The organism is Microbacterium sp. Gd 4-13 (genome assembly GCF_003095395.1).
Taxonomy (GTDB): Bacteria; Actinomycetota; Actinomycetes; order Actinomycetales; family Microbacteriaceae; genus Microbacterium.
On sequence record NZ_QEIJ01000007.1, the window covers coordinates 111639 to 167330 of the forward strand.

At 68.8% G+C, this 55692-nt stretch carries 56 protein-coding genes (1 of these 56 cut by a window edge); 26 read left to right on the forward strand and 30 right to left on the reverse strand.

Annotation, left to right across the window (positions count from 1 at the left end):
* The 3 genes from pgi to DEA06_RS13340 form a co-directional block, all read left to right on the forward strand.
* Window positions 1-454: the 3' portion of a glucose-6-phosphate isomerase gene (pgi, locus tag DEA06_RS13330; RefSeq protein ID WP_116648496.1), read on the forward strand. Its footprint begins 1226 nt before the window's first position; only the last 454 of its 1680 coding nucleotides appear in the window; its start codon lies off the left edge, out of view; it ends in the stop codon at window positions 452-454.
* Between the two features lie 8 nt (window positions 455-462).
* On the forward strand, window positions 463-1467 hold the full coding sequence (locus DEA06_RS13335; RefSeq protein WP_116648497.1) for a hypothetical protein: 1005 nt from the start codon (window positions 463-465) through the stop codon (window positions 1465-1467).
* A gap of 181 nt (window positions 1468-1648) precedes the next feature.
* On the forward strand, window positions 1649-2560 hold the full coding sequence (locus tag DEA06_RS13340) for a phospholipase (RefSeq protein ID WP_116648498.1): 912 nt from the start codon (window positions 1649-1651) through the stop codon (window positions 2558-2560).
* A 24-nt stretch (window positions 2561-2584) separates the two neighbouring features.
* Here DEA06_RS13340 and DEA06_RS13345 read toward each other — a convergent pair whose 3' ends face one another.
* Window positions 2585-2911 carry a hypothetical protein gene (locus tag DEA06_RS13345; RefSeq protein WP_116648499.1) on the reverse strand — a complete coding sequence of 109 codons (327 nt, stop codon included), beginning with the start codon at window positions 2909-2911 and terminating at the stop codon, window positions 2585-2587.
* A 195-nt stretch (window positions 2912-3106) separates the two neighbouring features.
* On the opposite strand from DEA06_RS13345, the gene DEA06_RS13350 reads away from it, so the two are divergent.
* Complete coding sequence (locus DEA06_RS13350) at window positions 3107-3883, forward strand: alpha/beta hydrolase (protein ID WP_116648554.1); 777 nt, start codon at window positions 3107-3109, stop codon at window positions 3881-3883.
* Between the two features lie 77 nt (window positions 3884-3960).
* Here DEA06_RS13350 and DEA06_RS13355 read toward each other — a convergent pair whose 3' ends face one another.
* From DEA06_RS13355 to DEA06_RS13365, 3 genes are all read right to left on the reverse strand, one after another.
* Window positions 3961-5025, reverse strand: a complete 1065-nt coding sequence (locus tag DEA06_RS13355; RefSeq protein WP_116648500.1) for an ABC transporter substrate-binding protein — start codon at window positions 5023-5025, stop codon at window positions 3961-3963.
* Window positions 5026-5115: 90 nt separating this feature from the next.
* A complete protein-coding gene (locus tag DEA06_RS13360; protein WP_205781284.1) occupies window positions 5116-5691 on the reverse strand; it encodes a phosphoribosyltransferase family protein in 576 nt (191 codons plus the stop codon).
* Between the two features lies 1 nt (window position 5692).
* The gene (locus tag DEA06_RS13365; RefSeq protein ID WP_116648502.1) at window positions 5693-6280 is read right to left on the reverse strand and encodes a hypothetical protein; all 588 of its coding nucleotides are present in this window, start codon (window positions 6278-6280) and stop codon (window positions 5693-5695) included.
* Window positions 6281-6395: 115 nt separating this feature from the next.
* On the opposite strand from DEA06_RS13365, the gene DEA06_RS13370 reads away from it, so the two are divergent.
* Window positions 6396-7439, forward strand: a complete 1044-nt coding sequence (locus DEA06_RS13370; RefSeq protein WP_133241773.1) for a LacI family DNA-binding transcriptional regulator — start codon at window positions 6396-6398, stop codon at window positions 7437-7439.
* Window positions 7440-7525: 86 nt separating this feature from the next.
* Window positions 7526-7756, forward strand: coding sequence for a hypothetical protein (locus DEA06_RS13375; RefSeq protein ID WP_116648504.1), 231 nt, complete (start codon window positions 7526-7528; stop codon window positions 7754-7756).
* Window positions 7757-7759: 3 nt separating this feature from the next.
* On the opposite strand, the gene DEA06_RS13380 is transcribed toward DEA06_RS13375, so the two are convergent.
* Complete coding sequence (locus DEA06_RS13380) at window positions 7760-8158, reverse strand: pyridoxamine 5'-phosphate oxidase family protein (protein ID WP_116648505.1); 399 nt, start codon at window positions 8156-8158, stop codon at window positions 7760-7762.
* A gap of 197 nt (window positions 8159-8355) precedes the next feature.
* Here DEA06_RS13380 and DEA06_RS13385 point away from each other — a divergent pair, with 197 nt between their 5' ends.
* Window positions 8356-9078 (forward strand): META domain-containing protein, encoded by a 723-nt coding sequence (locus tag DEA06_RS13385; protein WP_133241774.1) that lies wholly within the window; start codon window positions 8356-8358, stop codon window positions 9076-9078.
* A gap of 147 nt (window positions 9079-9225) precedes the next feature.
* Here the strand turns inward: DEA06_RS13385 and DEA06_RS13390 are convergent, their stop codons facing one another.
* A complete protein-coding gene (locus DEA06_RS13390) occupies window positions 9226-9582 on the reverse strand; it encodes a DUF2834 domain-containing protein (protein WP_165818009.1) in 357 nt (118 codons plus the stop codon).
* A gap of 172 nt (window positions 9583-9754) precedes the next feature.
* Between DEA06_RS13390 and DEA06_RS13395 the strand changes: the two genes are divergently transcribed.
* The 3 genes from DEA06_RS13395 (at window position 9755) to cls (ending at window position 13536) form a co-directional block, all read left to right on the forward strand.
* Entirely contained in the window at window positions 9755-10201 is a 447-nt protein-coding gene (locus tag DEA06_RS13395) for a VanZ family protein (RefSeq protein WP_165818010.1), read from the forward strand.
* A 148-nt stretch (window positions 10202-10349) separates the two neighbouring features.
* Window positions 10350-12005: an alpha-amylase family protein gene (locus tag DEA06_RS13400; RefSeq protein WP_116648507.1), complete on the forward strand. Its 1656-nt coding sequence runs from the start codon at window positions 10350-10352 to the stop codon at window positions 12003-12005.
* Window positions 12006-12045: 40 nt separating this feature from the next.
* Window positions 12046-13536, forward strand: a complete 1491-nt coding sequence (gene cls, locus DEA06_RS13405; protein ID WP_116648508.1) for a cardiolipin synthase — start codon at window positions 12046-12048, stop codon at window positions 13534-13536.
* A 163-nt stretch (window positions 13537-13699) separates the two neighbouring features.
* On the opposite strand, the gene DEA06_RS13410 is transcribed toward cls, so the two are convergent.
* The 3 genes from DEA06_RS13410 to DEA06_RS13420 are packed head-to-tail and all read right to left on the reverse strand — an operon-like array spanning window position 13700 to window position 16672.
* Complete coding sequence (locus DEA06_RS13410; RefSeq protein ID WP_116648509.1) at window positions 13700-14800, reverse strand: HAMP domain-containing sensor histidine kinase; 1101 nt, start codon at window positions 14798-14800, stop codon at window positions 13700-13702.
* 43 nt (window positions 14801-14843) lie between these two features.
* Window positions 14844-15446: a response regulator transcription factor gene (locus DEA06_RS13415; protein ID WP_116648510.1), complete on the reverse strand. Its 603-nt coding sequence runs from the start codon at window positions 15444-15446 to the stop codon at window positions 14844-14846.
* Window positions 15443-16672, reverse strand: a complete 1230-nt coding sequence (locus DEA06_RS13420) for a histidine kinase (protein ID WP_165818011.1) — start codon at window positions 16670-16672, stop codon at window positions 15443-15445. The genes DEA06_RS13415 and DEA06_RS13420 overlap by 4 nt, the downstream gene beginning before the upstream one ends.
* Window positions 16673-16857: 185 nt before the next feature.
* Here DEA06_RS13420 and DEA06_RS13425 point away from each other — a divergent pair, with 185 nt between their 5' ends.
* Window positions 16858-17349, forward strand: coding sequence for a small multidrug efflux protein (locus DEA06_RS13425; RefSeq protein ID WP_116648512.1), 492 nt, complete (start codon window positions 16858-16860; stop codon window positions 17347-17349).
* Between the two features lie 52 nt (window positions 17350-17401).
* Here the strand turns inward: DEA06_RS13425 and DEA06_RS13430 are convergent, their stop codons facing one another.
* Window positions 17402-18061: a response regulator transcription factor gene (locus DEA06_RS13430; RefSeq protein ID WP_116648513.1), complete on the reverse strand. Its 660-nt coding sequence runs from the start codon at window positions 18059-18061 to the stop codon at window positions 17402-17404.
* 87 nt (window positions 18062-18148) lie between these two features.
* Between DEA06_RS13430 and DEA06_RS13435 the strand changes: the two genes are divergently transcribed.
* Complete coding sequence (locus DEA06_RS13435; RefSeq protein WP_116648557.1) at window positions 18149-18772, forward strand: M15 family metallopeptidase; 624 nt, start codon at window positions 18149-18151, stop codon at window positions 18770-18772.
* 109 nt (window positions 18773-18881) lie between these two features.
* Here DEA06_RS13435 and DEA06_RS13440 read toward each other — a convergent pair whose 3' ends face one another.
* From DEA06_RS13440 to DEA06_RS13475, 8 genes are all read right to left on the reverse strand, one after another.
* Window positions 18882-19367 (reverse strand): DUF1990 domain-containing protein, encoded by a 486-nt coding sequence (locus DEA06_RS13440; protein ID WP_116648514.1) that lies wholly within the window; start codon window positions 19365-19367, stop codon window positions 18882-18884.
* A gap of 88 nt (window positions 19368-19455) precedes the next feature.
* Window positions 19456-20478: a LacI family DNA-binding transcriptional regulator gene (locus tag DEA06_RS13445; RefSeq protein WP_116648515.1), complete on the reverse strand. Its 1023-nt coding sequence runs from the start codon at window positions 20476-20478 to the stop codon at window positions 19456-19458.
* A 17-nt stretch (window positions 20479-20495) separates the two neighbouring features.
* Window positions 20496-21830, reverse strand: a complete 1335-nt coding sequence (locus tag DEA06_RS13450; protein ID WP_116648516.1) for a glycoside hydrolase family 13 protein — start codon at window positions 21828-21830, stop codon at window positions 20496-20498.
* 6 nt (window positions 21831-21836) lie between these two features.
* A complete protein-coding gene (locus DEA06_RS13455) occupies window positions 21837-22658 on the reverse strand; it encodes a carbohydrate ABC transporter permease (protein ID WP_116648517.1) in 822 nt (273 codons plus the stop codon).
* Window positions 22655-23602 (reverse strand): sugar ABC transporter permease, encoded by a 948-nt coding sequence (locus DEA06_RS13460; RefSeq protein ID WP_116648518.1) that lies wholly within the window; start codon window positions 23600-23602, stop codon window positions 22655-22657. Before DEA06_RS13460 ends, DEA06_RS13455 begins: the two co-directional genes overlap by 4 nt.
* Before the next feature lie 10 nt (window positions 23603-23612).
* Entirely contained in the window at window positions 23613-24878 is a 1266-nt protein-coding gene (locus tag DEA06_RS13465; protein WP_116648519.1) for an ABC transporter substrate-binding protein, read from the reverse strand.
* 53 nt (window positions 24879-24931) lie between these two features.
* The gene (locus tag DEA06_RS13470) at window positions 24932-26635 is read right to left on the reverse strand and encodes an alpha-amylase family glycosyl hydrolase (RefSeq protein ID WP_240606948.1); all 1704 of its coding nucleotides are present in this window, start codon (window positions 26633-26635) and stop codon (window positions 24932-24934) included.
* A gap of 61 nt (window positions 26636-26696) precedes the next feature.
* On the reverse strand, window positions 26697-28571 hold the full coding sequence (locus tag DEA06_RS13475; protein ID WP_240606949.1) for an alpha-amylase family glycosyl hydrolase: 1875 nt from the start codon (window positions 28569-28571) through the stop codon (window positions 26697-26699).
* 501 nt (window positions 28572-29072) lie between these two features.
* On the opposite strand from DEA06_RS13475, the gene DEA06_RS13480 reads away from it, so the two are divergent.
* Window positions 29073-30722, forward strand: coding sequence for a RecQ family ATP-dependent DNA helicase (locus tag DEA06_RS13480; RefSeq protein ID WP_240606950.1), 1650 nt, complete (start codon window positions 29073-29075; stop codon window positions 30720-30722).
* A 37-nt stretch (window positions 30723-30759) separates the two neighbouring features.
* Here DEA06_RS13480 and DEA06_RS13485 read toward each other — a convergent pair whose 3' ends face one another.
* A complete protein-coding gene (locus DEA06_RS13485; protein ID WP_116648522.1) occupies window positions 30760-31362 on the reverse strand; it encodes a hypothetical protein in 603 nt (200 codons plus the stop codon).
* A 241-nt stretch (window positions 31363-31603) separates the two neighbouring features.
* Here DEA06_RS13485 and DEA06_RS13490 point away from each other — a divergent pair, with 241 nt between their 5' ends.
* Window positions 31604-32839: a serine hydrolase gene (locus DEA06_RS13490; RefSeq protein WP_133241775.1), complete on the forward strand. Its 1236-nt coding sequence runs from the start codon at window positions 31604-31606 to the stop codon at window positions 32837-32839.
* 46 nt (window positions 32840-32885) lie between these two features.
* Here DEA06_RS13490 and DEA06_RS13495 read toward each other — a convergent pair whose 3' ends face one another.
* On the reverse strand, window positions 32886-34181 hold the full coding sequence (locus tag DEA06_RS13495; protein ID WP_240606951.1) for an exonuclease domain-containing protein: 1296 nt from the start codon (window positions 34179-34181) through the stop codon (window positions 32886-32888).
* A gap of 85 nt (window positions 34182-34266) precedes the next feature.
* Here DEA06_RS13495 and DEA06_RS13500 point away from each other — a divergent pair, with 85 nt between their 5' ends.
* Genes DEA06_RS13500 through DEA06_RS13520 form a run of 5 tightly spaced genes read left to right on the forward strand, consistent with a single transcriptional unit; the run spans window position 34267 to window position 38914 of the window.
* The gene (locus DEA06_RS13500; RefSeq protein WP_116648525.1) at window positions 34267-35202 is read left to right on the forward strand and encodes an iron-siderophore ABC transporter substrate-binding protein; all 936 of its coding nucleotides are present in this window, start codon (window positions 34267-34269) and stop codon (window positions 35200-35202) included.
* Window positions 35199-36242, forward strand: a complete 1044-nt coding sequence (locus tag DEA06_RS13505; RefSeq protein ID WP_240606952.1) for an iron chelate uptake ABC transporter family permease subunit — start codon at window positions 35199-35201, stop codon at window positions 36240-36242. The genes DEA06_RS13500 and DEA06_RS13505 overlap by 4 nt, the downstream gene beginning before the upstream one ends.
* A complete protein-coding gene (locus DEA06_RS13510) occupies window positions 36239-37288 on the forward strand; it encodes an iron chelate uptake ABC transporter family permease subunit (protein ID WP_116648526.1) in 1050 nt (349 codons plus the stop codon). The genes DEA06_RS13505 and DEA06_RS13510 overlap by 4 nt, the downstream gene beginning before the upstream one ends.
* The gene (locus tag DEA06_RS13515) at window positions 37281-38096 is read left to right on the forward strand and encodes an ABC transporter ATP-binding protein (protein WP_116648527.1); all 816 of its coding nucleotides are present in this window, start codon (window positions 37281-37283) and stop codon (window positions 38094-38096) included. The genes DEA06_RS13510 and DEA06_RS13515 overlap by 8 nt, the downstream gene beginning before the upstream one ends.
* Window positions 38093-38914: a siderophore-interacting protein gene (locus tag DEA06_RS13520; RefSeq protein ID WP_116648528.1), complete on the forward strand. Its 822-nt coding sequence runs from the start codon at window positions 38093-38095 to the stop codon at window positions 38912-38914. The genes DEA06_RS13515 and DEA06_RS13520 overlap by 4 nt, the downstream gene beginning before the upstream one ends.
* 16 nt (window positions 38915-38930) lie before the next feature.
* On the opposite strand, the gene DEA06_RS13525 is transcribed toward DEA06_RS13520, so the two are convergent.
* The 6 genes from DEA06_RS13525 to DEA06_RS13550 form a co-directional block, all read right to left on the reverse strand.
* Complete coding sequence (locus tag DEA06_RS13525; RefSeq protein WP_165818012.1) at window positions 38931-39284, reverse strand: SdpI family protein; 354 nt, start codon at window positions 39282-39284, stop codon at window positions 38931-38933.
* A gap of 53 nt (window positions 39285-39337) precedes the next feature.
* Entirely contained in the window at window positions 39338-40579 is a 1242-nt protein-coding gene (locus DEA06_RS13530; protein ID WP_116648530.1) for an exonuclease domain-containing protein, read from the reverse strand.
* A 32-nt stretch (window positions 40580-40611) separates the two neighbouring features.
* Entirely contained in the window at window positions 40612-40989 is a 378-nt protein-coding gene (locus DEA06_RS13535; RefSeq protein WP_116648531.1) for a hypothetical protein, read from the reverse strand.
* Window positions 40990-41074: 85 nt separating this feature from the next.
* Entirely contained in the window at window positions 41075-42109 is a 1035-nt protein-coding gene (locus DEA06_RS13540) for a CBS domain-containing protein (protein WP_133241776.1), read from the reverse strand.
* A gap of 147 nt (window positions 42110-42256) precedes the next feature.
* Window positions 42257-42928, reverse strand: coding sequence for a class I SAM-dependent methyltransferase (locus DEA06_RS13545; RefSeq protein ID WP_116648533.1), 672 nt, complete (start codon window positions 42926-42928; stop codon window positions 42257-42259).
* Window positions 42929-42932: 4 nt separating this feature from the next.
* On the reverse strand, window positions 42933-43964 hold the full coding sequence (locus tag DEA06_RS13550; protein ID WP_133241777.1) for an NAD(P)/FAD-dependent oxidoreductase: 1032 nt from the start codon (window positions 43962-43964) through the stop codon (window positions 42933-42935).
* Between the two features lie 69 nt (window positions 43965-44033).
* Between DEA06_RS13550 and DEA06_RS13555 the strand changes: the two genes are divergently transcribed.
* Complete coding sequence (locus DEA06_RS13555) at window positions 44034-44603, forward strand: XRE family transcriptional regulator (protein ID WP_116648535.1); 570 nt, start codon at window positions 44034-44036, stop codon at window positions 44601-44603.
* Between the two features lie 33 nt (window positions 44604-44636).
* Here the strand turns inward: DEA06_RS13555 and DEA06_RS13560 are convergent, their stop codons facing one another.
* Both DEA06_RS13560 and DEA06_RS13565 read right to left on the reverse strand, forming a co-directional pair.
* Window positions 44637-44780: a methionine/alanine import family NSS transporter small subunit gene (locus DEA06_RS13560; RefSeq protein WP_116648536.1), complete on the reverse strand. Its 144-nt coding sequence runs from the start codon at window positions 44778-44780 to the stop codon at window positions 44637-44639.
* A complete protein-coding gene (locus DEA06_RS13565) occupies window positions 44777-46366 on the reverse strand; it encodes a sodium-dependent transporter (RefSeq protein ID WP_116648537.1) in 1590 nt (529 codons plus the stop codon). The genes DEA06_RS13560 and DEA06_RS13565 overlap by 4 nt, the downstream gene beginning before the upstream one ends.
* Window positions 46367-46581: 215 nt before the next feature.
* Between DEA06_RS13565 and DEA06_RS13575 the strand changes: the two genes are divergently transcribed.
* From DEA06_RS13575 to DEA06_RS13585, 3 genes are all read left to right on the forward strand, one after another.
* A complete protein-coding gene (locus DEA06_RS13575) occupies window positions 46582-49482 on the forward strand; it encodes a DEAD/DEAH box helicase family protein (protein WP_116648539.1) in 2901 nt (966 codons plus the stop codon).
* Window positions 49483-49571: 89 nt separating this feature from the next.
* On the forward strand, window positions 49572-51053 hold the full coding sequence (locus tag DEA06_RS13580; RefSeq protein ID WP_116648540.1) for an HNH endonuclease signature motif containing protein: 1482 nt from the start codon (window positions 49572-49574) through the stop codon (window positions 51051-51053).
* A gap of 203 nt (window positions 51054-51256) precedes the next feature.
* Complete coding sequence (locus DEA06_RS13585) at window positions 51257-51658, forward strand: hypothetical protein (protein ID WP_133241778.1); 402 nt, start codon at window positions 51257-51259, stop codon at window positions 51656-51658.
* A gap of 15 nt (window positions 51659-51673) precedes the next feature.
* On the opposite strand, the gene DEA06_RS13590 is transcribed toward DEA06_RS13585, so the two are convergent.
* Entirely contained in the window at window positions 51674-52741 is a 1068-nt protein-coding gene (locus DEA06_RS13590) for a hypothetical protein (protein WP_133241779.1), read from the reverse strand.
* 306 nt (window positions 52742-53047) lie between these two features.
* Between DEA06_RS13590 and DEA06_RS13595 the strand changes: the two genes are divergently transcribed.
* Complete coding sequence (locus DEA06_RS13595; RefSeq protein WP_240606953.1) at window positions 53048-53551, forward strand: GNAT family N-acetyltransferase; 504 nt, start codon at window positions 53048-53050, stop codon at window positions 53549-53551.
* Window positions 53552-53555: 4 nt separating this feature from the next.
* On the opposite strand, the gene DEA06_RS13600 is transcribed toward DEA06_RS13595, so the two are convergent.
* Window positions 53556-54113, reverse strand: a complete 558-nt coding sequence (locus tag DEA06_RS13600; protein WP_116648543.1) for a TetR/AcrR family transcriptional regulator — start codon at window positions 54111-54113, stop codon at window positions 53556-53558.
* Window positions 54114-54136: 23 nt separating this feature from the next.
* Between DEA06_RS13600 and DEA06_RS13605 the strand changes: the two genes are divergently transcribed.
* Both DEA06_RS13605 and DEA06_RS13610 read left to right on the forward strand, forming a co-directional pair.
* Window positions 54137-55285, forward strand: coding sequence for an MFS transporter (locus tag DEA06_RS13605; RefSeq protein WP_133241780.1), 1149 nt, complete (start codon window positions 54137-54139; stop codon window positions 55283-55285).
* Between the two features lie 152 nt (window positions 55286-55437).
* Window positions 55438-55692: hypothetical protein (locus DEA06_RS13610; protein ID WP_133241781.1), on the forward strand; the 255-nt coding region annotated here is incomplete at its 3' end.

Sequence of the window (55692 nt, forward strand, 5' to 3'; positions counted from 1 at the left end):
CCGCCTCATCCCGGCCGACTTCATCGCTTTCGCGAATCCCGCCTACCCGCTCGAAGACGGCGGCCGTGACGTGCACGGGCTGTTCCTGGCGAACTTCCTCGCGCAGACGAAGGCCCTCGCATTCGGCAAGACGGCCGAGGAGGTCGAGGCCGAAGGCACCACCGGAGCACTCGTCGCCGCTCGCACGTTCCCCGGAAACCGCCCGACGACGTCGATCTTCGCGCCGTCGCTGACCCCGTCGGTTCTCGGGCAGCTCATCGCGCTGTACGAGCACATCACCTTCACCCAGGGCACCATCTGGGGCATCAACTCGTTCGACCAGTGGGGGGTCGAGCTCGGCAAGCAGCTCGCCCTGCAGATCGCCCCGGCCATCGAGGGAGACGAAGACGCGCTCGAGGCGCAGGATGCGTCGACGAAGGCGCTCCTGGCGTACTACCGGGCGCAGCGCCCCTGACGAGCCGGATGAGCGACTCCGCCGAGCATCCGCAGATCGGGTACCTCGACGTTCCGCAAGCCGTGATCGACGAGGTCGGCGTTCCCCTCGGCCGCCTGGCGGCGGAGTTCGGGGCGACGGTAGACGAGCGACGGGTGCGGGGGATCCCCGCCGACGGCTGGCGGGTGCTGCAGCGCTGGGAGACCGGGGCGGTCGTGGTCGGCGCCCCCGTCGACGCTTCGGGTCGATCGTGGCGGATCGCGCAGTTGGGAGACGGGCACCCGGAGGCACCGAACCGATCGGTGCGGGTGCAGTCCCAGGAGATGCCCCTGCGACCTAGTCGCGCGGAAAGGTCGCGCGGTCTCGAGATGCGGTGGCCGGAGTCGACCCGCAGGTGGATGGACGACGCTCTCGACGGTGTCGGGTTCGCCGTCGACGTCGTCAATACCGGTGAGAGCGTGTGGCGTCCCGACGGTGATCCGTTCCACGTCGTCGGCGTCATCACCCCGGCCGGCCAGACGGATGTGGGATTCGGCTGGATGAGCGGGGGAGGACACAACCGGGCCGTGGCGCTCGCTCCGGGTGAGTACGCGCGCCTTCCGGTCAACGTCGGGGACGCGCAGTGGCGCGATCTGGAACCCGGCAGCTACGGACTGCGTGCATTCTTGCCGGGGCTGGCCGTTCCTTCGCCTCCGCCCCTGCCGCTGGAGCTGACGGCCGAGGTGATCGAACGCCATCGTCCCATCGCCAGGGACATCTCGACTCCCGCCGAGGAGAAGCAACAGCTCGAGGCGCAGATCGTGCAGAGCCGCGCACTCCTGGCGGCGCGTCACCGGTTCTCCGAGGTGGCGGATGCTGTCGTGTCGGCTGCTACGCGCGAGGCCGCGCGCGACGAGGTGCAGCGCATCTTGGGTTGCGACGCGCTGGCGGCGAACACGGTCGTGCACACCCGCCTCGTCGATGTCACCGACGAGGCCATCGCGCAGACCCACGGTCTGATCACGCATCTCGAGGGGCGGCTTGCCGACCTCTGACGTGCCCGGGCCGACCAACGAAAACCTGCTGATCCGGTCTTTCCCATAAGGGCTCCTCTCACGTTCCGTCCAGGAAGCGCCGAGGATTCGTCCAGACGCGGTGGTGCAGACTCGGGCACTTGTGTCTCACCCGAGGACGCGAAGCGCCGTTCTGGCGCCCACCAACCGAAGGACCCGGTTCATGCTCCACACCCAGAAATCGGCGCGCCCGCGCCGCCGTTTCCTCATCGCCGGCGCGTGCGCCGGTGTCGCCGTCAGCGTTCTGGCCTCGGCTGCCGCCGCGACCGCGAGTCCGATCGCGACGCCGGCCGCCGCATCCGCCACCCTCGCCCTGCAGATCACGGAAGCTGCCCCCTTCCTCGCCGAATCGCCCGTGGTCGATGCCTTCACCACCAGCACGGACGAGGCTCAGGCAGCCCTCGACGGCGCGCGGTCGGCTCAGACCGAGGCCGCGACCGTCATGGCGTCGGTTGCCGAGTCGGGGCTGTCGTCGCGGATCGCCGACTCCACCATCGACACCACCGATCTGCGCGCGGCGATCTCGAGCCTCGCGAAGGCGAGCTTCGTTCCCGTTCTGCTCTACCCCGAGCTGGCCGATGACGCACAGACGCAGGCGGCTTCCGTGACCGAGGAGGTCACGACGCTCCGCACCGAGCTCGAAGCCGCGCGCGAGCAGAAGGCGGCGGAGGACGCCGCGCAGGCGCAGCGCGAGGCCGAGGAAGCTGCGCAGGCCGCCGCAGCAGCTGCCGCTCAGGCTGCAGCCGATGCGCTCGCGGCGGCGAACACGCCCGATGGCGCGAAGTCCATCGCCAGTTCGATGGCCGCTTCCCGCTACGGCTGGGGGAGCGACCAGTTCTCGTGCCTCTCGTCGCTCTGGCAGAAGGAGTCGAGCTGGAACTACCAGGCCTACAACGCCTCGAGCGGTGCCACAGGCATCCCGCAGGCTCTGCCCGGCAGCAAGATGGCCAGCGCCGGCTCCGACTGGCAGACCAACGCCGCGACGCAGATTGCCTGGGGGTTGCAGTACATCTCAGCTGTCTACGGAACCCCCTGCAGCGCGTGGGGCCATTCGCAGGCCACGAACTGGTACTGAGCCGCTGAGCCGCGCCCCGTGGAGTCAGCCGGCTTCACCGGGTCGCGGCACGCGGACCACCCAGCCGTAGCGGGTGAGCGCGGCGTCGAGCCGCTGGGCCTCGACGGCCGCTGCCTCCAGCGATGCGTCGGAGCACACATCGATCGCGAGCGGCGGAGGGTCGGCGAACTTCGGGATCTGCACCTCGGCCCAGACGTTCGGCGCCAGCCCCACCCGTGGCCATGCGGTGCCCGCATGCTCGACGACCGAGTCGGCGGCGAAGGCGATCACGTCGAGGGCGTCGAGCTTGGTGATCGGCAGGTCGACGACCAGCGTCACGACGAACGGACCGCTCGCGGTGTCTCGCATCATTGCGTCGACGTTACGGATGCCGCCGCCCGAAAGCCAGGTCGAGACGCGGGCATTCTCTCGACGCGCGGGCTTTCTGCGTCGCCATGCCCGCGCGCCGACCGATTGCCCGCGCGTCGGTGCCGCGGTGGGCGTGGAGGACCGCCGCCGGTGCGGGAGAATCGGGAGGTGCCTTCCGCCCCTCGTGCCCTCACCGAGATGCCCGACCCGCAGTTCGTCATGACCGGTGACGGGCTGAGACTTGCGACCTACCTCTGGGGCGGGGTCGACGCCGACGAGCCCACGGTGCTCGCCGTGCACGGGTTCGGTTCGAGCGCGCGCGACAACTGGGTGAACACCGGCTGGGTTCGCGACCTGCAGGCGGCGGGGTTCCGCGTGCTCGCCGTCGACCAGCGCGGGCACGGAGCGAGCGAGAAGCCGCACGATGCCGCCGGCTACCTCATGACGACTCTGGTGGCCGACCTGCTCACCGTTCTCGACACCTATCTGCTCGACACCGTGCGCTACGTCGGTTACTCGCTCGGCGCTCGCGTCGGGTGGGAGCTCGCCGTGACCTACCCCGACCACGTCGACCGCGCCGTGCTCGGCGGTATCCCCGACGGGAGGCCGCTGCGGCGCCTCGACGTCGCTCAGGCACGGGCGTTCATCGAAGACGGCACCCCGGTGGAGGATGTGACGACCCAGCGGTATGTCGGACTCGCGCAGCGCGTTCCGGGCAATGATCTGCGCGCCCTCGTGGCGATCGCCGAGGGCATGACGGTCGACGGCGGCGATCCGGACCCGGCTACACCGCCGCTGCAGCCCGTGCTGTTCGCGACCGGCAGCGACGACCCGATCCTGGAGCAGTCGCGACAGCTCGCCGGATATGCGCCGCGCGGAGAGTTCTTCGAGATCGAGGGCCGCAACCACGTCAACGGCCCGGGAGCCCGCGCGTTCCGTGAGGCCGGTGTGGGTTTCCTTCAGCGTGACGACTGACTTGGCGAAGCGGCGAGAACGGATGCTGCGCCCCCGGTAGCCCCGGGAGGAGCGCAGCATCCGATCTCGTGCTCTGATCAGCTCGCGGTGTAGTCGATCAGGTCGGGGTGCTCGGCGTATACGGCCTCGAGCAGGCTCATGTCGAACAGCTGGTCGGCCGTGACGGTGATGCCCGCGGTCGCCAGGGTCGTGACGGTCTCAGCCTGGAGGGTTTCAGAGGTGGTGAAGAGCCCGTTCTCGGCCGTCTCATCGGTGACGACGAGCTGCGTGTTCGCGGCCTCGGCGCAGAGCAGCTCGTTGGCGGGGTCGAGACCGAGGTCGGTTCCGCTCTGCGACATCATCAGGTCGATGCCCTTCTGCGGGTTGCGCAGCGCCTCGGCGTATCCGCGGATCTCTCCTTCGAGGAAGGCCTTCAGCTTCTCGGGTTCGTTCGCGATCATCTCGTCGGTCGCGATGATCGCGTCGGCGACGAAGGGCAGTCCGTTGTCGGCGAAGGGCATGTCGACAGCGTCGTGACCCTCGGCGCGCACGAGGATCGACTCGTTCGTGAGGAACGACATGTACCCGTCGATCTCTGCGAAGATGAGTGGGGAGGGGTCGTAGCTGACGGGGACGATCTCGACCTGGGTCTTGTCGATGCCGTTCGCAGCGAGGAGCGCGTCGAAGAGGATGACGTTGACGTCTTGCACGCCGATCTTCTTGCCGATCAGGTCTTGCGGCTCCTCGATCGGGTCGCCGTCGGCGAGCGACAGGATGCTGTAGGGGTTCTTCTGGTAGCCGCTGGCGATGATCTTTATCGGAGCGTTCTCGTTCGCGACGGTCGCGCCCAGCGTCATCGCGTCGACCATGCCGACGTCGACGGTGCCGCTCAGCACCTCGCTGACGGACGACGACGGTCCGGGAACCAGGTTCACTCCTTCGAGCCCGGCGTCGGTGAAGTAGCCCTCGTCGATCGCGAGGTACTCGCCGATGAACTGCGAGTTGAGGATCCACGGCAACTGCATCGTGATCGAGCCCAGTGACTCGTCCGCGGACGAGGACGACCCCGTGTCGCCGGCGGGGGTGGAGCAGCCCGCGAGGGCGGTCGTGGCGATCAGGGTGAGGACGCCGAGGAGTCCTGCGGCGGTGCGGCGAGCGGTCATGGGTGTTCGTCCTTTCGAACGGCGGGTCCGGGTGCGGGTCGGCGGATGCCGGTGTCGGGTGAAGCGAGAGAATGCGTGGGAGGGGTGGGGTCAGAAGTCGTCGGTGACGGCGGGGAGGCGGCCGAGGGCTTGCACGAGGTCTGCGCTGTCGCCCAGGACGGAGCGCCAGTCGTCGCCCTCGGTCATGAGGGCGGCGACCGACACGATCTGCGCGCCGTGCCGCGTGAGTAGCTCGAGGGCGGCCGCCGCGGAGCGACCCGTCGAGATCACGTCGTCGACGAAAGCGATGCGCGCGCCGTTGATCGATGCGAGTCGCCGGGCATCGAGGGTGAGCCGCTGCGCGTCGATCGTGGTCACCGATGTCACCTCCACCGACGGGCTGTCGCGGAGGTGCCACTTCTTGCTCTTCTGCAGGACGACGTACTCGTCGAGGCCGAGGTGGGGTGCGACCGCGATGGCGACCGGGATGCCGAGGGTCGCCGCGGTGACGATGATGTCGGGCTGTCGATCGCGGACGAGATCGGCGAGTTCGCGCCCGGCGCGCGTCAGCACCGACACCGGCAGGTCGATCGTCATGAGCAGGGCCGCCTGCTTCCCCGGGCCCAGGTCGACGATCGGCAGCTCGATCTCCTGTGAACCCATGCGGGCGAGGTAGGTGCGGTCCACGTCACACCACCGTCCCGGCGGAGATCGCGACCGACGCATCGAGCCAGTCGCCGACGTTGGCCAGCGCGATGACGTCGACCCGGAGTTCAGCGGCGATTTCCGGCGGCAGCCCGCTCGCCGTCCCCGCGACGAACGAGACCGGAGGAGGAGAGGGGTTCCACTTGGTCCATGCCAGCTCGGCGATCGTGCCGCAGCTGAGTCCGATGGTGACCATGGCGTCCGACATCTCGCCGATCTGGTGGTGCTGCTCGTACCAGGTCAACTCATCGCGGAGTTCGTGGCAGCGCACCCGCTGCAGTTCGATGGAGGGCATGGCGGCGGGCTCGCTGATGCCCGATGCCGGGGTCAGTCCGATCAGTCGTGTTCCGCCGGCGGCCAGGTAGCCGTCCATGGCGGAGACGGCCACGCCGCGATCGGGGACGACGATCATCGACCACCCGCGGCGAGCGATCATGACGCCCACCTGTTCGGCGGCGTCGATCAGACGAGCAGGGGCGATGCCGGCGGCAGCGGCGACGCGAGCGATGTTCGAGGGACCGAGCACCGCGACGATCGGAACGTCGGTGGCAGAGAGGGAGGCGGGGTGCATGATGCAAGGTTGCACCACACGCATTTCGCCGATCCTGATGTTTCGTTACATCTAGATTTCGAGGGTGGGGGGCGTGCGCCGTCGTCGTGACTGCCACGACGCATAAGATCACCGGGTGGCCTCCTTCCCAGTGAAAGACACCGCACCTCGCGACCGGGCGACGCTGCGCGACATCGCCCTCGACACCGGGCTGTCGATGAGCACGGTCTCGCAGGCGCTCCGCGGGGCCGGTCGCATCAGCGAGGCGACGCGCGCCCGCGTCGCCGAAGCATCCGCCCGGCTCGCCTATCGAGCGAATGTCAGCGCCCTGCACATGCGGGGTGCCCGCACCGGACTGGTCGGGCTCGTCGCCACCGTGCCCGACTCGACGTCGTGGAGCGTGGGCGATCTCGACTTCCTCGTGCGATGCGAGCGCGCGTTCTGCGACGTCGCACTCGGGAGCGATCGCTACCCGGTCATGCTGTCGGGTTCGTCGGTGTCGGGCGCGATCGGCGTACTGCCGGTCGACGGCGTCGCGGTGATCGACCCGGGGCCGAACGACCCGCTGCTGCGCCTACTCGAAGAGCGGAGCGTGGCCTACGTCACGCTCGGCCGAGACGTGTTGAGCAATGCCACGGATGAGTGGGTCGTCGACAACGACAAGCTGGAGATCACGCGGGTCGCGCTCGACGGTCTGTACCAGAGGGGGATGCGCCGGTCTCTGCTGTTGATCGCCGACACCGGGCAGAACTACATGACGGATGTGGCGCAGGCCTACGACGCGTGGAGCGACGCGCACCCCGACGTCGCGACGACCACCGCCGTGCTGCCGCTGCCTTTCGACGCCGCACAGGCCGCGCGAGTGGTGTCGGATGCATGCCGCGATGGGGTGGACACGATCTATCTGGCCGTGGAGCCTGCTCTCACCGCGGTGCTCGACGCGGTGGCCGCCGTGGGGCTCAGCATTCCCGAAGACGTGCAGCTGCTCGCCACGACCGACAGCACGCGGGCGCAGTCGCTCGTTCCCGCGATCTCCGCGGTCGATCTGCAGCCCGCCGCGCTGGGGGAGAGACTGTTCGAACTGCTCGAGCAGCGCGTGAGCGGCGCGGTTCCCGACGTGGTCGAACGCCTCGTGCCCGCCGACGTGCGGTGGCGGGGCAGCACGCGCGCGCCGGTCTGAGGCACTGGCACACACGGCGGCCCCTGTCGACCCTCCCGTGCAGCGGTGCGGGCTCGCCATGCTGGATGCAGTCGAAAGGATCCACGATGAGCGACAGCAGCAGCATCCGCCCTTCATCCGACGGTGACGCCACGCAGGCCGACCTCGAGCAGCTCGCCGGGGGTGAGCTCGAGAACCTGCCGCCCGCGCCCCATGGCGCGCCCGACGACGGGGACGAGCCGGATCCCGATGAGGTCTTCATCGCTCCCGAGGGATCGGGCCCCTACGCCGACCGCGACGCGGTCACCGACGAGCGGACGGGCTCGGCCGAGGTCTGAGGGCTACTCGCCGGAGTAGTCGCGCGCCCAGCTGACCTCGGGTTCGATGTAGAAGGCGGTCAGTCCCTCGCGCACGTCGTACGGGGCGCCGGTGTACTTCTCGGAGATCCGGTCGACGATCGGCAGTGCGTCGTCACCGGTGATCCGTTCGACCACGCGCCCGCGGACGAACGCCGAATCGAGAGGATTCGCCGGGTGGGTGACCGACACCGCGACGCGCGGATCGACCTGCAGGTCGCGGTCTTTGCGGGAGTCGGCCATGGTGAACATGGTGAGGCGGTCGCCCTCCACGCCGATCCACACCGGAACGGTGTGCGGCGCGCCGTCGGGGAGCAGCGTGGCCACGTGCATGACCGTGTCGCGCTCGAAGTAGGGGCGGACGTCGTTCCAGCGCTTGGTCATTCGCTTCTCCTTCGTCGGGACTGTCTTCTCGACAACCGGCCCGCACGGCGGGGTGTTCCCACGGCGCTGCGCCTTCGGCGCGCTGAGCGGCCGGTGTTGCGCCCAAGGTGCCCGTTTGCGCCGAACGAGGCTGAGTTTTCGGGCACCCTCAGCGAAAACGGGCACTCTCGCCGACGTGCCCCCGCTACGGTGGCGGGATGACACGCCGCGACCTCGGTGCAAGCCGCATTCGAGAGCACTCGCGGGGTGATGTTCTCGGTGTGGTCGGTCCGCTCTTGTGGATCGTGACACCGCTTCTCGCGGCGGCGGGGTACATCTGGCTGCTCTTCCAGGGCTTCAGCCTCGTCGGTTGCTCGGGGGATTGTCGCGAGCAGTACCTGTACTGGCCGATCGAGGTGTACCCCTGGGCCGTGGGAGCGGTGATGATCGGCGCGGTCGCCATCGCCCTGGCGCTCCTCGCGGCCGGGAGGCGGGCGGAATGGTCGGCGCTCGCCGCATTCGTCCTCGTACTGTCGGTGATCGTTTCGGCGACGGCTATTCGCGAGTACGGCTTCGCTCCGATGCATGAGCGGAACGCACGGATAGCGAGCGGCGAGATCACCCCGAGCCCCAACGGGCCGCCGATCCCGCCCACACCCGAGGGGTTGTGGGGAGTCCAGAGAGCCGGCACGCCGCACCTCGTGATCTCGACCGACGGCACCCTGAGCGGCAGCGACGGCTGCAATGCGTTCTCCGGCACGTGGACTCTGAATAGTGACGGGGTGGCGATCTTCCGCGACGTGGTCGTATCGACCGAGGTCTGCGACGGCGTCGACACATGGCTGAGCTACGGCCGATCTGCCTACGTGGTCGGCAGTGACCTCTGGATCGGCGACGCCGAAGTGGGCATCATCGGGTTTCTTGCGCCTGCTGTGCGCTGAGCCCTCACGCGCTGGTCCGCCGTGCTTGCCGCAATCGCGGTGTGCGACAGCTCGGCCGCGACGCCGTTGGTGCGGACGCTATCCCGGGAGCGGGAGCGGGAGCGGGGCGGTCGGGCGAGGCGGGCCGGGGTGAGCTATGCGGGCGGATCAGCCGTCGCCGGCCTCGCGCGCCGCGATCTTGCGCTCCCGCATCGCGAGGAAGAGCGGGAACGTGAAGGCGAACGCCGTCACCGCCGAGAGCACCACATAGAGCCATGCGCGTTTCATGCGGAGCCGCCGGGCCTCGGCGAAGATCAGCACCACCCCGGCGATGGCGACGACCAGCAGGTCGACGCCGATCGACGACACCGCCGGGCCGCTGCCGAACAGGTCGGCGAAGTAGTTGCGTCCTTCGATGACCGTCCAGGCGTTCAGCGCGAAGGTCCACACCAGTCCGACGATCGACAGTGCGAGGTAGATGAACGCCCGGGGCGTCCAGTGCTTCGTGATCGCGCGTTCGCTCATGCTCGCACCGTACTCCCGAGGGAGTGAGTTGCCGCAATGCGGGGTATCCCGAGGCGTCGTGCGCCCCATTCGTGGCAACTCAGGTGCGACGCATACGCATACGCTCCCGCAACACCGCAGCGGGTGTACTCGTCACGTCGGCCCGCCCGAGCCGGCGGAAAGGGCCGTTTCGATGACCGCTGCCACCACCCGCAGCATCCGCCTCTTCGCCGCCGCGCTCGCGGTCGGTATGGTCGCGCTGCTCACGCTCGCCCCGAGGTCGATCGTGTCGCCCGCGCGCGGGCAGTTCATGCGACTGATGGATGCTTCGCTCGCCCCGCTGGTCGACGCCATTCCTTACGGCGACGCCGAGCGCGTGCTCAACGTGCTCATGTTCGTGCCTCTCGGCGCGACGATCGCCCTCCTGCTGCATCGCCGCGCGTGGCCGCTCGCGGTCGTGGCGGGCTTCGGCCTGTCGGCGGCGGTGGAGTACGCGCAGGCCTCGATTCCGGGGAGGGTTCCCGACCTCGACGACGTCTTCTGGAACACACTCGGCGCTGTCGTCGGCGTCGCCGCCGTCACGGTTCCGCGCATAGCGGGCGCGATCGTGACCCGCATCCCGCACCGCGCGGGGCGGTGAGCCCATACATCATCGAGACCCGCCACCCCTGCGACCCGCCCAGGTCGGCGCGGTAGAACGGAGGGACCAGCCGCCACCGTCCCACCGAGAGGGCTCCGATGACGACCACCCCGCTCCGCGCACCCGACCTCCGACCGGAGGTCGCGCGATGAGACTCACCGATACCAGCGACCTGTGGTGGAAGACCGCGGTCTTCTACAACCTCGACGTCAAGACCTACCTCGACACCGACGACGACGGAGTCGGAGACCTGCGCGGACTCGCGCAGCGCCTCGACTATCTCGCCGAGCTCGGCGTCACCTGTCTGTGGCTCGCGCCGTTCTACCCGTCGCCGCAGCGCGACAACGGCTACGACATCCAGGACTACTACGGCGTCGATCCGCGCTACGGAACCCTCGGCGACATGGTCGAGGTGCTCCGCACCGCCCGCGACCGCGGCATGCGGGTGATCGTCGACCTCGTCGTGAACCACACATCCGACGAGCATCCGTGGTTCCAGGACGCACGCTCGAGCCCCGACAGCCGCTACCGCCATTTCTACTCGTGGCGAGACGACGTGCCCGACGATGCGCCGGCGAGCATGTTCCCCGACGTCGAAGACGGCGTGTGGACCTTCGACGAGACGGCCGGGCAGTACTACAAGCACTCGTTCTACCGGCACCAGCCCGACCTCGCGACCGATCACCCCGAGGTGCGCGAAGAGATCGCGAAGGTGCTCGGCTTCTGGCTCGAGCTGGGCATCGACGGATTCCGCGTCGACGCCGTGCCGTTCCTCATCGACGGCGACGGCGGTCCCGAGCACGAGTTCCTCCGCACTCTGCGCGGCTACGTCTCACGGCGGCGCGGGGCGGCGATGCTGCTCGGCGAGGTCAACCTGCCCTACGACGAGCAGCTCGCCTTCTTCGGTGACTCGGACGGCGACGAACTCACGATGCAGTTCGACTTCGTCGCCAACCAGCGGCTCTACCTGGCTCTCGCGCGACAGGATGCAGCGCCCCTGCGCGACGCGCTGCTCTCCCGCCCCTCGATCGCCCTCGGCAATCAGTGGGGCAACTTCGTGCGCAACCACGACGAGCTCACCCTCGATCAACTGAGCGCCGACGAGCGCGAAGAAGTGTTCGAGGCCTTCGCGCCCGAGAAAGGTCAGCGCATCCACGATCGCGGCATCACCCGCCGCCTGCCGTCGATGCTCGAGGGCGATCCCCGCCGCATCCGCATGGTCTACAGTCTGATCTTCTCGCTACCGGGAGCCCCCGTGCTCTACTACGGCGAAGAGATCGGAATGGGGGAAGACCCCCGCATCACGGGCAGCCGTGCCGCGGTGCGAACGCCGATGCAGTGGACGGATGCTGCCGGAGCGGGCTTCTCCGACGCCGACCCCGACGACATGGTCGCGCAGGTCGTCGCGGGCGGGTTTGCTCCGCAGCACATCAACGTCTCACAGCAGCGGCACGATCCCGGGTCGTTCCTGCGCTTCGTGCAGGAGCTGATCCGCACGTATCGGGCTGCCCCCGAGATCGGCTGGGGAGAGCTGGCGATCCTCGACCAGCCGCATTCGTGCGTGCTCGCGCACTCGGTGACAAGCGAACTCGGGATGCTCGTCGCGGCACACAACTTCGCACCCGACGGACGCACGTTCCGCATCGACATCGCGGGTGCCGACGAAGGCTGGCGCGTCGTCAGCCTGCTCGGCGACGACCCTGCGCCGGTGGCATTGGACGACCGCGGATTCGACGTCGAACTCGGCGGGTACGGCCACCAGTGGTGGCGTGTGATCCGCCCCGGGGAGCGGCGGATCGCGTGAACGTGCGCGCGGCGGCTCTCAGGACTGACAGGATCAGCAGATGAAATGGCGCGCCCTCGTCTCCCGGATCCCGGCCCTGGTCAAGACGCTCTCACCGGTCGTCTTGGTGGTCGACATCGTGATCCGCGTCGTCGCCGTGATCGCCGTCCCCCGCAACCGGCGCCCTACGTCGGCCATGGCCTGGCTGATGGCGATCTTCATCGCGCCGATCCCGGGCAGCCTGCTGTTCGGCCTCTTCGGAAGCTCAAAGCTCCCGCGCGACCGGCGCAATCGCCAGCGCGAGATCAACGACCTGATTCTCGAGCACACGCAGGGGATCGACGAGGAGATCGTCGACGATCCGCGCCCGCCGTGGTTCGCATCGGTCGCCCAGCTGAACCGCACCCTGGGGGCGATGCCCCTGCTCGAGGGCAACGCCGCGCGACTGTACCCGCACTATGAGGGCTCGATCGCGGCGATGACGGATGCTGTCGATGCGGCGCGCCGGTACGTGCACGTGGAGTTCTACATCCTCGCGCGCGACAAGACGACGATCGGCTTCTTCGATGCGCTGAAGCGCGCGAGCGAGCGAGGCGTGCAGGTTCGCGTGCTCTTCGACCACTGGGCGACGATCACGAACCCCGAGGGGCGCAACACCCGTCGATGGCTGCAGGAGAACAGCATCCGGTTCGAGGAGATGCTGCCCTTCCACCCCACCAAGGGCATGTGGCGCCGCCCCGATCTGCGCAACCACCGCAAGATCGTCGTGGTCGACGGCAAGATCGCCTTCACCGGATCGCAGAACATGATCGACAGCAGCTACAACAAGAAGGGCAACATCCGGCGCGGTCTGCAGTGGGTCGACCTGATGGTGCGCCTGGAAGGACCGGCGGCGATCGGTCTCGACGCGCTCTTCATCACCGACTGGTACAGCGAAACCGACGAGCTACCTGATGTCTCCGACGTCGACGAGATGACCGTCGACCACAGCGACCCCGGCACGTTCGAGTGCCAGGTCGTGCCGAGCGGACCGGGGTTCGACGGCGAGAACAACCTCAAGCTCTTCAACGCGCTCGTCTACTCGGCGCAGAAGAGGCTCATCATCGCCAGCCCGTACTTCGTGCCCGACGATTCGATGCTCTACGCCATTACGACCGCGGCCGAGCGTGGGGTCGACGTGCAGCTGTTCGCGTGCGAGGTCGCCGACCAGTTCCTCGTCTACCACGCGCAGCGTTCGTACTACGAGGCGCTGCTGCGGGCCGGTGTGCGCATCTTCTTGTACGAGAAGCCGATCGTGCTGCACTCTAAGCACTTCACGATCGACGACCAAGTCGCCGTGATCGGGTCGAGCAACATGGACATGCGCTCGTTCAGCCTCAACTTCGAGGTGTCGCTGCTCGTGCACGGCCGCGAGTTCGTCGACGACCTGCGCCACATCGAGAACGACTACCGGTCGCGCTCGAAGGAAGTGCTGCTCGAAGAGTGGCTGCAGCGCCGGGTGCCGGTGCAGGTGCTCGACAACCTCGCTCGCCTGACTGCCACCGTCCAGTAGCGCGGCACCGCCGGAGATGTCAGCCGCGGGCGGCCGGTCGCCCGTGAGCCGTGTCTCATGCGCAGAATGCAGGAAGAAACCCGTCTCGCGGCGCCGCACGGGCCGCTGCTGCGCCGTTCTTCCTGGATTCTGAGCCGGAGACGGCTCAGACGTGCCCGCCACCTCAGCGCGGCAGCACGACGCGCACGAGCAGACCGCCCTCGGGGCGCGCCGTCACGTCGAGCGCCCCGTCGTGGGCACGCACGATCGACGCCACGATCGCGAGGCCGAGCCCCGCGCCCTGGTGCCCCGACTCGGTACGCGTGCGTCCGGCGCCGCGCACGAACGGCTCCGTCAGCGTTGCGGCGACCGCGGGGTCGAGCGTGACACCGCTGTTCTCCACGGTCAGCGCCGCCCATCGATCGCCCGGCGTCACGGTCAGTCTCACCCAGCCATCGGGCTCGTTGTGCACGATCGCGTTGTGCAGCAGGTTCGCGGCGAGCTGACCGATCAGGGCTCGATTCGCCGTGATCTCGGCGGAGGGCAGCGATACCCGACCGCGGATGCTGCGCGCCTCCGCCTCTGCCTGCACGTCCTTCAGCGCGATCGAGGCGACCGCCGCGAGGTCGATCGTCTCGATCGGGAGTCCGCCGCGGCCCACGCGGGCGAGGGTGAGGAGCGCCTCGGTCGTCGCGATCGCACGGTCGTTGGTGGAGCCGATGCGCTGGAGTAGCACGTCAATGTCCCGGCCGGCCGGGTCGGCCTGGCCGACTTCGACCATCGTGCGGATGATCGCGTGCGGCGTCCGCAGCTCGTGCGAGGCGTTCGCGGCGAAGCGTCGTTCCTCCGCGATCGTGTGCTCCACGCGGTCGAGCATCGTGTCGAGGGCGTCGGCCAGGTCGGTGAGCTCGTCGCGTCGTCCGGGGAGGGCGACGCGCTGGTCGAATCGTCCGTCGCGCACGCGCCGCGCAGCATCCGCGATCCGTCCGAGCGGGCGCAGCACGAGCCCGGCGAGCACCCAGCCCCCGATGAGTCCGAAGGCGATGAGTCCGGCCATCGCCCACCAGGCGTAGCGGACGAACACCTCGAGCAGGTCGCTGCGGTTGGGTACGAACCCGCCGCCGTCCAGGTTCAGGTTGCCGTCGGGAACGAAACGCAGCAGCAAGAACCCGACGACGAACAGGGCGATGCCGGCGACGACGATGAACCCGGCATAGCTGAGGGCGAGCTTCGCCTGGAGCGAGAGGCCCCGCCCGCGAGAGGAGCCCGCTGCGGTCACCGGCATGCAGTCAGCCTAGGTCGACGCCCGTATCGCCGGCGTATGCCGATCAGATCCACCCGCGTTCCTGCGCCATCACGGTCGCTTGCTGGCGCGTGGCGACCGAGAGCTTGCCGAGCGCCGACGACACGTGGTTGCGCACGGTGCCGGGGGAGAGGTGCACGGTCGCGGCGATCTGCGCGATCGTCTCGCCGCGCTGACCGGCACGAAGCACGTCGAGCTCGCGGTCGGTCAGCGGGCTCCGCTCGTCGGCGAGGGCGTCGGCGGCGATCTCGGGGTCGACGTAGCGGCGTCCGGATGCGACGCGGCGGATGATCTCGGCGACCTCCTCCGCGCGCCGCGATTTCGGCACGAACCCCTCGACCCCGGCCTGCAGTGCGCGCCGCAGCACTCCGGGCCGGGCGTGCCGCGTCACCACGATGCACCGCGCGGCGCTCTTGCCGCGCAGCCGCTCCGCGACTTCCACTCCGTCGAGCCCGGGCATCTCGAGGTCGAGCAGGCATACGTCGGGCTCGACGCGCATCGCTTCGGCGACGGCGTCGGTTCCGGTGCGGCACTCGGCCACGACCTCGAGGTCGTCTTCGAGTCGCAGCAGCGATGCGAGCGCCGTGCGGATCATGTCTTCATCGTCGGCGATCAGAACGCGGATCATGCGAGCTGCTCCTGATCGACGGATGCTGCGTCGGCGGGCAGCGTCACCGTGAGCGCGAACGTCGTACCCTCGCGTGAGACCCGCACTTCGCCGCCCACCGCTTCGGCGCGCGCCGTCATGCCGTCGAGCCCCGATCCCCACCCCGTGTCGTCGTCGCCGGGGTCGTCGTTCGCGATCCGGTACACCCACCGCTCGGCGTTCCGCGCGAGCGACAGCGACGCGTGCCGTCCGCCGCCGTGCTTGAGCACGTTCGTGACGCTCTCTCGCACGATCGGGCCGAGCGCGTCGATGCGCCCGACGTCGGCGTCGACGTCGGTGGTCACCTGCAGACCCGCGGACCGCAGCAGATCCGCCGCGTTCTCGAGCTCGTCGGGCAGAGGCACGCCCCGGAACTGCGACGCGAGGTCGCGCGTGCCCTGGCGTGCGTCGTCGACCGCTTCTCGTGCCCGTGCGATCTCGCGGGCCGCGCCGTCGGGGTCGTCGCGTGTGAGCAGACGCTCGGCAAGCTCGAGTTGCAGAGCGATCACCTGCAGGTGGTGCCCCTGCAGATCGTGCACGTCGTTCGCGAGGCGCAGGCGTTCACGTGTCGCGGCCAGCGCGCTCTCGGCTTCCCGGGCGCGGTCGAGTTCGAGCACGATCACCCACCACCACATCGACGAGGCGAACGTGGCGGGCAGCAGGGTCGTGAACAGCGCCGGAACGTAGAGGTCGGATCGCGTCGACAGCGCCGGCGCCTCGACCACCCACAGCGCGATGAGAACGACGGTGAGTCCGATCACCACGCGCCAGCGGATGCCACGCGGCCAGGCGCACGCGCTGAGTGCCCCGGCGACGACACCGACCCCGGCCAGCCACGATCCGGTGGCCACCCCCAGCAGACAAGCGGCCACGAGCATCATGCCGATGCCCACCAGCTCGCCGACGCGGAGTCCGCGACGTTCCTCGTCGCGTTGCGCCATCGCGGTCGGTCGGTACTCGCGCAGCAGCACGGCGAGACCGGCGACCGCGAAGATCGTCGCTGCCAGTCCCAGCCAGAGCCCCAGCTCGACCCGCCCGGCGGTGTCGTCGTATCGCAGCGGAATCCATGCGACCCACGACAGCGGCGTGATGATCTGAAAGAAGACGAGCGCTGTCGCGGTGTACCACCATGTCGCGGTGACGCCTCGGCCGAGCGCCCGATCGCCGATGCGCGGACCGCGGTCGGGGGCACTCGTCGGCGTGGTCATGTCTCCACGGTAGCCAGCCGTGCGTGCCCCGTGCCGTGCGGCCGCAGGGTCGTGACATTCGTCATGGGTCGGCCCGGGAATCATCCCGGCCGAACGTGACGCGACGACACTGCCGGGGGCGGGGGGTGGCGGCTGGGATGGAATCACCGCCGCTTGCACACGGCATCCCCACGGAAAGGCTCCCCATGAACCCCGTCGCCGACCTCATCCTCGGATTCCAGAACCTCATCGCGCAGCTTCCGGAATGGGCGCAACCTCTCATCGTCTTCGTCGCCGGTGCGGTGCCGTTCATCGAGGGTGAGGGCGCAGCATCCATCGGTATCATCGGCGGCATCAACCCGGTGATCGCCGCCATCGCCGGTGCTCTCGGCAACTTCGTCGCCGTGGCCATCGTCGTGCTGCTGGGGGCGCAGATCCGGGCCGCGCTGACGAGATCGAAGCCCCGTAAGCCGGCCTCGGCACGCCGGGAGAAGTTTCAGAGGGCCTTCCACCGCTATGGCGTGGTCGGCGTGAGCCTGCTCGGGCCCCTGCTGCTGCCGACACACTTCACCGCGGCGGCGCTCGCCGGTTCGGGCGTGCCGAAAGCGCGGGTGCTGCTCTGGCAGGGCGTCGCGATCGTCCTGTGGACGACGCTGCTGACCCTGATCATCACGGGTGTCATCGCTGTCGCGGTCTGACCCTCTCGACTCGGCGCCACCGCACCTTCTGTGGGGAAGGGCGGTGGCGTCGTCATGCCGTCATCCGGTAGCCGACGCCGGGCACCGTCTCGATGACCCAGGGCTCTCCGAGACGCTTGCGCAGGGTCGAGATGGTGATGCGGACGGCGTTGGTGAACGGATCGGCATTCTCGTCCCACGCCCGTTCGAGAAGGTCTTCGGCGCTCACGACGCCGCCTCCGGCTGTCATGAGCACGTCGAGCACGGCGAACTGCTTGCGCGTGAGGTTCACGTAGTGCCCATCCCGGAACACCTCGCGGCGGAACCGGTCGAGCCGCACCCCCGACACCTCGATCACCGGAGGTGTGGATGCTGCCGGCCGCCGCCCGAGCGCGCGCAGCCGCAGCACGAGCTCGCGCAGGGCGAAGGGCTTGGTGAGGTAGTCGTCGGCGCCGCTTTCGAACCCCGCCGCCTTGTCGTCCAAGCGGTCGGCGGCCGTGAGCATGAGCACGCGGGGCGAGGCGGGTTCGGCGGCCAGGCGGCGCGCGATCTCGTCGCCGTTCGGTCCGGGGATGTCGCGGTCGAGCACGACCACGTCGTACGTGTTGATCGCGAGTTGCTCGAGCGCGGTGTCGCCGTCGCCGGCGATGTCGGCCGCGATCGCCTCGAGTCGCAGCCCGTCGCGGATCGCTTCGGCGAGATAGAGCTCGTCCTCGACGATCAGCACGCGCATGGCATCAGCGTAGAGCGGCGCACGTATCGCGGTCGTATCCTCCCGTGCGTACGGCGCGACAACATCGGCGCGCGTGGGATGGGCCTCATGCTCACGCTCGATGCTCCTGCTGTCGCCGCTCCCGTCCGTCGCTCGTCCGCGCGGAGGCGGCGCGTCGTGTTCGTCGTGGCCGGGGTGATCGCGGCGGCCCTCATTGCGGGCGCGATCGCCATCGCGGTCGCGGGCGCATTCTCGGCGGCGGTCGCGCCGTTCACCACGCTCGAACCGTTCTCACCGACGGCAGAAGACGGCCTCATCGCCGAGGGTGAGACCGTGACGCTCGACGACGAAGTAGCCGCGATCGCCCGCCTCAACCCCGAACTGCGTGACGCCATGCGTGCGGCCGAAGCCGATGCGGCGAACGACGGCCTCTCGTTCCGGGTGATGAGCGGGTGGCGCTCCGTCGAGTATCAGGAATGGCTGCTCGAGGATGCGATCGAGCTCTACGCGAGCGAGGAGGTCGCTCGTCAGTACGTCGCGAGTCCGGATCGCTCCACCCACGTCACTGGCGACGGCATCGACATCGGCCCCATCGACGCGCAGTTCTGGCTGATGACGAACGGCTCCCGCTACGGCATCTGTCAGACCTACGCGAACGAGCGATGGCACTACGAGCTGGCCACCGACCCCGGCGGGGTGTGCCCCGAGATGAAGTCGGATGCCGCATCCTGAACGGGCGCGCCGCGTCCAATCCACATAGATGTGCGTGAATCCGCATCGTGGGGCGTCACTAGAGCGTGGATTCGAGCAGCGGACTGAGGATTCGGCTTGGCCCGCGAGCTCACAGCGCGGCCAGGTAACGACGCGTCATCCGCGACTGCACGAGGCGGGCGAGCGGGCCCCCGAGCCGGGTGAACCACCGGCCCGGGGCCGAGAATGCGGTGATCGTGAAGGTCACCTCACCGGAGGGGGAGAGGCTCAGCTCGAAGCGCTCCTCTCCGCGCTCGGGGTGACCGGGCAGAGTGCCGTAGGCGAAGCCGGCCGAGGTTGCGCTCCGTTCCGCCCAGACGACGAGGCACGGTATGCGAAACGAGAGCGGCCCGACGCTCACGAGCATGCGCACGCGCGTGCCCTCACGCAGCGGCACGTCCGATAACCGGATGCGGGCACCGGCCCGTCGCTGCACGAGACCGGCGAACAGGTCGTCGGAGGCGCGATCGAACACCGCTCGCCCGTGGCCGATGACACGCCTCATGCGAACGTGGTGGTACCCCGGGGGCAGTTCGCTCGCGGTGGCGCCGACCTCGGCGTAGGTGACGGTGGTCATTCCGCCACCCTAGGCGCGCGCTCAGCCCGCGCGTCGTCGGTGCCATCGGAGCAATCGCCGACACCATCGGTTCGCCGTGGGTTGGGAATCACGCCGCGCGAGCCGTGGAGGCGCGGACGAGCAGCGAGGTGGGCAGCCGCTGGTGGCGGATCTCGGCGGGCTTGTCGGTCGCGATCGCCTCGACGAGGTATTCCGCCGCGAGGCGGCCCTTGGTCGCGATGGGTTGCCGCACGGTCGTGAGACTCGGCGCTGTCCAGCTCGCCTCGGCCAGGTCATCGAACCCGGTCACCGAGAGCGCGCGGGGCACGTCGACCCCCGCGGCGCGAGCGGCGTCGAGCACGCCGAAGGCGATGATGTCGCTGAACGCCACGATCGCAGTCGGCGGCTCGGGTTCGGCCCAGAGCCGCCGGAACGCCTCCGTGCCACCGCCGCGGGTGCATGCCACTTCGAGCACCGTGATACCTGGGTCGTCGGTTGACAGACCCACTTCGCCGAGGCTCCGGCGCACGCCGTCCATGCGCCGGCGAACAGGACCGCGCCACGCGCCGTACCCGCCCTCGACGCCCGTCTCGAAGACGACGAAAGCGATCCGGCGATGCCCGAGGCCGAGGAGGTAGTCGACGACTTCCGCGGTACCCTGCCCGTCGTCGATCTCGACGCTTGGAACGTCGTCGTGCCACTCGCTGTCGACGAGCACGAACGGGATGCGGCGGTGCCTCAGCGCCGTGACCTCCCCCCGGTCGTACTCCAAACCCGAGACGATGACGCCGTCCACGGCGGCGTAGGGGATCGCGCGCAGCATCGACCCCCGCAGCGGGGGAGCGAGCAGGAGGGTGAAGCCCTCACGGTGGCACGTCTGGCCGATGCCCTGCAGAAACTGCGTGTAGTACGGGTTCTGCAGCACGTTGTCCAACTGCTGCGGCAGAAGGAGCGCGAGGCTGTCGGTGCGCCGTGTGCGCAGCATCCGTGCCGCCGGATCTTGTGCGTACCCGAGTTCGTCCGCCGCCGCGCGGATGTTCTGCAGCGTGGAGTCGGAGAGCTTGCGCGGATCGTTGAACGCCAGCGATACCGCCGACTTCGACACTCCCGCGAGTTCGGCGACTTCTCGCATGGTCACCCGCCTGCCTGTCACGCAGAGCCCCCGAGCGACGCCGTGCCGCGCGGTCCGAGCACGATGACGTCCTCATCGAGCGACGCGAGCTCGGGCACCGCCGTCATGTCGACGGTCGTCCCCTCGCCGCGGTGCACGATCACGGCGGCCCGTTCGTGCTCGCCCGCCCGCACGATCGCGATCGTGTCGGCGTCGAGGGCCACGGCGGTCTGCCGCCCCCGCCGCATCGCGGGATGCTGTGCGCGGAACGCTGCGAAGCTGCGGATGCCGTCGAGGAGCCGTGTGTTCCACGTCTCCTCGTCCCAGGGCATCGTGCCCCGGCACCCCGGGTCGTTGTCGCCGGTGAGTCCGACCTCGTCGCCGTAGTAGACCATCGGCGCTCCCTCGAGAGAGAACAGCAGGGCGTACGAGAGCAGCGCGGCCTCGACGTCGCCTTCGTGCCGGGTGAGCACCCGTTCGGTGTCGTGGCTTCCGAGCAGGTTGAGCATGCCCTGGTGGAATCCGGTGGGGATCTCGGCCTGGAGTGCGTTCAGGCCGGCGGCGAGCGCGTAGGCGTCGGTGCTGCGATCGGCGCTGAAGCCCAGGATGAGGTCGCGGGCGGTGTAGTTCATGGTGCCGTCGGCGGTGTCTCCTTGTAGCCATTCGACGGGGGAGCGCCATTCCTCGGCGACGATGTAGAGGTCGTCGCTCTTGCTCTTCACCGCGGTGCGGAACTCGCGCCAGAACGTGTGGTTGATGAAGTACGGCACGTCGAGGCGCCACCCGTCGATGCCCTGGTCGATCCAGTACCGCGCGACGTCGAGGTGGTGGTGGCGCACGTCGGGGTTGTACGCGTTCCACTTCGGCAGGTAGTAGCAGCCCGAACAGGTGCGGTAGTTCGGCGTCGGGTGGGCGGTGACGGGAAACCCCTCGACCGAGAACCAGTTCACGTAGGCCGAGTCGGCCTCGTTCTCGACGACGTCTTCGAACGCCCAGTGGCCGTTGCCGCAGTGGTTGAGCACGGCGTCGAGCACGACGCGAATGCCTCGTGCATGGCATTCGGCGATCAGTGCGCGGAAGGTCTCGAGGGTGCCGAGCCGGTGATCGATCGAGAAGTAGTCGGTGGCGTCGTAGCGGTGGTTCGTGTCGGCCTCGAAGACCGGTGTCAGGTAGAGGGCGTTCGCCCCCAGCGCGACGATGTGGTCGAGGTGGTCGATGATGCCCTGCAGGTCGCCGCCGAAGAAATTGTCGGGCGTCGGCGTCGAGCCCCAGGGCACCACGTCGTCGGGGTCGAGCGAGGGGTCGGCGTTCGCGAACCGCTCGGGGAAGATCTGGTAGAAGACGGCGTCGGCGAGCCAGTCGGGAACGGTCATGGAATGTCAGTCCTTCAGTCCGGAGGTGGTGATGCCGCGCACGAGGGCGCGTTGGAAGAAGAGGAAGACGAGGATGCTGGGGATCGTCGCCGTCAGGGTGCCGGCCATCAGGTAGTTCCAGCTCGTGCCGTACCGGCCGACGAACGACGACAACCCGATCTGGATCGTGCGTACCTCGTCGGTGTTCGTCACCAGCAGGGGCCAGAGGAAGTCGTTCCAGGCGAAGAGGAAGCTGAAGATCGCGAGCGTCGCGAACGCGGGGCGTGAGAGCGGCACGATGATGCGCAGGAAGGTGCCGATGCGGCTGCAGCCGTCGATGCGCGCCGCGTCTTCGAGCTCCTGCGGGATCGACACGAAGAACTGACGCAGCAGGATGATGCCGAACACGTCGGCCATGCGCGGGACGATCAGGGCCGCATAAGTGTCGATCCAGCCCAGGTCGGCGACGATCGTGTAGGCCGGGATGATCGTCACGAAGGTCGGAACCATCAGCGCGGCGAGCAGCACGACGAAGATCGCGTTGCGGAACGGGAAGGTCAACCGCGCGAACGCGTAGGCGGCCATGGCGTCGAAGACGAGGTGGCTCGAGACGATCCCGACCGCCATCACGACGCTGTTGAGGTAGTACTGACCGAAGGGTGCGGCCTCCCACGCGGTCAGGTAGTTCTCCCAGTTCCACGACGTCGGGATGACCGACGTGTTCGTGTAGGTCTCCGCGCGGCTCTGCAGCGATGTCGTGAACATCCAGAGGAACGGCACGACGACGAGCGCCGCGCCGGCGATCAGAAGGGCGTGGCGCCCGAGGCGTAGGGCGAGGGGCTGTCTCATCGGTCGCTCCGTCCTGAGCCGCTGGCTCGCCACTGCACGAGGGTCACGCCGAGCACGAGCAGGAGCGTCACGAACGCGATGGCCGTCCCGTAGCCGAAATCGCCGAGTCGGAAAGCCGTGCGGTACATGAACATTCCGAGCACGTCGGTGCCGCCCCGCGGTCCGCCCTCGGTCAGGACGTAGACGAGATCGAACGCCTGAAAGCTCGTGATGAGCGCCTGCACGACGACGAAGAACGTCATCGGGGCGAGGAGGGGGATCGTCATGTGCCGCAGGCGTCGCCACGCGTTCGCCCCGTCGAGCTGCGCCGCCTCGTAGACGGCCGGGGGCAGTGCCTGCAGCGCCGTGAGGTAGAGCACGGCGTTGAAGCCGACGTTCTTCCACACGGTCAACGCGGTCAGCGCGCCGAGCGCGAGCCACCGTTCCTGCAGCCAGTCGGGGCCCGCGATGCCGACCTGTGCGAGCAGGGCGTTCACGAAACCGGCGGGATCGAGCATGTACTTCCACACGATCGCGGCGGCGACCGACGAGGTCACGGCGGGGAGGAAGTAGATGCTGCGATAGAAGCCGCGCCCCCGCATCGGGGCATCGAGCAGCAGTGCGACGGCGAGTCCCGTGGCGACAGACAGCACGCACACACCGGTCGCGTAGACGACGGTGACAAGCAGGCTGTTCCAGAACGCCGGGTCTTGCACGAGCCGCACGTAGTTGTCGAGTCCGATGAACTCCTTGACGGGGTCGAAGCCGTTCCACGAGGTGAGGCTCGTGTATCCGGCGTTGATGATCGGGTAGACGACGAACACGCCGAGGATCACGAGCGCCGGAACGAGGAACAGCAGCGCCGTGACGATCTGCTCGCGATCCCCTCTCCGGCGCCGCCGTGCGGGGGCGGACCCGCCCGACGCGAACTGCGCCGGGCGGATCCGGGTGGGTACCGATGTCACGATCGTCCGCTCAACCGTTCTTCAGGACGGCGTTGACCGCTCGCTCGGCGGCGTTGAGCGCGTCGTCGACGGATGCTTCGCCGGCGAGCGCCTTCTCGATCTCCTGCGCGAACGCGAGGGACACCGTCGGGTAGAGGGGCGTGTTCGGGCGGGCGTGAGCATTCGCCATCTGCTCGACATAGGGGCGAAGGCGGGGTTCGGTCGACTCCACCCACTCGAGGTACTCCGAGCCGGTCGCGACGGAATCGAGCACCGGCAACATCCCGGTCTTCTTGCTCCACTCGGTCACCTGGTCGGCCTCGAGGAACCACGACAGGAACCCGGCGGCGGCGTCGGCCTCGGCGTCGGAGTTCTCGAACACCATGGCCTGCTCGCCGCCGAGATTCGTAGCCGGTTCACCGTCGCTCGGGTAGGGCACCTGCGCGGTGCCGAACTCGAACGGCGGGTCGGCCGCCCAGATGCCGACCATCCACGAGCCTTCCTGAGCGGAACCGCCCTGCCCCTTCTCGAACTCGCCCCACTTCGCGTACGGACTCACACCCGAATCGATGAGGTCGACCCAGTACTGCAGGGCTTTCGCGCCCTCGGGGGTGTTGAAAGCCGCGGCGGAGTTGTCGGGGGTGAGGAACTCGCCGCCCGTCTGCCAGAGGTTGACCTGGAAGTTCCAGGTCAGGCCCTCGCCGCTGTCCCCGGCCTGCGTGTAGAGGTCGTAGCCGGGCTTGCCGGTCTGGTCGAGGATCGCCTTCCCGGCCTTCTTCAGCTCGTCCCACGTCGTCGGGGGATTCTCGGGGTCGAGTCCTGCCTCCGCGAAGAGGGTCTTGTTGTACATGTAGCCGAGGTTGTTCGCCGAGACCGGCACCGAGACCTGCTTGCCGTCGATCGTGCCGAAGGAGGTCAGCGCGTCGTTGACGTCGGACAGGGTGTCGTCGGGGATGCGGCCCTTCAGGTCGGCCAGCGTGCCGATCTCGGCGATCTGAGGCACCCACACGAGATCGCCGATGGCGATGTCGGGCAGGGTGTCGGACGTCGCGGAGGCTCGGAGCTTCGTGAGGAAGTCGGAGTTCGGCACGTTCGACGCGCTGATCTTCACGTCAGACTGGGAAGCGTTGTAGGTGTCGACCATCGCGTCGAACGCGTCGGCATTGGTGCCGTCCCAGTAGTGCCAGACGGTGACCTCGACGGGTTCGTCGCCGGGTGCGCCGTTCGCGGCGCATCCCGAGAGGATGAGCGCGCCGACGGCTCCGATGACGACGGCGGCGGTGGACCTGCGTTTCATGGGTTTCTCCTTGCTGTTCGGGTTCGAAGATATGAACGGGAATGTATACATGCTCAGGCTGCGGCAACGCGGTGCAGCGTCGACCACACGGTCGTTTCCGGTGGCACCGTCGCGGAATCCGTCAGCGGTTGAGAGGCGAGAAGCGGTGCGAGGACGCCCCAGGTCGACGGCGGGGTGAAGGGCGCGGCGCCGAAGTTCGTGATGACGACGACGTTCCCGCGTCGGAAGGCCAGCACCTCGTCACCTGCGGTGGGGAGCCAGACGAGCGGCTCCGCCCCGCTCAGGTGGGCGCGGCGCGTGGCGAGAAGGTCGCGGTGCAACGAGAGCATCGAGTCGGGATCTGCGGCCTGCGTCGCCCGCGCGAAGGCGCCGAACCAGGCGGGCTGGGGGAGCCAGGTCGTGTCGGCCTCCCCGTCGCTGAATCCGAAGGTGCTGCCCTCCCGCGTCCACGGGAGAGGGATGCGGCACCCGTCGCGCCCGAGCTCGGTGCCGTTCGAGCGGGTCCAGATGGGGTCTTGGCGCGCAGCATCCGGCAGGTCGAGAACCTCGGGGAGCCCGAGTTCTTCGCCCTGATAGAGGTACATCGACCCCGGGAGCGCGAGGGCGAGGGCAGTTGCCGCGCGCGCACGGCGAAGCCCGCGATCGAGGTCGGCCGGGCCCCTGCGTCGCGCCGCGGCGATCATGTCGGTCGGCAGGGCTTCATCGAGCGGCTGCTCCTGGCCGTAGCGGGTGACGGCACGGTGCACGTCGTGGTTCGCCAGGGTCCAGGCCGGCCACCCGCGCCCGACGGTGAGTCCGGTGTCGATCGCCCTCCGGAACCGGTCGGCGTACCACGGCTGCACGAGCAGATCGAAGGAGAACGCGTTGTGGAGCTCGTCGGGTCGCAGGTAATCGGCCAGCCGTTCGGCGGAGGGAACCCAGATCTCGCCGACGAAGTACTTCTCGGGCTCATAAGTGCCGCCGAGCGCTCGCCATGAGCGGTAGAGGTCGTGCACCTCCGGCTGGTCCCACATACCGTGGTTGTGGCCGGCGTCGGGCCCGCGACCGCCCGGGTGGTCGGGCAGGGCCGCGTCTTTGAAATGGCCGTGAGCGACATCGATGCGGAAGCCGTCGACTCCCCGCTCGAACCAGAATCGCAGCACGTTCTCGAAGTACTCGGCCACAGCGGGGTGACGCCAGTCGAAGTCGGGCTGGCTCGCATCGAAGGAGTGCAGGTACCACTGCCCGGGCCGTCCGTCGCGCTCGGTGACGCGGGTCCAGGCGAGACCACCGAACACGCTGTCCCAGTTGTTCGGCGGAAGCTCGCCGTCGGGGCCGAGGCCGTCGCGGAAGATGAAGCGCGCCCGCTCGTCGCTGCCGGGCGCGGCGGCCAACGCCGCCTGGAACCAGGCGTGATCGGAGGAGCAGTGGTTCGCCACCATGTCCATGAGCACGCGCAGCCCGAGCTCGTGCGCTCGTCGAACCACCTGGTCGAACTCCTCGAGGGTGCCGTACGCCGGGTCGATCGTCAGGTAGTCGGCGATGTCGTACCCGTGGTCGCGCTGCGGCGAGGCGTAGCAGGGGTTCAGCCAGATGGCGTCGCAGCCGAGTGCCGCGATCGCGTCGAGCCCCTGGCTCAGGCCGCCGAGGTCGCCGATCCCGTCGCCGTTCGCGTCGCGGAACGACCGCAGGTAGACCTGGTAGACGACCGCGTCACGCCAGGAGAAGGCGCGCCCGGCCGTGTCGAGGGGAGAGGGCCGTTCGATGGTGTGGCTCACAAGCATCCTTTCGGTGGTCCCGGGCGGCGTCCGACATGTCGGCGCCGCCCGGGAGTGGGGGTTAGAAGGTGGGGTAGATGTCGATCACATCGCCGCCCGTCCCGGTGAAGTTGCCTCCGGTCGACCACGTGACGTCGTCGATGAGTGGCTTGAACTGGAAGGTCTCACCGTCGGGGATGCGTTCGAGCTCGAACTCCCAGACGTCGGAGGCGACGTTGCGAGCACCGCGACCTGAGGTCCACGTGAACGGGTACTCGTCGCCGCGGATCGCGATGCTGTGCCCGAGACCCACGTTGTAGTGCACGCGGATCTTCGTGGTGTTGCGCGCCTCGGGGCTGTAGGCCGACACCGGGGTCCCGGGTGCGTACACCTTGCTTTCGTGCTCACCGAGAGCGACGGTGATCTGCTTTCCCGTGACCCCGCCGGCCGTCACAATCACCGTGTCGCTCGTGTTCATGAGGTTCGTCAGCGTCGTGCCGACCGTGATCGAGCTCTCGGCGCGCAGCGGCACCGTGCGCGTCTGCGTCGCCCAGGAGTTCGACGAGAGGGTGATCGCCTCGGCGCCCGTGCTGTCGACGCGTCGCGAGAACCCGTAGACGGACGTGTCGGACCACATTTCGCGCTGCGTGCCGACCTGCAGAGCCGGGTAGGCGGCCTTGATCGCGGTCAATCGCTGGATGTGCTTGTAGAGGTTCGAGTTCTGGTCGAAGCTCTCCATATCTTTGCGGTTGTCTTTGTTCGCGATCGGCACCTCGTAGGGGTTGCCGTTACCGTCGTCGGCCTGCTCGGTGCCGTAGTAGATCACGGGCACGCCCCGGGAGGTCAGGAGGAACGTGAGCCCCGAGCGCAACCGCTGGTAGTTGTCGTCGGCCCAGGTCAGGAATCGCGCCCGATCGTGGTTGTCGAGGAACGTCTCGAGCCGGTTCGGGTTCGCGTACTTGCTGTCCTGGTCGAAGAGGTCGCCGAGCTTGTTCATGTCGGTATCTGCCGAGAACGCATCGCGCACGGTGAAGAAGTAGGGGAAGTCGAGCACGCCCCACTCGTAGTCCTGGTACTCCGAGACGTAGTCGACGTCGCCGACGAACACCTCGCCGAAGGTCGGCACCCCCATCTCGGCCTCGAAGGCGGCGAGCCACGGCTTCGGCACCGAGCGCGCAGCATCGACTCGGATGCCGTCGAAGCCCATGTCGACCCAGTCCTTGTACGTGTTCATCAGGTGCGCCGAGACGACCGGGTTCGACTGATCGAGGTCGTCGAGCCCGCCGAGGTCGCAGTTCTCGATCTGGGTCTGCGTCTCGAGTCCGTTGAAGAGGCAGTCGCCGGCGTGATGGAAGTACGACGCGTTGTCGAGCGGGCTCGCCGGCTTGTAGGTGCTCGGCGAATAGGTCGTCGATGTGCCCGCGAGGTAGTCGGCCGTATGGTTCGGAACGACGTCGAGGATCATCTTCAGCCCGAGGCCGTGTGCGGTGTCGATCAGCTCCTGCAACTCGGCGCGGTCGCCGAAATGCGCGTTCGGCGTCGCGAAGTCGCGAGTGAAGTAGCCGTGGTAGCTGGCTTCCTGCCCGTCGCGCGAGAGCGGCTGCTGCTCGGAGACGGGCGACAGCCAGATCGCCGTCACGCCCAGGTCGGCGATGTAGCCGAGCCTGTCGGTCAGACCCGCCCAGTCGCCGCCGTGATAGAACCCGAGGTCGGAGGGGTCGTACTCGCCGTCGCCCTGGTCGTTGTTGGTGGGGTCGCCGTCTTCGAACCGGTCGACGAGCACCTGGTAGATCACGTCGCCTTCGGCCAGCGGGCCGGGAGACGTGGTGGGATCGGCGCTCGCGGGGGCGGCGCCGGCGCCCCACATGAGCGTGCCGGCCGCCACCGCGACGGCTGCTGCGATCGCGAGACCCCTACGCGCGGAGACGCGAGGAGCGGTGTGAACTGTCATTCTCATGACTCTCTCCTGACTTCCTTGTCGGATGCGCATCGGTCCGCGAGGTGCACGGTTTACTGGATCGATGCAACATGTATAAATGCGTTTTGTCAAGTACTGGCATCGGCCGTGCTCGCAAAAGTGATTCGACTCCCGTACTTTCAGCGCATCAAGACCTCTCGCGGCAGGATGTCCGCCGCCGGGAGGTGGTCGTGGGCTGCAAGGCCAGTGTGGACGCGCGTGGACGATGTATACCTGCACGGGGCGCGGCGAAAATCGGGCGCCGAAGTTCGTCCAAATGCATGAGATCGCGCCGACGCTGGGGGAGTCGCGGTCGCAGGATTCCCCAAGCGCCCGGCACGCGCATCGAGCGACGTCGGTGAAGTCGGGCGGGTCCGGTGCAGTTCGGCCGCAGAACGCACCGAACTCGACCGATTCCACCGATGTCGCGATCGCCCGAGCGCCTGGGATGGTGCTGTCAAGCGGCACGGATCGCAGGATCGGGATTGTTAGCGTCCGAGCGTGAGCTCCTCCCGTCTTCCCGCAGCATCCATTGATCGCGTCGCTCGCGAGATCTTCGGCTGGGAGACGCTCCTGCCGGGGCAGCGTGAAGCGATCGAGGCGTCGGTCGCGGGGCGCGACACTCTCGTCGTCCTCGCCACCGGCGGCGGCAAGTCGGCCGTGTACCAGATCGCCGGTGCGCAGCGCGGTGGTGTCGTCGTCGTTGTGTCACCGCTCGTCGCTCTCCAGGCCGACCAGCTCGCGTCGATCCACGCCGCACCCGGGGCACCCGCCGTGGTCGCGATCAACTCCGCCCTGGGCGCTGCGGCTCAGGAGAGCGCGTGGGATCGCGTGGACGAGGGCGGCCCGCTGTATGTGCTGCTCGCTCCCGAGCAGCTGGCGAAGGACGAGAACGTCGCCCGGCTCGCCGCCGCCAGGGTCTCGCTGCTCGTCGTCGACGAGGCGCACTGCGTCTCGTCGTGGGGCCACGACTTCCGGCCCGACTATCTGCGCCTCGCCGACGTGCGTCACGAGCTCGGCGATCCGCCGGTGCTCGCAATGACGGCGACCGCCTCCGGGCCCGTGCGCGAGGAGATCGTCGAACGCCTGGGCATGGTCGATCCCGAGGTGCAGGTGCACGGTGTCGACCGCCCCGAGATACGGCTCGTCGTTCACCGCCACGAGAGCGAGGGCGACAAGCGCGCCGCCGTCGTGGCGGAGGCCCGCACCTGGACCGCGCCCGGTCTCGTCTACGTCGCCACTCGCAAGGATACCGAGCTGTACGCCGCCGAGATCGCGGCTGAGGGGCGCAGGGTTGCCGCGTATCACGCGGGGCTGCGCGCTCCCGAGCGTCGAACGGTGCAGGACCGCTGGCGGGAGGGGCAGCTCGACGTCGTCGTCGCGACCTCGGCGTTCGGGATGGGGATCGACCGCGCAGACGTGCGTTTCGTGCTCCACGCCACCACGACCGAGTCGCTCGACGCCTACTACCAGGAGGTCGGGCGAGCCGGCCGCGACGGCGAGCCGGCCACCGGCGCGCTGCATTACCGCGCCGAGGATCTCGGACTGCGGCGCTTCTTCGCCAAGCGCTCCGTCGACAAGCCCTCTCTGCGCGCGATCTGGGCCGCGGTCGTGGCAGCTCCGGGGAGCAAGATGTCCGAGCTCGCGAAAGCGGTGGACGTGCCGTCGCGCACGGTGTCGCGCCTCGTCAACGATCTCGTCGACGCCGGCCTGGTCGATACCGCGTCGGGGGTACGAGCCACGGCGGACCGCCGCGTCGAGGCCGTCGTGCGCGCGGTGAAGGCAGCGCTCGCGTCGCGGGAGCGCGTCGCCGAATCGCGGCTGGCGATGATGCGCGCCTATGCCGAGACCTCGCACTGTCGGCGTCGAGTGCTGCTCGACTACTTCGGCGTCGAGGGTCCGCAGTGGTGCGGAAATTGCGACGGCTGCGAGCGGCACGAGGCTCGGCGGCATGAGGCCACCGCTGACGCCGTCGGTGCTCCGATCGCCGTCGACGAGGCGGTGGAGCATCGCGAATGGGGCCACGGCACGGTCATGAGCGTCGAGGCTGACCGCGCGACCGTGTTCTTCGAGTTGGAGGGCTACAAGGTGGTGTCGTATACGGCGCTCGACTCCGGCGTTCTGCGGCACCGCGAGCCCGCGTCGGTCTGACGGCGTTTCACGCGCGATCGTCTCATCGCCGCGAACGTCACGGCCAGAACGGTCTGGACTGTTCAGCGAGTTCGCCGAACGACGAGACGTCGAGAGAGGTGCGCGTCTCGGGAACGCCCAGCGTCGGCCATTGGAGAACGAGCTCGAGCGACCCCGACGGAGGGAGGGGCCAGAGCCAGAGCGCGTCGTTCGACGAGTACGAGTGCCCGTCTCCGCCGCCGCCCCCGCCGCTTCGCACGAGCGATGAGCTCTCCGGTGGCGACATCGGGTCACCCGCGAAGCCGAAGGGGCGATCGGAGAGCACCTGTTCGCCGGTGCTCAGCACGACCCCGTATCGCAGTCGCCCGGCCGATGACGCACCGTGACCGGCCCAGTGCTCCATGAACGCGTTGTTCATGCGCTGCCACTCGTCGTACGGAAGGTCGTTGCGACGAAGTCTCCGCTCGATGCGGATCTCGACGCCGTCGGAGTAGACATCGACGCCGACGAGCGCGATCGCCAGGTGCTCGGTGGTCGCGAGGATCTCGCTCGCCGGGTAGAGAACCGGGAGGCGGTCGGTCGGCGCCGTCCACCAGGGAGATCGCACCGCCGGGGCGTCGTCGAACTCGGGCATCTCGGGGTCGGGCGGGAAGAAAGACATGCCACCACCCGAGCACACCGCGCGGGTCGACGCAACGATCCGGGTGTCGGCTGCGCCGGAATTCCGTCGCGCGGGGGAGGCGCCCGACGCGGATTGCGCCGAGGCTCGAAGGGTGAAGATCTCGCCCCAGACTCTCCGCCCGCTCCGATCCCTGTCCGTCGCTCTCCTCGCTGCCGCCGCGCTCGTCATCACGGCGTGTGCCTCGCCCGCCGAACCGGCATCGCCAGAGCCGTCAGAACGGGTGGCCATCCCTTCGAACCCCGTCGGCACGCAGGCCGCGTGGGTGCTGACCGAGATCAACGGTGCGCCGAGCGAGCAGGCCGAGTTCGAGGGTCGATTCGATCCGATCATGTTCGAGCAGATGGCGGTCTCCGATCTGCAGCAGGTCTTCGAGCAGTTGCGCGCGGCGGCGCCGTGGGCGCCCGTCGCGTACGAGGGAACCGAGACGCAGGCGCGCGTGACGATCGAGTCGCCGCAGGTCACCTACGACATGTCGGTGTCGGTCGGCGATGACGGCAGCATGAACGGCCTGTTCTTCGGCGAACCGCAGGGTGCGCGCACCCCGGCCGCCAGCTGGGATGAGCTCGAGTCGCAGATCGAGGACGCGCCCTACGAGGTGTCGATACAGGTGACAGAGTCGGGCGCCGATGAGCCGGTGAGGCTGATGGGGGAGTCGTCGCTCTCGCCGATCGGGTCGGTGTTCAAGCTCTGGGTTCTCGGCGCGGTCGTCGCCGCGGTCGATGCGGGCACCCTCGCCTGGGACGACACGGTGACCATCGATGCCGAGGTACGAAGCCTCCCGAGCGGAGAGCTGCAGAACCTCCCCGACGGCTCGACCGTCACCGTGCTCGACGCGGCGCAGAAGATGATCGCGATCAGCGACAACACCGGCACCGACGCCCTCATCCGTGCGGTCGGCCGCGACGCCGTCGAAGCCGCCCTCGTCGACATGGGCCACGCGACGCCCGAGGTCAACACGCCGTTCCTCACGACCCGCGAGATGTTCTGGATGCTGTTCGACGACGCGGCTCTGCGAGAGCGCTGGGCGTCGGGCGACACCGCTGCCCGTGACGCGGTGCTGGCCGAGATCCCGGCCGGTGTGCCGTCGCTCGCGAACGCCGCCGAGGTTCAGCCCGGCTGGCCGGAGGGCGTCGACTGGTTCGCGACGCACGACGACATCGCCCGGGCGCACGTCGCCCTGCAGCAGAAGGCGCAGACTGCGGCAGGTGGGCCGCTGCGCGAACTGCTCTCGGCGAATCCCGGCATCACTTTCGGTGACGAGTGGACCCACGTCGCGTTCAAGGGCGGCAGTTCGATCGGCGTCCTCGCCGGATCGTGGTATCTCGAGCGCGACGGTGCCGAGCCGATCGTGCTGACGGTGCTCGCCCGCGCCGACGATGCGCAGACGCTGACGACCAACCAGACCGCGGTGTTCGGATTCATCGAGGATGCTGCGGCACTGATCGCAGCGGAGTGACCCCGCGGCGTGGCCGCGCCTCATGACGGCCGAGGCTCGTGGCTGCTCACCGAGAGCTGAGGAAGGCTTCGAGCCAGCTTTCACCGACGATCGGGATGCCGTAGTCCCGCGCCTTGCGTGCCTTCCCTGACAGAGAATCGGGATCCGCCGCGACGACCAGCGCGATACGCTTCGTCACGGCGGACTTCGGGGTGAACCCCGCGTCGCGGAGCTTGTCTTCCCAGCTACTCCGGGGGTGGGTCATCTCGCCGGTCAGCACGATCTCGTCACCCGGTGCCAGGAGGAACTCACCAACTGCGATGGCAACCGCGGGTTCGGCTGGCGGCGTTGAGAGGACTTCCGTCATCAGGTCATCGCTGATCGAGAGAAGGGCCGCGACGAGTTCCAGGTCTCCGCGTTCTTCATCCGTGACGACACCGTCGGCCCACGCAAGACGGGCGAGGGCGACGAAGTAGTCCCGATGGAGCCGCTCCGCCGTGTCTCGCCCGATTCCCAATTTCTCAGCGAGCGCGACGAGCGCATTCTTCTCATGCTCAGAGAGATAGCGGTCGAGAAGACAGCGTTCGACGAGCGCCAGGTACTCGGCCTGCTCGTGGGTCTCGGCGACGTCGGGCACTCTCACGACAATGCGAGCGAGGAATCCCGGTGCAGACGTCGCGACGTGCTCCCGCGCAAACCACGGAGCGCGATCCCCGCTGAACGCAGGCAAGATCGGTGCTGACGCCAACATCGGCTCCCACTCCGCCCCGCTCGTGCTGGCGAGGAACGCCTCCAGAAGTTGCGCCGTGGCGTAGGCGTCGGCCGATGCGCGGTGGGCATTCTCAAGAGGTATCCCGAACGCGTCGCAGCAATCCGCGAGTGCGAGCCCACTTCCGAGGTGCGTGCGCGCGAGGCGCATCGTGCAGGCATACGCGAATTGCTCTCCGGGCCAATAGTCAAGACGTCCGAGTTCGCCGTTCAAGAAGCGCAGGTCGAACGACGCATTGTGAGCGACGATGACCCGGCCCGACAGCAGCTCGAGGAGCTCGCCCGCGATGTTCGCGAAGATGGGTGCGTTCAGGATGTCTCGTGCGGCTATGCGGTGGATGTCCTGCCGGCCGAGGTCGCGTTGCGGGTTGATCAACGTGTCCCATTGCCCCGTGATCGTCCCGTCCGGATCGGAGTGCACGACCGCGACCTCGATGGCTCGGTCTGTGGTCTCCGCGAAGAGTCCCGTCGTTTCAAAGTCGATCGTTGCGAATCCGCGCGCGGGCGCGCCAGACGAAAAGTTCCCCATGGCGGCGAGCGTAGCGGCGAAAGCGCTCGCGCCCGGGGCGGTGTCGTCGGCGCGTTTTACTGACACACGATCATGCGCAGCGTTTTGTGAGGGTTGCCTAACTAAGGCTACGCTTACTTTGGTCACCCGGCTTCAGAATGGCTGCTCCATCATGTCTTCTCGTCTTCACCGTCGATGGGTCGCGCTCGCGGCGACGACCGCGTCTGCCGCCCTCCTGCTCGCGGGCTGCTCCGCTTCGGCGCCCTCGATGGAGGCCGCGAACGCCGACACCGCGACCACGCGCCAGGTGCAGCACGCCCGCGGCACCACGGAGGTGCCGGTCGAGCCGCAGCGCGTGGTGACCCTCGAGCCGCTCGAACTCGACACCGCTGCCGCCGTCGGCGTCGTTCCGGTCGGCGCGGCGGTCGCGAGCAACGTCGTGGGCGTGCCCGCCTACCTGGGCCTCGACGCAGTGGAGGCGGTGGGCAGCGTGCCCGAGCCCGATCTGCAGGCGATCGCGGCGCTGAAGCCCGACCTCATCCTCGGCACCGAGGCCCGCCACTCGGCCCTGTACGAGCAGCTGTCGTCCATCGCGCCGACTGTTTTCATCGCGACCCAGGCCGACCCGTGGCGTGACAACGCCGCGCTCATCGGTGAGGCGCTCGGGCGCGAAGACGAGACGGCCGCGCTGCTCGAGAAGGTCGACGCCCGCTGCGGCGAGCTCGCCGACACCTACGGCATCGACGGGCAGACCGTGCAGCTCGTCCGCCCTCGCGACGAGACGACCCTGAGCCTCTATGGCCCGGTGTCGTTCGCGGGCAGCCTGCTCGAGTGCGTCGGCTTCACGATTCCCGCCCAGGACTGGGCAGACGGTCTCCAGGCCGACATCTCTCCCGAGAACATTCTGTCGGCGCAGGCCGACCGGGTGCTGGTGACGACGGCCGACACGTCGGACGACTCCACCATCCCCGCGGCGATCGTGCAGAACGCGGATGCTTTCCCCTCGGTCAGGCTCGTCGACACCAGCTACTGGGTGTCGGGCGTCGGCCCCCTCGGCGCACAGAAGGTGCTCGATGACATCGAGCAGTTCCTCGAAGAGCGCTCTTGACGGCTCTCACCGGGGTCGAGTTGCCACAGGCTCGGCCCCCGGTGCGCCGGTCGCGGCGGGTTGCCGCGCTCTCGATCGTCGTGGCGGTGCTCGTCGTCGCGATCGCGTCATCGCTGATGATCGGGGCGAACCCGCTGTCGCCGCAGGTGGTCTGGGCAGCAATCCGCGGTGAGGGCACCACCGAGACGACCTACATCGTGATCGGCCTGCGCATCCCGCGCACCGTCGCAGGTCTCGTCGCCGGTGCCGCGCTCGGCGTCGCCGGCGCACTCACGCAGGCGTTCACCCGCAACCCGCTGGCAGACCCGGGAATCCTCGGGGTGAACGCCGGTGCTGCCCTCGCGGTGGCGCTCGGGGTCGCCCTGCTCGGACTCCGCGACATCTCCGCCCTCGTCTGGCTCGCGCTCCTCGGGGCGTTCGTCGTCACGATCGCGGTGTACCTCATCGGGTCGTCGGGCCGGGGCGCGCCCGATCCGTTGCGGCTCACTCTCGCGGGTGTCGCGCTCGGTGCCGTGTTCTCGGGCATCACGACCGGTATGACGCTCAGCAACCCCGACGCGTTCGACGCGATGCGCAGCTGGAACGCCGGGTCTTTGCTCGGTCGCGGCTTCGACGTCATCGTGCCTGTGCTGCCATTTATCGCGCTCGGCCTCGCCCTCGCGTTCCTCGTGGGCCCGGCGATGAACGCGCTCGCGCTCGGCGAAGACGTCGCGCGGGCGCAGGGTGCAGAGGTGCGCCGCATCCGTGTCGCGGTGATCGTGTCGACCACTCTGCTCGCGGGCGCGGCGACCGCGCTCGTCGGCCCGATCGCGTTCGTGGGGCTCATGATCCCCCACATCGTGCGGTGGGTCTTCGGCGTCGACCAGCGCACGATCATCGCCCTGTCGGCGTTGCTCGCCCCCGTGCTGGTACTGCTCTCCGACGTGCTCGGCCGAGTGATCATCGCTCCCGCCGAGGTGCCGGTCGGCATCGTGACAGCGTTCGTCGGCGCGCCCGTGCTGATCGTGCTCGCGCGGCGCAAGAGAGCGAGCACCCTATGACTCTCGCCACGCCGACCGCGCCTCGGCGCGTGCTGCTTCGTCTCGGCCCTCTCGCGGTTCCGCTTCGCGGGCGCAGCATCCTCGTCGCCACCGTCGTCGTGGGGGTCATCCTCGTTCTCGGCATCGTGTCGCTCGGCGTCGGAACCTACGTCGTCGCTCCTGATGCGGTCGTGCGCACGCTCCTCGGCGCCGGCGAGACGATGGACCGCGTCGTCATCGTCGAGTGGCGCCTGCCGCGCACCCTCGCTGCGATCACGCTCGGCGCGATCCTCGCCGTCGCGGGGGCGCTGTTCCAGACCGTCACCCGCAACCCGTTGGCGAGTCCCGACATCCTCGGGCTCTCCAACGGCGCGTTCACCGGCATGCTCGTCGCGCTCGTGCTGGTCTCGGCGACCTGGCAGTCGCTGACGGTCGGGGCTCTCGTCGGCGGTGTCGTGACGGCGCTCGTGATCTGGATGCTGTCGTATCGCGGCGGCATCCAGGGCTTCCGCCTCATCGTCATCGGTATCGGGATCGCCGCGATGCTGGCGTCATTCAACACGTGGATGCTGCTGCAGATCGAGCTCGAGACCGCGATGTTCGCCTCGGCCTGGGGCACCGGCACCCTCAAGGCCGTCACCGGGGGATCGCTGGGCGGGGCGCTGCTGTGCGCTGCACCCTTCGTCGTGGTCGCGGCGTTGCTCGGGCCGAGCCTGCGCCAGCTCGATCTGGGCGACGACGTGGCCGCAGCATCCGGTGCGCGACCAAACCTCGTGCGCGGCGTCGCCCTCGTCGTGGGGGTGGCGCTGGTCGCCGCCGCCACGAGCGTCGCCGGCCCCGTCGCTTTCGTCTCGCTCGCAGCTCCCCAGGTCGCGCGGCTCGTCGCCCGCACGCCTCACCTTTCGCTCGGGCTGTCGGCCGCGTTCGGGGCGCTGATCCTGCTGGCGTCCGACCTCGTCGCGCAGCACCTGTTGCCCGTCGCTCTGCCTGTGGGAGTCGTCACCGTGTCGGTCGGTGGCGCCTACCTCGTTCTGATGATCATTCTGGAGATCCGCCGTCGTGCCTGAACACACCTCCGCCCGCCTTCTCGCCGAGGGGGTCGCGCTCTCATACGACCGTGTCGAGGTCGTGAGCGATCTCACCGTGTCGATTCCGCCGGGGTCGTTCACCGTGATCGTCGGGCCGAACGCGTGCGGCAAGTCGACGCTGCTGCGCGGGCTCTCGCGGCTGCTCGCACCCACGAGCGGACGGATCGTGCTCGACGGTGCGGCCATCTCGTCGTACCCGGCGAAGGAGGTCGCGCGCCGGCTCGGACTGCTTCCCCAGAGCGCGATCGCCCCCGACGGCATCACCGTCACTGATCTGGTGGGCAGGGGCCGCTACCCGCACCAGAACCTGCTGCGCCAGTGGTCGGATGCTGACGCCCACGCTGTCGACGAAGCCCTGGCCGCCACCGGCACCACCGATCTGAGGGATCGTCCGGTCGACGCGCTCTCGGGGGGCCAGCGTCAGCGCGTCTGGGTGGCGATGGTGCTCGCGCAGCAGACCGACCTGCTGCTGCTCGACGAGCCGACGACGTACCTCGACATCGCGCACCAGGTCGAGCTGATGGAGCTCTTCGCCGAGCTGAACGCGCGCGGGCGCACGATCGTCGCGGTGCTGCACGACCTCAACCACGCCGCAAGATACGCCAGCCACATCGTCGCGATGCGCGGCGGACGCATCGTCGCCGAGGGTGCGCCGGGCGCCGTCATCACCCGTGAGCGGGTGGAGGAGGTGTTCGGTCTCGCGAACGTGGTGATCGAAGACCCCGTGACGGGCGGTCCGCTCGTCGTGCCGCTGCGCGGCTCATCGAGTGCGGCGGCCAGCGCATGAACCGGCCCTGGGCCTACAGCGCGTTCCGCGTGCAGGTGCGTGCGCGCGTGCTGTTGAGTCCGCGCTTCCTGCGCCTCACGCTGGCCGGCGACGAACTTCGCAACTTCGCGCCGTGGGGCGTCGACCAGCGCATCAAGGTCGTGCTGCCGTTCGCCGACGGTACGATCGCCGAGTTCGGTCTGCTCGACGACCCGACGCCGCATCCGTCCGACTGGTACAGCCGGTGGCGGGCTCTACCGGAAGGCGAGCGCAACGTGCTGCGCACCTACACGCCCGCCGCGATCCGCCCCGAGGTCGGCGAGATCGACGTCGACTTCTTCCTGCACGAACCCGCCGGTCCCGCATCGGCGTGGGCGGCGGCGGCGCAGCCGGGCGACCGCCTGGTCGTGAACGGGCCCGACATGCGCATGGGGCACACCGGCTACGGCATCCACTGGAACCCCGGTGATGCGCGTCGGTTTCTGCTGGTGGCGGATGAGACCGCCTACCCGGCGGTGCGCAACATCGTGAGCGCGCTCGAGCCGGGTGCTGACGTCGACGTGATTCTCGAAGCATCCGACCTCGACGACGAGATCGTCAGCCGCGAGCTGCCCGCTCACGTTCGTGTGCGCGTCGTGCTGCGCGACGTCGGCGTGGAAGCGGCCGTGCGCGAGTGGGGCTCGACGTTCGCCGGAGGTGCGGACTTCTACGCCTGGCTGGCGGGGGAGTCGGGCTCGACGACGAGCGTGCGCCGCTACCTCGCTGACGAGCTCGCGGTCTCGAAGGAACAGGTGTCGTTCCTCGGGTACTGGAAGCTGGGCGGCCCGCTCGTCGGGTGAGAGGAGTAGGCGGGCGTCAGTCAGCTGAGCGGCTCGAGATTTCCAACGCGGCGCGGCTGCCGACCTTCGAGCCGTAAAGCAGGAATCCGAGCATCAGCACACAACCCGCGATCACGGCGGTGGCGCGGACAGGGGCTGACACCGGCAGGAGGGCGACGAAACCGCTCGCGATCGATGCCCATCCGCCGAGCATCGTGGGCCGTTTCGCGCGGATGTGCGCCGCCTGCCACGCCTCGTCGCTCGCCATGGTGCTGGGGATGCGGATGCCCGCCAATGCGTTGCGCTTCAGCCGACCCGAGGCGGTGGCGCGGGCCATCCACATGATGAGGACGCCCGAGCCGACCATGACGACGAAGAGAAAGACACCCATAGCCACATCGTTTTCCACCATGACGACGTTACCGAACGGACAGACTCCCTCTCTCAGGCGACGATGGTGTAGTCCGTCCAAGAATCCGGCGGTGCATCACCGTTGAGGCCAGCGTTACGCCAGGCCCGACGAGCTGCTCGTTTGAAGCGCTCATTACAGTGGATGCCACACACATGACGATCTCTGTGAGTCCAGTGCTCCTTGCCGGTGAGTGTGGTGGCGCACCAGATGCACGTCTCTTCGCCGGCTGCCCGCCCGTCGGGATGCAAAAGAGACGAATTGAACCAGCCCCAATAGTCGTCTCCCGGTCCATCGCCGGCCTGCGTTACCACCCACTCTGGGACGCGTGATCGAAGTACGCGTGCCGCAGCCAGTTCCTCATCACTCAGCGCCAAGCGGCGGAGGAACTCGTCCTCCGTGATGATCTCCAGAGATTGCCCTCGTTCGACGGCGCTCATCGCATCGCGGACCTTCTTCGAGAACATGGCCCCGGGCCGGAAAGTCGAGAGGTTGAAACCACCCGTGACGAGGACGGAGGTGGTCTTGGTCACACTGCCCTGCCAAGCTCCGCCGTGGTCGACGACACGTCGGCGGGCCTCATCGCGAACCATCATCTCGAGAGCACCGGTGAAGCAGACCACCGCATCGGCAAATCCGACCGTGTTGGTGTTGATCGGCGTGATGGGCATCTGAACCCCCGCCGTGGTTTCGCTGTCCGCCGGTTCGCGGACACTCGTGGGGATGATCGGGGTACCGAGGCTCTCATTCAACTCACGAACGGATCGAACCCCTTCGCGACGTGCCAACGCGATCAGCACCGCTGCCGCGGCTTGCGCGTCTGCGAGGGGGTCGTGGTGGTCGAATACGTCTACTCCCAGGTGGTCGGAAACCCACGGCAGTGTGTAGGAAGGAAGGGTCAGCGCGGCACGTGCGAGGCGCAGAGTGCAGGCGACGTCGAACGCCGGCCAGTCGATGTCGTACGCGCTGCACGCGTTTACCAGCACCGACACATCGAACTGCGCATTGTGACAGACCATCATGTCGGCGCCAATGAACGCGCGGAGCTCCTGGTAGACCTCCGGCCAAGACGGCGAATGCGCGACGTGTCTGGCTTCGATTCCGTGAATGCTCACGTTGATCGGTTCGAACTCGTCAAACTCCTCGGGCGGCTTCACCAGCGAACGGAACGTATCCACCACCGCGCCGTTGTGAACCCGAACGGCTCCGACCGCGCATACGGAAGCCCGCGACCTATTCGCCGTCTCGAAATCAATAGCGACAAAGTCCAACGACATTGCGTCCCCCAACGCTCGAAGTCAGTTACCTCTCACACCATATCCAAGTCGTTCGACCGCATGCGCAACACCCGCAGCACCGCATCCGTAAGGGTCACGGTCCCCTGGTCTCGCCACTCGACCTCGCGGTCGACCGACTCATTGGTCTCGACGGTCCACCCGTCGGGAAGGTCGAGCGAGGCGAGCACCTCGCCGGATGTCGGCAGGGGAGGGGCCGCGCGATCATGATCGTGACTCGACCCCGGTGGGAATGCCCCGTGCCCGACGACGAGCAACCGTCCGCCGGGAGCGACGGCGGAGACGGCCCGCCGCAGGATCTCCCCCGCGGCAACTCGACCGGCGTGTTCGCCGGCTCCCGGTTCCTCGGGCGCGGAGGAGTTGAGCCGGCGGTGCTGACGGTGCTCGCCCACGCCGATAGCCCCAAGGACTGAGGTGTGCAGGTTCAGCTCGTGGATACGGGAGGCTAGAGTCGCAAGGTTCCGCCCGCGGACGGTGTTATTTGTGTCCCTCTGGCTCGCTAGTTCTCATTCCGCGAAGAAAGAGGGTCAGATTTCGTACTTGGTTCAGCGATTCAATGGATTCGTCGTCTTGCGCAAAGTGGGCTATGTCATTTCGCACCTGGCGGACAACCTCGATCCAATCGACGAAAGCTCCGTGCGAAAGTCGGAGGCCTAGCTTGCCCCACGCTTCTGGCTTGGCGATAAATTGCTTGATGTCGCCGACTGTCATGGCCGAAGCGCCTGGCATCCCAGGTTTCTTGTACCGAGTTGCAGTGTGGAGCTCCTCCTTTGAGAACGCGCCGTCGAGGATCTTCCTGAGTTCGCGTTCGCACTCGCCGACGGAGAGGAAGGGGCGGGCAAGTCTGTCGAACTGTCGCGCCAGGTCCGCCGTCGTCACTATGCCGGTCGGAACGCCACGTGGGTCCAATACGATGACATAACCTGCCTCCACGATGACCGGCATGCTCGCAAGCAGGTCTGCGTCTCGGTTGAGAGTCTGCGCTTCTGTGACGCAGTCTGATACGCGCTTCACCCGTGTTCGTAGTGACGCTTGAGCGATACTCTCCCAGCTGATGATGCCCACCAGGTCGCCATTGTCGACGACAGGGAGCTGGGAAAAATCGTGTTGAATCATCAGCGTCTGAGCACGGCCGATGCTTGTTATTGATTCCACCGAGACGAGGTCTGACAGGGCTGACGGGATTTGACCGACGTGGAGCGTCTCAGACTGTTCCTCTGAGTCCGACCGCTCACTCGACGAGGGCTCATGAAAGGTGCCGTCACCCCGCGAGATCGTTTCTGCTTCTCTTATGGTCACAACACGGATGGGCGTATCCAGGGACCCGTAGGAGAACGGGGGTTCTGTGGCCAGTCCTTGGTCCCGCATATCACGACGCATCTGCTCCGATACTTGCGACCCGCGCCCCTTCGCACCCCAGTACGAGATGAGCTCTCGAACGGTTATCGCATCGCCAGACTGCTCAAGCTTCCGAAGTGTTGCAGTCAGCGCCTCGGTCTCAGGTGAAGTCACGTATTACACATACCGTAAAATCGCTCGCGTCGCACGTCGCGAATCATTTGATTCGAGCGCCAGCCGTTCCATATCTGCGCAATGAAGATTAGCCCTCTAACGAGATAGCGTCTGCTCGTCGCCCGAAGGCTTCGGGCGACGCCGGGACTAAGTCACGTTGGTGTCTGCGCGCAACACCCGCAGCACCGCGTCCGTGAGCGTCACCGTGCCCTGGTCTCGCCACTCGACCTCGCGGTCGACCGACTCATTGGTCTCGACGGTCCACCCGTCCGGAAGGTCGAGCGAGGCGAGCACCTCGCCGGATGTCGGCAGGGGAGGAGCCGCGCGATCATGATCGTGACTCGACCCCGGTGGGAACGCCCCGTGCCCGACGACGAGCAACCGTCCGCCGGGAGCGACGGCGGAGACGGCCCGCCGCAGGATCTCCTCCCGCGGCAGCTCCACGGGTGAATGGAGGAATGCCGCCGTCACGAGGTCGTACTGCGCGGAGGGGTGCCACGTCGCGAGATCGGCCTGCACCCACTCGATGCGCTCGACGAGGCTGAGTTCGGCAGCCTTCGCCGCGCCGACCGCGAGAGCGTTGGCCGAGATGTCGAGGGCGGTCACCGTCCAGCCCTGCCCGGCGAGCCAGAGCGCGTCGCCGCCCTCGCCACTGCCGAGCTCGAGCGCGGTGCCGGGGGTCAGCCCCGACACCTCTCGCTCGACGGCGGCGTTGACCTTGCCGCTCCACACTGCGCCGCTCTTGCCGCGGTGCGAAAGGTACCGCGCCTCCCAGAACTGCGCCGGATCGGTGAGCGCTTCGTCTGACGAATGAGCCATAGCTTCAGTGTCCTACCCCGGCGTCGACGCCCCGCCGCTGCGCCACACGAGCGGATGCCGCGGCCACGTCCTCTGCGACCAACTCGCCGTTGATCGTCAGCGCCGCCATGGCGCCCGACCCCATGGCGATCGGAACGAGCGCGTTAGGAATCCCGGAGTTCCCCACGGCGAACACCCCGTCCACGCTCGTTCGCCCGAACCCGTCGACCGCGGTCCACAGCCCGATCGGAGTCTCGGTCTGCGCGACACCCAGCTGCCGCAGCGGCTCATCGAGCGCGGTCGGCGTCGGCTGCGCGAACACCACGTCGAGCGCCGCGACCGATCCATCGGCGAGGCCGAGCCCGGTGATCGAGTCGCCCTCCGTGACGACGTGGGTGACGGTGCGGTCGTCTATGCGCATGCCGCGTTCCTCGAGCAGCATCCGCTCGTCTTCGGGAAGTTCGCCTGCGAGCGATGTGAACACCGTGATGTCGTTGGAGTAGGCCCGCAGCATGTGCGCCACGTGCAGGCCCATCACCGAGCCTGCGAGCACGCCGATCGCGGTGCCCGATGCCTCGTAGCCATCGCAGTACGGACACGCCACGACTCCGCGCCCCCACTGCTCCGCGAGTCCGGGAATGTCGGGCAGTCGGTCGCGCGTGCCGGTTGCGACGATCAGCCGCCGCCCGGTCGCGAGGCCGCCGGAGTCGGTGACGACCTCGAAGCCGTCCGCCGTCGCGCGCGTCTCGACGACCCGGGCGTTCTCGATGACGCCGTCGACGGCGCGCACCTCGCGGTATCCGTCGGCGACGAGGTCGAGCGGCGAGTACCCGTCGCGGCTCAGCACACCGTGCATGTGCGGCGCGAACCGGTTGCGCGGCTCGTGCGCGTCGAGCACGAGCACGCGACGCCGGGCGCGGGCGAGAATCAGCGCCGCGCTGAGACCGGCAGCGCCGCCGCCGATGATGATGACGTCCCAGAGCTCGCCCGAGATGTCGGAATTCTGGGCGGGGGAGTGAGGGGCGGATGCTGCGGAGAGCCGATCGTCGTGCGTCATACCGTTCACGATGCTCGGCTGGTAGCGTATCAGCAACTATCGATGCCAAATTGGCAAGAACGGAGCGGGATGCCCGACGATTCCCTGGCGCTCATCGGTCCGCGGCTCAAGAGCTGGCGTGAGAAGCGCAGCATGACCCTGGCCGAGCTGTCGGAGACGACGGGCATTTCGTCGAGCACTCTCTCGCGCCTCGAGTCGGGCAAGCGCGCGCCCAACCTCGAGCTGGTCGTGCCGATTGCGCGTGCGTTGCGCCTTGAGCTGGACGACATCGTTCCGCGTGCGGCGCCGGATCCGCGCGTGAAACGCACCTCGAAGAGCATCGGGGGCACGCAGTATGAGACGCTCTCGCCCGAGTCGAGCCCGGTGCAGACCTACAAGGTGACCTTCCCCGCACAGCCGCCCGGGGTGGTCGCGACTCCTGAGCCGAAGGTGCACGACGGCCAGGAATGGCTCTACGTGCTGTCGGGCCGGCTGCGCCTGGTGATCGGCGAGCAAGACGTGACGCTCGGCCCGGGCGAGGCCGCGGAGTTCGACACCCGCATCCCGCACTGGCTGGCCGCGACCGGGGCGGGGCCGGCGGAGGTGCTGTCGATCTTCAGTAAAGAAGGCAAGCGGATCCACCTGCGCACGGGCCGCTGACGCGAACGGATGCTGCGGGGCGCTCGGCCGACGTCAGTCGGGGTAGCTCTCGTCGTCGCCGCCCGCGGGGAAGTCCGCCCGTTCGGGGCGGGCGCGCAGGTAGAGCACGCTCGCGATCAGACCGCCCCAGACGATCACGATCGCGAGGATCAGAAAGGCGATGGCGAGACCGGTCATCGCGTGACCTCCTTATCGCGGCGGGATGCAGCATCCGGTGTCGGCGGGTAATCGGGCCACGCGACGAAGTCGTCGGGCGAGCGTCGCCACGCGAAGAGCGACAGCGCAATCGCCGCGACGACGATGAACGCGATCGTGCCCCAGCCGAAGATGCCGAGGTACCAGTCGGGCATTCCGCCGTATCCCTCGGTGAGGAGCGTGACGATGCGCTGGATCAGCATGTAGGCCAGCACGATCGGCGCGATCACTCCCACCAGCAAGACCCAGATGCGTCCGACCTGGAAGGTCGAGACCGCGTTGAGGTGGTAGCGCAGCTCGGGTCCGCGGCGTCGCACCCAGATCACGAGCACCGTCATGAGGATGGCGGAGGCGACGATGCCGATGTTGTTCGCCCACTGGTCGACGACGTCGAGGGCGAGCAGGCCGGTGGTCGTCGAGAACAGCAGCACCGACAGCACCGCCGAGACGCCGCCGACGCCGACCGCGGCCGCGCGTCGCGAGAGCGCGAACTTCTCCTGGATCGCGGCCGAGACTACCTGCAGCACCGAGATGAGCGACGTGAAACCGGCCATCGCGAGCGAGCCGAAGAAGAGCGCGCCGAAGAGGGGGCCGCCGGGCATCTGCGACACGATCGCGGGGAAGGTGATGAACGAGAGTCCGACGCCGGTGAGACCCTCGAGCTCGTCGATGCCGACTCCCTGCTGCACGGCGAAGAAGCCGAGGGTGGCGAAGACGCCGATGCCCGCGAGGATCTCGAACGACGAGTTCGCGAACGCGACGACCAGGCCGGGGCCGGTGAGGTTCGCTTTGCGCTTGCGGTAGGAGGAGTAGGTGATCATGATGCCGAAGGCGATAGACAGGGAGAAGAAGATCTGGCTGTACGCGGCGATCCACACGTTCGGGTCGCCGAGCGCCGCCCAGTTCGGGGTGAAGAGTGCTTCGAGGCCCGCGCCGGCGCCGTCGAGGAAGAGTGCGCGCACGACCAGCACCGCGAACGCCACGACCAGCAGCGGCAGGAAGACCATATTGACGCGCTGCAGCCCCTTCGCGACGCCGAGGGCCAGCACGACGATGACCGCGATCCAGACGAGGACGAGCGGGATGAGCACGCCGGGAACGAACTCGAGGCTGAGGCCCGGATCGCCGGCCTGGAGGTAGTCGCCCGAGAAGAATGTTGCCGGGTCGTCGCCCCACCGCAGGTCGAACGAGAACACGAAGTAGCTGAGCGCCCACGCGACGACGGCCGTGTAGTAGAGGCCGATGACGAACGCGATCGCGACCTGGAACCACCCGAGCGACTCGAGCCAGCGGCCCGCCTTGCCGCCGAGGCGACGCAGCGCCGTGGGGGCGGCTCCGCGATAGCGGTGACCGATCGCGTAGTCGAGGAAGAGGATCGGGATGCCCGCGGTCAGCAGCGCGATCAGGTAGGGGATGAGGAACGCCCCGCCGCCGTTCTCGTACGCGACACCGGGGAAGCGCCAGATGTTGCCCAGCCCGACCGCCGAACCGATGGCGGAGAGGATGAAGCCGACCTGACCGGTCCACTGTTCACGGGGCGGGTGGACGGATGCTGCGCTGGGGCTCATTGCGGATCCTCGGCTTCGTGCGGGGGGAGCAGATGCTGGCGCGACACTACCAGCGCGGGCGATCTGGGGGCGGGATCATGTTTGCCTTGACATCGGCACTGGTCTGGGGGTTGCCGGGGGACGCGCGGGGACTCGTCCACGCGCGGAGCGAGCGCGTGGAGCCCCGCCCTCGGGTCGGCTCCGGCTGCTGCGAGCCGCCGCCCTAGGCTGAACCGGTGCCTGCCCCGACTCCTCTCGCGTCGTGGCGCTTCACCGGCACACTCCGTCACTATCAAGCCGACGTCCTCGACCGCATCGACGTCGCCACCCCGGGTCCGCTCCACATCGTCGCGCCGCCCGGCTCGGGCAAGACCCTGCTCGGACTCCTCCTCGCACAGCGGCGGGGCGCCCGCACTGTCGTGCTCGCCCCGACGACGACGATCCGCGCACAGTGGGTGCGGCAGGCCGCATTCCTCGGTTCCGACCCGGGCGCGCTGTCCGAAGATCCCGAGAACCCCGGTGACCTCACTGCGCTGACGTACCAGGCGCTCAGCGTGCTCGACACGGCCAACCCGTTCGCCGATCTCGCTCGCCGACGCTGGCTCGACGACCTCGAGCAGGACGGGAGGGCCCCTGAATCGGCCGACCGATGGCTCGCCGACCTCGAAGCGAGCAACCCCCAGCCCTACAAGCGCGGCATCGCGAGCCGCTCGCGCACGATCCGCCGGCAGCTCACGAAGGAGAACCCCGAGACGCTCGCCCGGGCGCTGCATCCGAACGCGCTCGCGCTCATCGACAGGCTCGTCGCGCGCGGGGTCGAGACGATCGTGCTCGACGAATGCCATCACCTGCTCGACCACTGGGCCCTCGTCGTCGCGACGCTCGCCGCCCGCATCCGCGCCACGGGCACCGAGCCGCTGCTCATCGGACTCACGGCCACCCTGCCGAGCCCCGACGACGCGAACGAGTACGACAACTACACCTCGCTGCTCGGCGACGTCGACGACGAGGTTCCGGTGCCGGCGGTCGTGCGCGAGGGCAATCTCGCGCCCTACCGCGACCTCGTGCGCTTCGCCGAGCCCACCCGCGACGAGCTCGCGTTCCTCGCCGCGCACGCGGAAGGGCTCGCCGTGCTGCTGCGCTCCACGTTCGCGCATGCGACCGGGCTCGCATTCCTCGTCCATAAGCTTCAACCTGAACGTGAGACCCGCGACGAACTCGAGCCGCCAGCACCGGGCGCCGACGAAGACCGCCGTCTCGCGAAGGCGTTCGCCGACGACTTCGGCGGATCCGAAGCGGCGGCGGCGATGCTTGCTACGGCGGCGCCGCAGCATCCGCTCGTCTCGCTGCTTCCCGACGTCGCGCGCCGGCCCCCGACCACCGACGAGTCGCTGCGCCTGCTGGCGCGCTTCGCGCTCGACCGGCTGCTGCTGAACCGCGCCGAAGAGGCCCGCTGGCAGCGCATCCGCCGCACGCTCGCCGACTTCGGATACTCGCTCACCGACCGGGGCGTGCGCCGCACGCGCGACCCGGTCGACACGATGCTCGCCTCGTCGCTCGCGAAAGACTTCGCGGCGTGCGACATCCTGCGCATCGAACGCGAGGCGCTCGGCGACGACCGCATGCGCGCGCTCGTCGTCACCGACTTCGCCGAGCACGGCAACAAGAGCGGCGGGCTCGTCGGCGCCGCCGGCGCGCTCCGCACCTTCGGTGTGATCGTTGCCGACACCGCGGCGCACGGGCTGCGCCCGATGCTCGTCACCGGTGCGCACACCCGCATCGCCGCGCGCGACATCGACGTGCTCGTGCCCATGCTGGGGGAGCTGCTGGGCGTGCCGGTGGCGACGGCACCCTTGCTCGAAGACACCCAGGTCGCCGAGGTGCACGCGCCGGGTGTCGGTGCCGCGCGGCTCGTGCGCGCAGCATCCGTTCTGCTCACCCGCGGCACGGTGCAGGTCGTCGTCGGCACGCGCGGACTCTTCGGCGAAGGCTGGGACTGCCCCGCGGTGAACACGCTGATCGACCTCACGGCGGTCGCGACGGCCTCGGCCACCCAGCAGCTGCGCGGGCGCACCCTGCGCCTCGACCCGATGTGGCCCGAGAAGGTCGCCCACAACTGGACGGTCACCGCGCTGCTGCCGCCGAGCTTTCCGCTCGAGGCGCAGCCCGACGCGTCACGCCTGCGGCGCAAGCACGCGCGGCTATGGGGGCTCGACTCCGACGACCCGTCGCGGGTCGTGCGCGGTTTGTCGATCGCGCTGCCGTCCGCGGCGCAGGAGGCGATGCGTCAGGTGACCGCGAAAGGTGCCGACGCCTCCGTCGACGGGCTGAACGCCATGCTCGTGCTGCCACCGCGAGAGAAGACGCGGGCCGACTGGCGCATCGGTGAGCCCTACGTCGACCGTGAGGGCGTGAGCGCGCTCGTGGCGCGGCGGTCGACGGCGCCGGTGTTCCGTACGAGCGTGCGGGGGTCCCGAAGGCTCGGTGCGGCGCTCGGTGGCATGACGACACTGGCGGTCGGCGGCAGCATCCTGTCGCTCGCGACGCTCGAAGACGGGGGAGTCATCGTCAGCTTCGCGCTCCTCGCCGCAGCGCTCTGGCTGGGCATCCCGCTGGCGAAGGCGTGGCGGCGAGAGCGGGCGCAGACCTCGCGGACCGTGGCGACCTATGGCCGCATCGGCGACGTCGTCTGGCAAGCATTGCGCCGCGCCGGCCGGGTCGCCGACGTGGCGGCGCAGCCCGTGGTGGTCGAGAGCGAGCGCGACGCTCTGGCGACGGTGAGCGTCGAGATCGCGGATGCTGCGCCCACCGATCAGCGCACCTTCGCCGACGCGATGGCCGAGCTGTTCGCACCGGTGCGCACTCCGCGCTTCCTTCTGCAGACCGGGCGGGGCGGGCGCGCGTGGATCGTTCGGACCGTGCTCGGGCGTTCGAGGGAGCCGCAGTACCTTCCCGTGCCGACGGCGATCGGTCGACGCCGCGAAGACGCAGAGGCGTTCGCCGCCCTGTGGGAGCGCGAGGTCGGCGCGTGCGTGCTGCACGCCGTGGACAGCCCCGCTCAGCTCGCGCTGATGGCCGTCGCGCGACGCGGCGGGGGAGGCACCTCGGCTGCGCGCACCCGCGAGGAGTGGCGGTAGGACGGGGTCCGGCTCTCGTGTCGGCGAGCTGACGGCGTCGCGATGTTCGTGGACGGGCCGATGTCGGAGGTTCTTAGTACATTTGTTCTATGGTTCAGATAGCGACTACGACCACCGAGCGGCTCACCGTCGCCTCGGGGCGGATCGCTGAGTCGCTGGGCGGAGCCGACGTCGCAACGGTCGACGAAGAGGTGCTTCTGCGAGCCATGCGTGACATCGCCGAGGTGCGCAATGCGGCCGATCTGGTGCTCGCAGCGCTCGCGGCCGAGGCTGCGCGCCGGTCGGAGCGCGACCGCGGGTACGACGGACTCGCTCAGCGCAAAGGCCATCGCACCGTCGGCTCTCTCGTGCAGACCATCACCGGCCAATCGAAAGCCGAGGTGACCCGTGCCATGAAGACGGGCGAAGAGCTGGCGGCGGTCACAGACACGCCTCCCGCCGCTGATGTCGACGATGCGGGTCCCGCTGTCCCGACGTGGGAACGGATGCTGAGCGACGCGCTCGAGAGGGGCAGCATCGCGTCGCCGCAGTATCGCGCCATTCGCACGGGGTTGGGGGCGCCACCGGTCGAGCGGTATCCCGAACTCGATCCGCAGTTCCTGCCCCAGGCGTGGGCGCAGGCCGTCGAGATCCTGCTCGATGAGGCTCATACGGTGCCGGTCGAGCAGCTCAGAGCCGACGCCCGCACCGCCCGCGACCGGCTCGACCCGGTCGGGGTGACCCTGCGCTTCGAAGAGCGGTTCGCGGCGCGTTCGCTGCGCACGTGGATCGACGAGGCCGGTCAGCATCAGGCGCGCATTTCTTTCGACGACGAAGCAGCCGCATGGGTGCACGCCATCATGAACGCGGCGTTGCGTCCGCGCCGGGGTCCGCGGTTCGTGGGCGAAGGGGCGAAGCAGAAGGCGGCGGATGCTGCGGCCGACGAACGCACGAACGAACAGCTGCAGTACGACACGCTCATCGCCGTGCTGCGCGCCGGCGCCGCAGCAGACCCCGAGCGGGCGTTCGGAGACCGGCAGCCGGGTGTGCGCATCGTGGTCGAAGCATCAGCGATCGCCGAGGCGGGCGAACGCGGTGAGATGCGGGTGATGGGCGTCGGGCATCTGGAAGACGGAGGGCAGGCGCTTCCCGGAGGGGTGATCGAGAAGCACCTATGCGATGCGGGATCGCTCGCCGTCTCGCTCGACCAGAACGGTCGTCCTTTGGATCTCGGGCGCGAGCGACGGCTTTTCTCCGCGAAGCAGCGCACCGCCATCGCGATACGGGAGGGCGGATGCATCGGCCCGTCCTGCACGGCGCCTCCTTCGTGGTGCGAGTACCACCACATCGGTCACTGGTGGGAGCATCACGGCAAGACCGACGTAGACGACGGCGTTCCGCTGTGCCGCAACTGCCATCTGCGCTGTCACAACCTCGGGTGGCGGATTACACGTGAGCGAGACACCGTGACCGGTGACGACTCGTACTGGCTCCATAAACCGCCCGACCCCGCAACGGGAAAGACGGTGCCCCCGGAACGCTTGCGATCTGCCTCACCGCGTCGCTTCGCGGGCCAGTGGGCGCGGGAGTGAGGCGGGGGTCGAAAATGGGCGGTGGATGCGCGCGCGTCGGGGGACGGGAGTGCCGGTGCGCGCGAGTGAGGGGGACGGGAGTGTCGGTGCGGGCGAGTGAGGGGGATGGGAGTGCCGGTGCGCGCGAGTGACGGGGACGGGAGTGTCAGCGGAGCGACCGCCAACGCGGGGCGAAACATCCGCACATTCGAGAGGATGGACGCGTGAGACGAACCGGGATGCTGCTCGCCATGACGGCCTGCGTCACCGTCGTGAGCGGATGCTCGGCGATGCCGAGGGCGTGCACGGAGATCGGATACGTCAACACCCTCACGCTCGAGGTCGCCGGTGCCGGAGCAGCGGCGGTCGACGATCTGGAATGGTGCGTGGCGGGGGAGTGCGCCGGTGACGCGCTGACCGAAGCCCGCGGTCTCGGCGGGGGGCAGTGGGAGGTGCAGACATTCACCCAGACACCCGGCGAGCTCACCGTCGTCGCGCGAGACGCCGGCGGCACCGAGATCGCACGGGTCGACGTCGCTGTGACGTGGACGGGTACCGACGCGCCGAACGGGCCGGGGTGCGACAACGCATCCGAGGCTCCAACGGTCACCGTTCCGCTTCCGTGACAGAGAATACGAGCGTCAGGCGCGACGCCTGAGACGCAGCATCCCGATGCCCAGCACCGCCAGAACGGCGCCGGCGAAGGCCAGCCCGACGGGGAAGTCGCTCCCCGACTCGGCGAGTGTCGCCCGGGGAGCAGAAGACACCGCAGCCGGATGCTGCAGCGGGGCGACCGGCGTGGTCACGACCGGCTCGCCCGGCGCCGTCACCACCGGCTCGCCCGGAACAGGCTCACCCGGAACAGGCTCGCCCGGAACAGGCTCGCCCGGAACGGGCTCGGGCGACGCACCGGGCGACCCCACCCCGGGTCCACCGGCACCCGGAGTGGTCGCGACGCACGCGACCTCCGACGTGGCGAGCTTCACGGTGGCGATCCGCTGGTCGACGGGGCCGTCATCGGGGAGACTCCCGCGCAGATCGACGGTCAGCAGCACCCACGCCGACGCGGTCTCGGTGCCCGGCACGGTGACACTCTCGAGACGGATATGCAGGATCGCGTCGGGGGTTTCGACAGCACCCCCGCGACCGAGATCGAGGTAGGGCGCCTTCTTGTCGAACTCCCACACGCGCTGCGTCGGACCGACGTAGGCGCTCAACCCCGCGACGATACCCGTGGCCTGGGCGTTGGGGGCGGCGCTCTCGCGCATCGGGCAGGTCGCCGACGACTGCGCCCAGCCGTCGTAGATCAGATTGCCGAGCATGCTCACGAGAATGCCGTCGGCGCGAATGAACGCCGTGCTCTCGTTGGTGAAGGGGAGTACCGTCCACGTCGTGCTATCCGCCGTCACGCGCAGCACAGTGGTGTCGACCACAGACTCCGCCCCACCGCCCTGGATGAGGTTGATGTCGGTGAACGGGAAGGTGAGAAGGTGCGCGGGGCTCGAGACGCTGGTCTTGAGCACCTCGACGTCGCCCGCCCTCAGGTCGATGTCGCCCTGCAGAGAGGTGACCCGCGACCACGGCGCCACGGGTTCGTCGGCCGCGATGGCGGCGGTCCCCGTCACCCCCGCGATCGTCGCAGATACGGCCATCGCCGTGACCGCCACCCACCGGCGATGTACCGCCCGGCCCACCCCGAGAGCACTCATGTCGCGAGTATGGCGGGTCGGTGCCGCACCGGCGCGAAATACCGGGAAAGGAGGGGGTTCCTGAACCCAGTACGGGGAAATCGCGTTCGCCATTCCCCGGGAGTCGCGGCGGGCGTAGCCTGCGCTCAACCGACGAAGGAGTCACAGATGTACGAAGCACTCAAAGCGCTGAAATACCTCAAGAACTTGCGCGCCATCCTTCTCGGCTGGCTCGGCTAGAACGCCGCCACGCCGCGAGGGCGAGATGACCGGCCGGACCGTCGCCCCTTTACGGCGGTCCGGCCTTCTCACCTCTACGCTCGAGGGGTGAACCCGCGCACGCTCGACGACTCCGCCATTCTCCGCACCGCCCGTCCGGGCGACGAGGCCGGCATTCTGGCCTGCATCCAGGCGCTCGCCGACTACGAACGAGAACCGGATGCTGTGCAGAACACCGTCGGCGCGCTGACCGCGACCCTTTTCGGCGACGACCCGAAAGCCTTCGGTCACGTCGTCGAACGCGACGGCCAGATCGTCGGCATCGCACTGTGGTTCCTGACCTACTCGACGTGGACCGGACGCCACGGCATCTGGCTCGAAGACCTCTACGTCGACGACGCGCAGCGAGGCCGCGGCTACGGGAAGGCGCTCATCTCCTCGCTCGCCGAGGTCTGCGTCGACCGCGGTTACTCTCGCCTGGAGTGGACCGTCCTCGACTGGAACGCCCCGGCGATCGCCTTCTACCGCTCGATCTCGGCCGCCCCCATGGACGAGTGGACGACCCAGCGCCTCACCGGCGACGCGCTGGCGGCGCTCGCCGCAGCATCCTGACGGCCTAGCCCGCGACGAGCGCCGCCGCGATGCCGCGCGCAACGCTGCTCGTGTGCGCGGGGGAGCGCAAGCGCATCGCGAGGTCGCCGGTGACGACGAGCACCAGCTGATCGGCCAACGCCGCCGCGCGTGCGGGGTCGACGGCGGCCGCGAGGTCGGTCAGACGCCCGCGCATCGAATCGGTGTCGCGGTGGATCGCCGCGTCGACCTCGGGTGGGGCGTCGGCATACTCTGCGGCGCTGCCGAGGAAGGCGCACCAGCGCGAGCCCGCAGGCTGCGACCGGAAGGCGTCGAGCGCGTCGAAGATCGCGAGCAGCCGGCCTTCGCCGGTCGTCTGCGCGGCGACGGCGGCGTCCCACGTCTCGATCCATATCGCGTGGCGCCGTTCGAGGGCGGCGGCGACGAGGGCGTCTTTGCTCGCATACCCGCGATACAGCGTCGCGGCCGACACTCCCGCGCGTTCGAGTACGGCGTCGACCGGGGTCGCGGCGATGCCGCGCGTGAAGAACAGCTCGTCTGCCGCGTCGAGCAGTTTCGTCTCGGTGCGGGTGCGCAAAGCCATGACAGCACCCTAGACTCGCAAAAGTGAAACGAGCGTTTTTGTTACGAACGAGTTCGTCCGTGCCGCTCGTCGCGGCCGGTGCCGGACTGATCGCTGCCACCTATGGCCTGGTGCGAATGGCCTACGGACTCTTCCTGCCCGACGTGCAGGCCGACCTCGGGCTCGACGTCGCCGCGGCGGGCGTCGTCTCGGCGGGTGCGTCGGTCGTCTACTGCGTCGGGGCCGTGGTCGGATTCCTCACGGCCGCGCGACACGCGCGAGCGCTCGTGATCGCGGCGGCTGTCGCAGCATCCATCGGCGCCCTCGGCATGGCTGTCGCGCCCGTCTCGCTTATTTTCGCCGTGTTCGCGATCGCGAGCTCGGCGGGAGCGGGTCTCGCCTCGCCGGCCCTGGTCGCGGTGCTCCAGCGCGATCCCGCGACTTCTCGGTCGCCGCGCGGCCAGGCCATCGTGAACGCCGGAACCGGTCCGGGAGTCGTCCTCGCCGGCGCGCTCGCACTGCTGCTCGCACCCGATTGGCGCCTCGCGTGGGTCGTCGCCGCCGTTGTGACCGCGCTTGCCGCCGTCGGTGTGCTCGGGGCTGCGCGGGGAGGGGCGGATGCTGCGGTGCCGCCCACGTTCCCGGCCTTGCCGTGGTTCGTCGCCCATCGCCGCGTGCTGCTCGCGGCGCTGCTGTTCGGCGCGGGATCCGCCGCCGTCTGGACCTACGGGCGCACGATGCTCGTCGCGTCGGGAACCTCGTCGGGCGCATCGATGGCCGCGTGGATCTCGCTCGGCGTCGGCGGCACACTCGTGATCATCACTGCGCGGTGGATGGAGAGGCTGGAGCCGCCCGTCGCGTGGATCGCGACCGCGATCGTGGTCGCGATCGCGACGGCCGCAGTGCTCGCCGGGGGAGGGTGGGCGCTCGTCGCCTTCGCCGCGTTCGGCTGGGGCTACACGGCCGGGAGCGGCGTGCTGATCGCGTGGACCGCGCAGATCGACGCGCCCCGCGCGCCGGCCGGGACGGCGTTGTTGTTCGTGACGCTGATCCTGGGTCAGGCGCTCGGGGCGGCTGTCGTGGGTGGCCTGATTCCCACGGCGGGCTACCCGGTCGCCTTCGTACTGGCGGCTGCGGTCTCGGCGGTGGCGCTCGTTCCGGCGGTGGGTGCGCGGCCGCGGGTGCGCGGGTGAAGCGCGCCGGGCGGTGCTTCGTCCCGTCGCGCTCGGTGCCACCGGAGCCGCTGCAGCGCTGGTCGTGGCGGAGTGCCCGCGATCCTTCGATGACTTGTCCACAGGGGGCCCGATTTCCGTGGAGTGTCGTAGGTATGTTCTAGGATGTAGGCATGCGCAACAGCTATGAAAGCCCCTCCGGCGGTGAGGCGCTCCGCGATGCCGATGCGCTCCCGGTGCACGGTGCGGGTGAGTCGTGGGCGACCGGCGACGGGCTCGACGACGCATGGCCTGACGAGCAGGAGTGGATCGACGCCGACGGTGATCCGGTCGCGGCGGGGCGTGATGGCCTGGATGCGGTGGCGGATGTGTCGACGTTGATGTCGGTGTTCGCCGCGCAACGGTTCGAGCGCGTCGAGGGCCTGCGT

Coding starts and splice junctions, on each gene's coding strand:
- DEA06_RS13525 (WP_165818012.1), bottom strand. CDS start 39,284: ATGGGTGTCTTTCTCTTCGTCGTCATGGTCGGCTCGGGCGTCCTCATC.
- DEA06_RS13435 (WP_116648557.1), top strand. CDS start 18,149: ATGCTCACGCTCGATGCTCCTGCTGTCGCCGCTCCCGTCCGTCGCTCG.
- DEA06_RS13415 (WP_116648510.1), bottom strand. CDS start 15,446: ATGATCCGCGTTCTGATCGCCGACGATGAAGACATGATCCGCACGGCG.
- DEA06_RS13355 (WP_116648500.1), bottom strand. CDS start 5,025: ATGACCGCTCGCCGCACCGCCGCAGGACTCCTCGGCGTCCTCACCCTG.
- DEA06_RS13395 (WP_165818010.1), top strand. CDS start 9,755: ATGACCGCTGCCACCACCCGCAGCATCCGCCTCTTCGCCGCCGCGCTC.
- DEA06_RS13345 (WP_116648499.1), bottom strand. CDS start 2,911: ATGATGCGAGACACCGCGAGCGGTCCGTTCGTCGTGACGCTGGTCGTC.
- DEA06_RS13590 (WP_133241779.1), bottom strand. CDS start 52,741: ATGAGTGCTCTCGGGGTGGGCCGGGCGGTACATCGCCGGTGGGTGGCG.
- DEA06_RS13380 (WP_116648505.1), bottom strand. CDS start 8,158: ATGACCAAGCGCTGGAACGACGTCCGCCCCTACTTCGAGCGCGACACG.
- cls (WP_116648508.1), top strand. CDS start 12,046: ATGAAATGGCGCGCCCTCGTCTCCCGGATCCCGGCCCTGGTCAAGACG.
- DEA06_RS13520 (WP_116648528.1), top strand. CDS start 38,093: ATGAACCGGCCCTGGGCCTACAGCGCGTTCCGCGTGCAGGTGCGTGCG.
- DEA06_RS13510 (WP_116648526.1), top strand. CDS start 36,239: ATGACTCTCGCCACGCCGACCGCGCCTCGGCGCGTGCTGCTTCGTCTC.
- DEA06_RS13600 (WP_116648543.1), bottom strand. CDS start 54,113: ATGGCTTTGCGCACCCGCACCGAGACGAAACTGCTCGACGCGGCAGAC.
- DEA06_RS13565 (WP_116648537.1), bottom strand. CDS start 46,366: ATGAGCCCCAGCGCAGCATCCGTCCACCCGCCCCGTGAACAGTGGACC.
- DEA06_RS13375 (WP_116648504.1), top strand. CDS start 7,526: ATGAGCGACAGCAGCAGCATCCGCCCTTCATCCGACGGTGACGCCACG.
- DEA06_RS13550 (WP_133241777.1), bottom strand. CDS start 43,964: ATGACGCACGACGATCGGCTCTCCGCAGCATCCGCCCCTCACTCCCCC.
- DEA06_RS13485 (WP_116648522.1), bottom strand. CDS start 31,362: ATGTCTTTCTTCCCGCCCGACCCCGAGATGCCCGAGTTCGACGACGCC.
- DEA06_RS13385 (WP_133241774.1), top strand. CDS start 8,356: ATGACACGCCGCGACCTCGGTGCAAGCCGCATTCGAGAGCACTCGCGG.
- DEA06_RS13445 (WP_116648515.1), bottom strand. CDS start 20,478: ATGCGAGAAGTCGCCGAACTCGCGGGAGTGTCGAAGTCGGCGGTATCG.
- DEA06_RS13365 (WP_116648502.1), bottom strand. CDS start 6,280: ATGCACCCCGCCTCCCTCTCTGCCACCGACGTTCCGATCGTCGCGGTG.
- DEA06_RS13425 (WP_116648512.1), top strand. CDS start 16,858: ATGAACCCCGTCGCCGACCTCATCCTCGGATTCCAGAACCTCATCGCG.
- DEA06_RS13400 (WP_116648507.1), top strand. CDS start 10,350: ATGAGACTCACCGATACCAGCGACCTGTGGTGGAAGACCGCGGTCTTC.
- DEA06_RS13455 (WP_116648517.1), bottom strand. CDS start 22,658: ATGAGACAGCCCCTCGCCCTACGCCTCGGGCGCCACGCCCTTCTGATC.
- DEA06_RS13580 (WP_116648540.1), top strand. CDS start 49,572: ATGGTTCAGATAGCGACTACGACCACCGAGCGGCTCACCGTCGCCTCG.
- DEA06_RS13440 (WP_116648514.1), bottom strand. CDS start 19,367: ATGACCACCGTCACCTACGCCGAGGTCGGCGCCACCGCGAGCGAACTG.
- DEA06_RS13410 (WP_116648509.1), bottom strand. CDS start 14,800: ATGCCGGTGACCGCAGCGGGCTCCTCTCGCGGGCGGGGCCTCTCGCTC.
- DEA06_RS13555 (WP_116648535.1), top strand. CDS start 44,034: ATGCCCGACGATTCCCTGGCGCTCATCGGTCCGCGGCTCAAGAGCTGG.
- DEA06_RS13340 (WP_116648498.1), top strand. CDS start 1,649: ATGCTCCACACCCAGAAATCGGCGCGCCCGCGCCGCCGTTTCCTCATC.
- DEA06_RS13350 (WP_116648554.1), top strand. CDS start 3,107: ATGCCCGACCCGCAGTTCGTCATGACCGGTGACGGGCTGAGACTTGCG.
- DEA06_RS13465 (WP_116648519.1), bottom strand. CDS start 24,878: ATGAAACGCAGGTCCACCGCCGCCGTCGTCATCGGAGCCGTCGGCGCG.
- DEA06_RS13530 (WP_116648530.1), bottom strand. CDS start 40,579: ATGTCGTTGGACTTTGTCGCTATTGATTTCGAGACGGCGAATAGGTCG.
- DEA06_RS13450 (WP_116648516.1), bottom strand. CDS start 21,830: ATGACCGTTCCCGACTGGCTCGCCGACGCCGTCTTCTACCAGATCTTC.
- DEA06_RS13390 (WP_165818009.1), bottom strand. CDS start 9,582: ATGAGCGAACGCGCGATCACGAAGCACTGGACGCCCCGGGCGTTCATC.
- DEA06_RS13500 (WP_116648525.1), top strand. CDS start 34,267: ATGTCTTCTCGTCTTCACCGTCGATGGGTCGCGCTCGCGGCGACGACC.
- DEA06_RS13430 (WP_116648513.1), bottom strand. CDS start 18,061: ATGCGCGTGCTGATCGTCGAGGACGAGCTCTATCTCGCCGAAGCGATC.
- DEA06_RS13545 (WP_116648533.1), bottom strand. CDS start 42,928: ATGGCTCATTCGTCAGACGAAGCGCTCACCGATCCGGCGCAGTTCTGG.
- DEA06_RS13475 (WP_240606949.1), bottom strand. CDS start 28,571: ATGAGAATGACAGTTCACACCGCTCCTCGCGTCTCCGCGCGTAGGGGT.
- DEA06_RS13420 (WP_165818011.1), bottom strand. CDS start 16,672: ATGACCACGCCGACGAGTGCCCCCGACCGCGGTCCGCGCATCGGCGAT.
- DEA06_RS13560 (WP_116648536.1), bottom strand. CDS start 44,780: ATGACCGGTCTCGCCATCGCCTTTCTGATCCTCGCGATCGTGATCGTC.
- DEA06_RS13335 (WP_116648497.1), top strand. CDS start 463: ATGAGCGACTCCGCCGAGCATCCGCAGATCGGGTACCTCGACGTTCCG.